General features: G+C 58.9%; 56 protein-coding genes, 1 tRNA gene and 1 pseudogene (1 of these 58 cut by a window edge). 27 read left to right on the top strand and 31 right to left on the bottom strand.

Annotated features, from left to right (window positions below; translation table 11 throughout):
* Window positions 1–355: 355 nt before the first annotated feature.
* The 4 genes from KUW67_RS15345 to KUW67_RS15360 all read right to left on the bottom strand — a co-directional run bounded on the left by KUW67_RS15345 (window position 356) and on the right by KUW67_RS15360 (window position 4,063).
* Window positions 356–432 (bottom strand) — tRNA-Arg (locus tag KUW67_RS15345).
* Between the two features lie 51 nt (window positions 433–483).
* Window positions 484–1,884: a HAMP domain-containing sensor histidine kinase gene (locus tag KUW67_RS15350; RefSeq protein ID WP_224826214.1), complete on the bottom strand. Its 1,401-nt coding sequence runs from the start codon at window positions 1,882–1,884 to the stop codon at window positions 484–486.
* Window positions 1,885–1,906: 22 nt separating this feature from the next.
* Window positions 1,907–3,322, bottom strand: coding sequence for an NAD(P)/FAD-dependent oxidoreductase (locus KUW67_RS15355; protein WP_224826215.1), 1,416 nt, complete (start codon window positions 3,320–3,322; stop codon window positions 1,907–1,909).
* 3 nt (window positions 3,323–3,325) lie between these two features.
* On the bottom strand, window positions 3,326–4,063 hold the full coding sequence (locus KUW67_RS15360) for a TVP38/TMEM64 family protein (protein ID WP_224826216.1): 738 nt from the start codon (window positions 4,061–4,063) through the stop codon (window positions 3,326–3,328).
* A gap of 307 nt (window positions 4,064–4,370) precedes the next feature.
* Between KUW67_RS15360 and rpmH the strand changes: the two genes are divergently transcribed.
* The 15 genes from rpmH (at window position 4,371) to KUW67_RS15435 (ending at window position 17,841) form a co-directional block, all read left to right on the top strand.
* Window positions 4,371–4,505, top strand: a complete 135-nt coding sequence (rpmH, locus tag KUW67_RS15365) for a 50S ribosomal protein L34 (RefSeq protein WP_159806877.1) — start codon at window positions 4,371–4,373, stop codon at window positions 4,503–4,505.
* Window positions 4,506–4,520: 15 nt separating this feature from the next.
* Window positions 4,521–4,922 carry a ribonuclease P protein component gene (gene rnpA / locus KUW67_RS15370; RefSeq protein ID WP_224826217.1) on the top strand — a complete coding sequence of 134 codons (402 nt, stop codon included), beginning with the start codon at window positions 4,521–4,523 and terminating at the stop codon, window positions 4,920–4,922.
* The gene (gene yidD, locus KUW67_RS15375; RefSeq protein ID WP_224826218.1) at window positions 4,919–5,149 is read left to right on the top strand and encodes a membrane protein insertion efficiency factor YidD; all 231 of its coding nucleotides are present in this window, start codon (window positions 4,919–4,921) and stop codon (window positions 5,147–5,149) included. Before rnpA ends, yidD begins: the two co-directional genes overlap by 4 nt.
* Window positions 5,150–5,182: 33 nt before the next feature.
* Window positions 5,183–6,052 (top strand): tRNA 2-thiocytidine(32) synthetase TtcA, encoded by an 870-nt coding sequence (gene ttcA / locus KUW67_RS15380; protein WP_224826219.1) that lies wholly within the window; start codon window positions 5,183–5,185, stop codon window positions 6,050–6,052.
* 135 nt (window positions 6,053–6,187) lie between these two features.
* Entirely contained in the window at window positions 6,188–7,651 is a 1,464-nt protein-coding gene (locus KUW67_RS15385) for a bifunctional diguanylate cyclase/phosphodiesterase (protein ID WP_224826220.1), read from the top strand.
* A gap of 128 nt (window positions 7,652–7,779) precedes the next feature.
* Complete coding sequence (gene yidC / locus KUW67_RS15390; protein ID WP_224826221.1) at window positions 7,780–9,606, top strand: membrane protein insertase YidC; 1,827 nt, start codon at window positions 7,780–7,782, stop codon at window positions 9,604–9,606.
* Entirely contained in the window at window positions 9,603–10,349 is a 747-nt protein-coding gene (locus KUW67_RS15395) for an MOSC domain-containing protein (protein WP_370635020.1), read from the top strand. The genes yidC and KUW67_RS15395 overlap by 4 nt, the downstream gene beginning before the upstream one ends.
* Window positions 10,349–10,999: a ribosome biogenesis GTP-binding protein YihA/YsxC gene (gene yihA / locus KUW67_RS15400; protein ID WP_224826223.1), complete on the top strand. Its 651-nt coding sequence runs from the start codon at window positions 10,349–10,351 to the stop codon at window positions 10,997–10,999. The genes KUW67_RS15395 and yihA overlap by 1 nt, the downstream gene beginning before the upstream one ends.
* Window positions 11,000–11,124: 125 nt before the next feature.
* Complete coding sequence (locus tag KUW67_RS15405; RefSeq protein ID WP_224826224.1) at window positions 11,125–12,201, top strand: hypothetical protein; 1,077 nt, start codon at window positions 11,125–11,127, stop codon at window positions 12,199–12,201.
* 6 nt (window positions 12,202–12,207) lie between these two features.
* Window positions 12,208–13,326, top strand: coding sequence for a hypothetical protein (locus tag KUW67_RS15410; RefSeq protein WP_224826225.1), 1,119 nt, complete (start codon window positions 12,208–12,210; stop codon window positions 13,324–13,326).
* Window positions 13,327–13,331: 5 nt separating this feature from the next.
* On the top strand, window positions 13,332–15,263 hold the full coding sequence (locus KUW67_RS15415) for an ATP-binding protein (RefSeq protein WP_224826226.1): 1,932 nt from the start codon (window positions 13,332–13,334) through the stop codon (window positions 15,261–15,263).
* A gap of 8 nt (window positions 15,264–15,271) precedes the next feature.
* On the top strand, window positions 15,272–15,592 hold the full coding sequence (locus KUW67_RS15420; protein ID WP_224826227.1) for a hypothetical protein: 321 nt from the start codon (window positions 15,272–15,274) through the stop codon (window positions 15,590–15,592).
* Window positions 15,589–16,920 (top strand): DUF6638 family protein, encoded by a 1,332-nt coding sequence (locus KUW67_RS15425; protein WP_224826228.1) that lies wholly within the window; start codon window positions 15,589–15,591, stop codon window positions 16,918–16,920. Before KUW67_RS15420 ends, KUW67_RS15425 begins: the two co-directional genes overlap by 4 nt.
* Window positions 16,921–17,184 carry a hypothetical protein gene (locus KUW67_RS15430; protein ID WP_224826229.1) on the top strand — a complete coding sequence of 88 codons (264 nt, stop codon included), beginning with the start codon at window positions 16,921–16,923 and terminating at the stop codon, window positions 17,182–17,184.
* Window positions 17,185–17,193: 9 nt separating this feature from the next.
* Entirely contained in the window at window positions 17,194–17,841 is a 648-nt protein-coding gene (locus KUW67_RS15435) for a DUF1523 family protein (protein WP_224826230.1), read from the top strand.
* Window positions 17,842–17,924: 83 nt separating this feature from the next.
* On the opposite strand, the gene KUW67_RS15440 is transcribed toward KUW67_RS15435, so the two are convergent.
* From KUW67_RS15440 to KUW67_RS15450, 3 genes are read right to left on the bottom strand one after another with little or no spacing between them, the layout of a single operon-like run.
* Window positions 17,925–20,237, bottom strand: coding sequence for an aldehyde dehydrogenase family protein (locus KUW67_RS15440; RefSeq protein WP_224826231.1), 2,313 nt, complete (start codon window positions 20,235–20,237; stop codon window positions 17,925–17,927).
* A 3-nt stretch (window positions 20,238–20,240) separates the two neighbouring features.
* On the bottom strand, window positions 20,241–21,221 hold the full coding sequence (deoC, locus tag KUW67_RS15445; protein ID WP_224826232.1) for a deoxyribose-phosphate aldolase: 981 nt from the start codon (window positions 21,219–21,221) through the stop codon (window positions 20,241–20,243).
* A 49-nt stretch (window positions 21,222–21,270) separates the two neighbouring features.
* Complete coding sequence (locus tag KUW67_RS15450; protein ID WP_224826233.1) at window positions 21,271–22,101, bottom strand: AraC family transcriptional regulator; 831 nt, start codon at window positions 22,099–22,101, stop codon at window positions 21,271–21,273.
* A gap of 132 nt (window positions 22,102–22,233) precedes the next feature.
* Between KUW67_RS15450 and rpe the strand changes: the two genes are divergently transcribed.
* Entirely contained in the window at window positions 22,234–22,911 is a 678-nt protein-coding gene (gene rpe, locus KUW67_RS15455) for a ribulose-phosphate 3-epimerase (protein WP_224826234.1), read from the top strand.
* A 1-nt stretch (window position 22,912) separates the two neighbouring features.
* On the opposite strand, the gene KUW67_RS15460 is transcribed toward rpe, so the two are convergent.
* Together KUW67_RS15460 and KUW67_RS15465 are read right to left on the bottom strand one after the other, a co-directional pair.
* On the bottom strand, window positions 22,913–24,856 hold the full coding sequence (locus KUW67_RS15460) for a hypothetical protein (RefSeq protein WP_224826235.1): 1,944 nt from the start codon (window positions 24,854–24,856) through the stop codon (window positions 22,913–22,915).
* Window positions 24,853–25,959: a phosphatase PAP2 family protein gene (locus KUW67_RS15465; protein WP_224826236.1), complete on the bottom strand. Its 1,107-nt coding sequence runs from the start codon at window positions 25,957–25,959 to the stop codon at window positions 24,853–24,855. Before KUW67_RS15465 ends, KUW67_RS15460 begins: the two co-directional genes overlap by 4 nt.
* Before the next feature lie 159 nt (window positions 25,960–26,118).
* Between KUW67_RS15465 and KUW67_RS15470 the strand changes: the two genes are divergently transcribed.
* Window positions 26,119–27,708, top strand: coding sequence for a hypothetical protein (locus KUW67_RS15470; RefSeq protein ID WP_224826237.1), 1,590 nt, complete (start codon window positions 26,119–26,121; stop codon window positions 27,706–27,708).
* Here the strand turns inward: KUW67_RS15470 and KUW67_RS15475 are convergent.
* Window positions 27,705–28,136, bottom strand: a complete 432-nt coding sequence (locus KUW67_RS15475) for an Lrp/AsnC family transcriptional regulator (RefSeq protein WP_224826238.1) — start codon at window positions 28,134–28,136, stop codon at window positions 27,705–27,707. The genes KUW67_RS15470 and KUW67_RS15475 overlap by 4 nt on opposite strands.
* A gap of 118 nt (window positions 28,137–28,254) precedes the next feature.
* On the opposite strand from KUW67_RS15475, the gene rocF reads away from it, so the two are divergent.
* Both rocF and KUW67_RS15485 read left to right on the top strand, forming a co-directional pair.
* Complete coding sequence (rocF, locus tag KUW67_RS15480) at window positions 28,255–29,187, top strand: arginase (protein ID WP_224826239.1); 933 nt, start codon at window positions 28,255–28,257, stop codon at window positions 29,185–29,187.
* A gap of 1 nt (window position 29,188) precedes the next feature.
* Window positions 29,189–30,235 (top strand): ornithine cyclodeaminase, encoded by a 1,047-nt coding sequence (locus KUW67_RS15485; protein WP_224826240.1) that lies wholly within the window; start codon window positions 29,189–29,191, stop codon window positions 30,233–30,235.
* Here the strand turns inward: KUW67_RS15485 and KUW67_RS15490 are convergent.
* Complete coding sequence (locus tag KUW67_RS15490; RefSeq protein ID WP_224826241.1) at window positions 30,232–30,711, bottom strand: Lrp/AsnC family transcriptional regulator; 480 nt, start codon at window positions 30,709–30,711, stop codon at window positions 30,232–30,234. The two genes, KUW67_RS15485 and KUW67_RS15490, sit on opposite strands and share 4 nt — an antisense overlap.
* 113 nt (window positions 30,712–30,824) lie before the next feature.
* Between KUW67_RS15490 and putA the strand changes: the two genes are divergently transcribed.
* Window positions 30,825–34,208 carry a bifunctional proline dehydrogenase/L-glutamate gamma-semialdehyde dehydrogenase PutA gene (gene putA, locus KUW67_RS15495; protein ID WP_224826242.1) on the top strand — a complete coding sequence of 1,128 codons (3,384 nt, stop codon included), beginning with the start codon at window positions 30,825–30,827 and terminating at the stop codon, window positions 34,206–34,208.
* Between the two features lie 55 nt (window positions 34,209–34,263).
* Here putA and KUW67_RS15500 read toward each other — a convergent pair whose 3' ends face one another.
* The 5 genes from KUW67_RS15500 to KUW67_RS15520 form a co-directional block, all read right to left on the bottom strand.
* Window positions 34,264–37,011 (bottom strand): Ig-like domain-containing protein, encoded by a 2,748-nt coding sequence (locus tag KUW67_RS15500; protein WP_224826243.1) that lies wholly within the window; start codon window positions 37,009–37,011, stop codon window positions 34,264–34,266.
* A 249-nt stretch (window positions 37,012–37,260) separates the two neighbouring features.
* Window positions 37,261–38,019: an ABC transporter permease gene (locus KUW67_RS15505; RefSeq protein WP_224826244.1), complete on the bottom strand. Its 759-nt coding sequence runs from the start codon at window positions 38,017–38,019 to the stop codon at window positions 37,261–37,263.
* Window positions 38,019–38,807 carry an ABC transporter ATP-binding protein gene (locus KUW67_RS15510; RefSeq protein ID WP_224826245.1) on the bottom strand — a complete coding sequence of 263 codons (789 nt, stop codon included), beginning with the start codon at window positions 38,805–38,807 and terminating at the stop codon, window positions 38,019–38,021. Before KUW67_RS15510 ends, KUW67_RS15505 begins: the two co-directional genes overlap by 1 nt.
* 51 nt (window positions 38,808–38,858) lie before the next feature.
* Window positions 38,859–39,866, bottom strand: coding sequence for an ABC transporter substrate-binding protein (locus KUW67_RS15515; protein ID WP_224826246.1), 1,008 nt, complete (start codon window positions 39,864–39,866; stop codon window positions 38,859–38,861).
* Window positions 39,867–40,050: 184 nt separating this feature from the next.
* Entirely contained in the window at window positions 40,051–41,706 is a 1,656-nt protein-coding gene (locus tag KUW67_RS15520) for an FAD-binding dehydrogenase (protein ID WP_224826247.1), read from the bottom strand.
* A gap of 217 nt (window positions 41,707–41,923) precedes the next feature.
* On the opposite strand from KUW67_RS15520, the gene KUW67_RS15525 reads away from it, so the two are divergent.
* The 6 genes and pseudogenes from KUW67_RS15525 to KUW67_RS15550 all read left to right on the top strand — a co-directional run.
* Window positions 41,924–42,508: an ANTAR domain-containing response regulator gene (locus KUW67_RS15525; protein ID WP_224826248.1), complete on the top strand. Its 585-nt coding sequence runs from the start codon at window positions 41,924–41,926 to the stop codon at window positions 42,506–42,508.
* A complete protein-coding gene (locus tag KUW67_RS15530; RefSeq protein WP_224826249.1) occupies window positions 42,505–43,668 on the top strand; it encodes a CmpA/NrtA family ABC transporter substrate-binding protein in 1,164 nt (387 codons plus the stop codon). The genes KUW67_RS15525 and KUW67_RS15530 overlap by 4 nt, the downstream gene beginning before the upstream one ends.
* Before the next feature lie 262 nt (window positions 43,669–43,930).
* A complete protein-coding gene (locus KUW67_RS15535; RefSeq protein ID WP_224826250.1) occupies window positions 43,931–45,298 on the top strand; it encodes a CmpA/NrtA family ABC transporter substrate-binding protein in 1,368 nt (455 codons plus the stop codon).
* A gap of 75 nt (window positions 45,299–45,373) precedes the next feature.
* Window positions 45,374–46,447 (top strand): ABC transporter permease, encoded by a 1,074-nt coding sequence (locus KUW67_RS15540; protein ID WP_224826251.1) that lies wholly within the window; start codon window positions 45,374–45,376, stop codon window positions 46,445–46,447.
* 5 nt (window positions 46,448–46,452) lie between these two features.
* Window positions 46,453–48,135: an ABC transporter ATP-binding protein gene (locus KUW67_RS15545; RefSeq protein ID WP_224826252.1), complete on the top strand. Its 1,683-nt coding sequence runs from the start codon at window positions 46,453–46,455 to the stop codon at window positions 48,133–48,135.
* Between the two features lie 5 nt (window positions 48,136–48,140).
* Window positions 48,141–49,355 (top strand): annotated as a pseudogene (locus tag KUW67_RS15550) (NAD(P)/FAD-dependent oxidoreductase); the annotation flags it as partial.
* Between the two features lie 31 nt (window positions 49,356–49,386).
* Here the strand turns inward: KUW67_RS15550 and KUW67_RS15555 are convergent.
* The 14 genes from KUW67_RS15555 to KUW67_RS15615 form a co-directional block, all read right to left on the bottom strand.
* Window positions 49,387–49,980, bottom strand: a complete 594-nt coding sequence (locus KUW67_RS15555; RefSeq protein WP_224826253.1) for a hypothetical protein — start codon at window positions 49,978–49,980, stop codon at window positions 49,387–49,389.
* Between the two features lie 9 nt (window positions 49,981–49,989).
* Window positions 49,990–51,090 (bottom strand): site-specific integrase, encoded by a 1,101-nt coding sequence (locus KUW67_RS15560; RefSeq protein ID WP_224826254.1) that lies wholly within the window; start codon window positions 51,088–51,090, stop codon window positions 49,990–49,992.
* The gene (locus KUW67_RS15565; protein WP_224826255.1) at window positions 51,075–51,269 is read right to left on the bottom strand and encodes a hypothetical protein; all 195 of its coding nucleotides are present in this window, start codon (window positions 51,267–51,269) and stop codon (window positions 51,075–51,077) included. Before KUW67_RS15565 ends, KUW67_RS15560 begins: the two co-directional genes overlap by 16 nt.
* 2 nt (window positions 51,270–51,271) lie before the next feature.
* The gene (locus KUW67_RS15570; RefSeq protein WP_224826256.1) at window positions 51,272–51,418 is read right to left on the bottom strand and encodes a hypothetical protein; all 147 of its coding nucleotides are present in this window, start codon (window positions 51,416–51,418) and stop codon (window positions 51,272–51,274) included.
* Window positions 51,400–51,540 carry a hypothetical protein gene (locus KUW67_RS15575; RefSeq protein ID WP_224826257.1) on the bottom strand — a complete coding sequence of 47 codons (141 nt, stop codon included), beginning with the start codon at window positions 51,538–51,540 and terminating at the stop codon, window positions 51,400–51,402. The genes KUW67_RS15570 and KUW67_RS15575 overlap by 19 nt, the downstream gene beginning before the upstream one ends.
* Before the next feature lie 96 nt (window positions 51,541–51,636).
* A complete protein-coding gene (locus KUW67_RS15580; protein WP_224826258.1) occupies window positions 51,637–52,020 on the bottom strand; it encodes a hypothetical protein in 384 nt (127 codons plus the stop codon).
* Entirely contained in the window at window positions 52,020–52,205 is a 186-nt protein-coding gene (locus KUW67_RS15585; RefSeq protein ID WP_224826259.1) for a hypothetical protein, read from the bottom strand. The genes KUW67_RS15580 and KUW67_RS15585 overlap by 1 nt, the downstream gene beginning before the upstream one ends.
* Window positions 52,202–52,414, bottom strand: coding sequence for a hypothetical protein (locus KUW67_RS15590; RefSeq protein ID WP_224826260.1), 213 nt, complete (start codon window positions 52,412–52,414; stop codon window positions 52,202–52,204). Before KUW67_RS15590 ends, KUW67_RS15585 begins: the two co-directional genes overlap by 4 nt.
* Window positions 52,411–52,533 (bottom strand): hypothetical protein, encoded by a 123-nt coding sequence (locus KUW67_RS18420; RefSeq protein WP_255596848.1) that lies wholly within the window; start codon window positions 52,531–52,533, stop codon window positions 52,411–52,413. The genes KUW67_RS15590 and KUW67_RS18420 overlap by 4 nt, the downstream gene beginning before the upstream one ends.
* Window positions 52,530–52,751: a hypothetical protein gene (locus KUW67_RS15595; RefSeq protein WP_224826261.1), complete on the bottom strand. Its 222-nt coding sequence runs from the start codon at window positions 52,749–52,751 to the stop codon at window positions 52,530–52,532. Before KUW67_RS15595 ends, KUW67_RS18420 begins: the two co-directional genes overlap by 4 nt.
* Window positions 52,751–53,059, bottom strand: a complete 309-nt coding sequence (locus KUW67_RS15600) for a hypothetical protein (RefSeq protein ID WP_224826262.1) — start codon at window positions 53,057–53,059, stop codon at window positions 52,751–52,753. The genes KUW67_RS15595 and KUW67_RS15600 overlap by 1 nt, the downstream gene beginning before the upstream one ends.
* A complete protein-coding gene (locus KUW67_RS15605) occupies window positions 53,056–53,361 on the bottom strand; it encodes a hypothetical protein (protein WP_224826263.1) in 306 nt (101 codons plus the stop codon). Before KUW67_RS15605 ends, KUW67_RS15600 begins: the two co-directional genes overlap by 4 nt.
* A complete protein-coding gene (locus KUW67_RS15610; protein ID WP_224826264.1) occupies window positions 53,361–53,831 on the bottom strand; it encodes a hypothetical protein in 471 nt (156 codons plus the stop codon). The genes KUW67_RS15605 and KUW67_RS15610 overlap by 1 nt, the downstream gene beginning before the upstream one ends.
* A gap of 206 nt (window positions 53,832–54,037) precedes the next feature.
* Window positions 54,038–54,568 carry a helix-turn-helix transcriptional regulator gene (locus tag KUW67_RS15615; protein WP_224826265.1) on the bottom strand — a complete coding sequence of 177 codons (531 nt, stop codon included), beginning with the start codon at window positions 54,566–54,568 and terminating at the stop codon, window positions 54,038–54,040.
* Between the two features lie 134 nt (window positions 54,569–54,702).
* On the opposite strand from KUW67_RS15615, the gene KUW67_RS15620 reads away from it, so the two are divergent.
* Window positions 54,703–55,158 (top strand): hypothetical protein, encoded by a 456-nt coding sequence (locus tag KUW67_RS15620; RefSeq protein ID WP_224826266.1) that lies wholly within the window; start codon window positions 54,703–54,705, stop codon window positions 55,156–55,158.
* A gap of 68 nt (window positions 55,159–55,226) precedes the next feature.
* On the opposite strand, the gene KUW67_RS15625 is transcribed toward KUW67_RS15620, so the two are convergent.
* On the bottom strand, window positions 55,227–55,690 hold the 3' portion of the coding sequence (locus KUW67_RS15625; RefSeq protein WP_224826267.1) for a type VI secretion system-associated protein TagO. The gene runs 154 nt beyond the window's last position; only the last 464 of its 618 coding nucleotides appear in the window; the start codon falls outside the window, past its right edge; it ends in the stop codon at window positions 55,227–55,229.

Below are 55,690 nucleotides of genomic sequence, written 5' to 3' on the forward strand. Positions count from 1 at the left end.
AAAGCTCAAGCCGATGGACCCAGCCTTTGAGTAAGAGCGCGGTCCTACTTCGGACATCCCAGTAAATTAACGCGATGACGCAAACCAAAGCGTCAGAAAAGAAGAGTTTTTCAACAAAATCGGCTCATGCTGGTCATTCGCCGCGACGATGGAGGCGCAGCCTCCGCCCCCTCCCACATTCGCCACGCCGCAGATTTGCAGGAGCAGGCGGCTTCGCTGTCTGAGCTTCAAATCGCCCCCGATTTTCCAGCTAGGAAACGGGATCAAATGAAACAACCCAAATGTGTCAAGGATGGGGTTCAGGTCAATTTATGACGCAAAGGTCAAAGTCATCTGACGTTCAACAAGAGGGAAGTGGCGCGCTGGGGAGGATTCGAACCCCCGACCCCTTGATTCGTAGTCAAGTACTCTATCCAACTGAGCTACCAGCGCGTGAGGGTGGTCTTTAGATAGGCTCGTCCGTCGATGCAAGCAAGAAATCTGCTATTCTGCGGCGGCATCCAGCGCAATTTCGGATTTGGGCAAGCGGATCGCGAAACAGGTGCCTGTCTCGTCGGTGCGCTCAAGCGTGACAGAGCCGCCATGGCCCTTGATCAGCTCGGCTGCGATGGCAAGGCCGAGGCCGGAGCCACCTTTGCGCGCGCCGCCCTGGAAAGGCGTAAACAGATGTTCTTTGGCTTTGGGTGGCAGGCCGGGGCCGGTGTCTGTAACGGTGATCCACCAGTCTGTGTCATCCTCATGGGCCGAGATTGCGATCTCACCGGGCTTGCCAGTCGCGATGATGGCTTGGCGGGCGTTGCGCACCAGATTGGCGATCACGCGGTAGAGCTGTTCGGAATCGGCGCGGATGGTCAGACCCAGGGGGACGTCCTCGGCGAAGGAGAGGTCATAGTCGCCTGCAGCAAGGCGTTCGGATTCGATGACATCCTCGACAATCGGGGAGAGCGGGATGCGCGTGAGGGCAGGTGCCGGCTCTTCGGCGCGGCCAAAGGCGAGGGTGCTTTCGCACAGCGTCACGGCGCGGGTGATCGAATTCACCAGCTTGGGGGCGAGGCGCTTGACGGTCGGGTCCTCGGAGGTCTCGATCCGGTCGGTGAAAAGCTGGGCACTTGTCAGGATGTTGCGCAAATCATGCGAGACCTTGGCGACGGCTTCGCCCAATTGCGCCAGACGCTCTTTCTGCTTGAGCGCGCTGGTCAGCTGGGTCTGCATCTTTTGCAACGCCTCTTCGGCCTCGCGCAACTCGGTCACGCCCGCGCTGGGGGTGATAATGCGGCGCGCGTCTTCGGGGGCAGAGGCGTAGTTCTGCATATGACCGACCACGCCGCGGATGGGTTTCACAAGGAAGCGGCGGACGGTGAGGAACAGCAGGAGTGCGGTGAAGATGGAGATGACGGCAGACAGGATCAGGATACGGATGCCGTAGTCGATCAGCGCCATGCGCAGGGGTTGCGTTTCCATCGTCACTTCGATGAGCAGGCCCGCCTCGCGCACGGGCTCTCCGATCACGCGGATGACTTCGTTTTCAGGGGTCACGAGACGGCGCATGGCGTCTGCGATCAGCCGGGTCGCCATCGGGTCGCGTAGGTCGACGGACATGGCCACTGGCGAAGGGATGGGCGAGGACAGCACCAACTGGCGGCTTTCATCGCGGCGTAGGACGACGTTGAAGACCTCTGCATTCTTGAGCAGTTCGTATTCCAGATCGTCGGAGATCATGTCCTCGGCCAAAAGCGCCAGAGAGGCGATCTGTGCACGCTCCAGCCGGTCGAGCAGGTAGTCCTCGCGGAAGCGGGCGATGGACGGCACGAAGATCAACACCTCAGCCAGCATCACGAAGACCACTGTGAGGATCAGGAAACGACCTGAAAGGGAATTGAGCATCGTGCTGTCCTACTCGTCCGCGTCAGGGCAGCATGCGTTGCACGAACCCGACGATCTTCTTTACCTTATCACTCTCAAAGAGCCTTGGGCTAAAATAGGCACCCGCAGCGCGTTTGTTAATCTCTGCGATGGTGGGGTAGGGCAGAACGGTGTTGGCAATCGCCGACATCTTGAGGCCATTGGCAATGGCCATAGCCCACATGCCGATGAGTTCCCCCGCCATGGCGCCCGCGATGGAGGCACCAACGGGTTTGCCTTTGACGACCATGACCTTGATCAGGCCGGTGGTTTTGCCCTCGGCAATCGCGCGGTCGTTCTCGTGGTATGGGAAGCGGACCACTTCGAGGTTGATGCCGTGTTCCTTCTTGGCTTGCGCCTCGGTCAGGCCGACTTGGGCCAGTTCCGGGTCCGTGTAGGTGGCCCACGGGATGTGGCTTGTCTTGGCCTTGGCGGGCAGGCCGAACAGGGCCGAGCGGATGACGATCCCCGCGTGATAACCCGCGACATGTGTGAATTGCAGGCCCCCCGCGGCGTCGCCGATTGCGTAAATCTTTTTGTTGCTGGACTTGAGGTCGGCCCCAACCTTCACGCCGGTGCGGTCATACTCGACGCCCGCGGCTTCAAGGTTTAGCTTGTCGATATTCACCTTACGGCCCACGGCCATCAGCAGGTGCGAGCCGGTGTAGCTGCCACCCGAGGTGGTGACGGTGATCTTGCCGTCCTTCTCCGAGACTTCGCTGGCCTGTTCGCCTTCGATAATCTCGATGCCTTCTTCGCGCAGGCGGTCCAGCACGACAGCGGCCATTTCAGGGTCGTCTTTGCCCATGGCCTTCGCTCCTTCGATCACAGTGACCTGCGATCCCAAGCGACGGTGGGCTTGGGCCATTTCCATGCCAATGGGGCCACCGCCGATGACGATCAAATGATCGGGGCGTTCACGCAGATCGAAGAAGTTTTCGTTGGTATAATGCGTGGTCTTGTCGATGCCGGGGATGGGCGGCACGAAGGGGCCTGACCCGGTGGCGATGACAAAGCGGCGGGCCTCGATGATGGTGTCGCCGGCTTTGACTTCGGTGGGCGAGACGAACGCGCCAAACTCGCGGATCACGTTGACGCCGAAGCCTTCGAAGCGCTCTTGGCTGTCGACGGGTTCGATCGTGGCGATCACGTTATGGACGTGGTCTTTGGCTTGCGCATAGTTCACATCGGGGTCCACAGGCGTCACACCAAAGGGGGTCTGGTGGCGCATGGCGTGGGCTTGCTTGCCTGCTGCGATCAGGGCCTTGGAGGGGACGCAACCGTAATTCAGGCAGTCGCCGCCCATCTTGTGGCCTTCCAGCAGGACAACGTCAGCGCCCATCTGGCTGGCACCGGCTGCGACGGACAATCCGCCGGAGCCTGCGCCGATGATGCAGATATCGGTTTTGATACGGGACATGGGTTACAGGCCTTTCTTGCCGCGAATGGCTTTGATCGCGATGGGCAGAGCGGCAAGAACACACAGGCCGATGATCGGGAACAGGATATGGGGTTCAAAGATGATGCCGAGGTTCGGGGTCTCACCACGCTCGAACACTTCGCCAAGGCCAGCGCCGACCGAGGTATAGACGACTGCGCCGGGGATAATCCCGAGGAAGGTCGAGATGGCAAAGCGCGACAGCGGCACACCGACGAGGGCAGGCACAAGGTTTGCCACGAAGAAGGGGACAGCCGGGACGAGGCGGATCAGGAAGAGCATCGACCACTGGTTTTCGTCGATTCCGTCTTTGATCTTCTTCACAGCGCCTTCCGAGCTTTCCATCTTGGCGGCCAGTTTCTCTCCAAGACCCCAGCGGGCAGCGAGGAAGATGGCGATGGCACCGATCGTGGCGCCGGTGACGTTGAAGAGCGCGCCGGGAAAAGTGGCAAACAGAAAACCGCCCGTCAGCGTGGCGATGGTGGCGCCGGGCAGCGAGAAGGCGACGATCACGATATAGGCGGCGATGAAGGCCAGAACGGTGATCAGATAGTTATTGTCGCGGAAGCTAATGAGTGCCTCGCGATTTTCGCGCAATGTCTCGAAGGTCAGGTAATCACGTAGAAAATACGCGCCGAGCACGGCAACGATACCGATGATGATAAGCGGCAGCTTGGAAGCAAGGCCGCCCTTCGCGGGGGGGCTGGAGGCTTGGTCGGTCATGGGTTTGTGGTCCTTGGGGGGCATGAGGAGGGTCCGGGTTTGTGCGTTGGAGTGAACATGCGCTCGGCGCGGGTTTTGCGCTACCGGCCTCACGCCGCATTGATGTTTTGGGGCAGTTGTTACAGGTTTCCCCCTGTTTCGATCACAAACTGAAACATTTGAGGTCAAATGAGCCGCAGGTTTGTTGCAAAAACCGGTCTCAGCCCCTTTGACATATCTATAGACCCCTTCTATACGCAGGGCTTCGAATTCACGGGGTAGCCGAATCCTGACCGCAGGGGCCACCTTCTTAACTGGAGAAAGAGCGATGAAACGCACTTTTCAACCGTCCAATCTGGTCCGCAAGCGTCGCCACGGCTTCCGTGCGCGCATGGCAACCAAAGCTGGCCGCAAAATCCTCAACGCCCGCCGCGCCAAAGGCCGGAAGTCGCTGAGCGCATAAGCGGTCGGGCTGGTGATGTCACCGCCTGAGATAATGAAGACTGACACCGCCGGGGTGGAAACACCCGCGGCGGTTTCCGTTTGTCTGGAGGTTTTGCGCAATCGCGCCGACTTCCTGCTGGCCGCCAAAGCGCGGCGTCAGGGCACCAAGGGGATGATGGTGCAGGGGCGTCGGCGCGGGGGCGAGGGGATCCGCGTCGGCTTCACCTGTTCCAAGAAGGTCGGCAACGCTGTGGCGCGCAATCGCGCCAAGCGGCGGCTGCGCGAAGTGGCGCGACTGGTTTTGCCAGAACATGGGCGCTGTGGTTGGGATTACGTTCTGATTGGCCGGTTCGAGGCGACAGCCTCCCGCGATTTCATCGATCTGCAGAACGATTTGATTTACGCGCTCCGTAAAGTCCATGGAGAGGACCGATGACCCCTCTGGCATGGGTGTTCTCATTGCCCATTCGCGCCTACCGCGCGGTCTTCTCCCCGATTGTGGGGCACAATTGCCGGTATCAGCCGACCTGCAGTGCCTATGCGTTGGAAGCGTTACGAGTGCATGGCGGGCTCAAAGGCGGATGGCTCACACTACGCCGGATCGGGCGGTGTCATCCGTGGGGCGGCATGGGCTATGATCCCGTCCCTGACAAAGACGACTAGGCAGGGCGTGCGCGTCATGGCATATCGCGGCCCATGTTAGATGACGCTGACGATATTCACCCGCTTTTTGCAGGTGCGCCCCGAACCACCGAGTTCAAGAAGCTGCGCAAGCGGATCGTACGCTATGCTCGCGAGGCGATAGAGCAGTATGGCATGATCGAGCGCGATGCGCGCTGGCTTGTATGCCTCTCGGGCGGCAAGGACAGCTATACGCTGCTGGCCGTGCTGCATGAATTAAAATGGCGGGGATTGCTGCCCGTTGATCTTCTGGCTTGCAATCTGGATCAGGGACAGCCGGGGTTCCCGGCGACGGTTCTGCCTGCATTTCTAGAGAAAATGGGCGTGCCGCACCGGATTGAATATCAGGACACCTATTCGATTGTAGTCGACAAGGTGCCTGCCGGGCGGACCTATTGCGCACTGTGTTCGCGGCTGCGGCGGGGTAATCTTTATCGCATCGCGCGGGAGGAAGGGTGTTCGGCCGTGGTGCTGGGACATCACCGCGACGATATTCTTGAGACGTTCTTTATGAACCTCTTTCACGGCGGGCGTCTCGCGACGATGCCGCCCAAACTGGTCAACGAGGAAGGCGATCTGTTTGTCTATCGCCCGCTGGCCCATGTGGCCGAGGCCGATTGCGAGAAATTTGCAACCGCGATGAACTATCCGATCATCCCCTGTGACCTGTGTGGCTCGCAAGATGGTCTGCAGCGTCAGCAGGTCAAAGCGATTCTGGATGGCTGGGAAGCCAACAGCCCCGGACGCCGTCAGGTCATGTTTCGCGCGTTGATGAACGCGCGACCGTCCCATCTGCTGGACCCCAAGCTCTTTGATTTCGCGGGGCTTTCTCGGGATACCGGTGAAATTGAAGATAATTTGAGCGATATTCCCAAGCTGCGTTAACCGCTCACTGACGATCCTTTCCTAGCGTGTGTGCAATAGGCGCTCATGGGTGCGGAAAGGAACAGGATGTCGGATGGTTATGGTGCAGGGCGCGGCACGGCGCAGCGGCTGAAAAGGGCCCTTTCTGGGGTTCATATGTTGGCTTTTGTGCCTGCGTTTACGCTTGCCGCCTTCTGGTTTGGCGGTGAAACGGCCCTTGTTGTGGCTGCGTTGCTTTATCCGCTGGTCTTGATGATCCTGCGCGGGCCGACATCCGCTGCTGAGACGGCATCGCATGATCCCGCAAAAGACAGCTCATCGCGCGCAGGTCTTTTACGCGCTCTGGACAAGATGCTGGCAGATGCCGCGAACAAACAGACAGCTGTTTTTGTGCTGTGTTTCGATGATTTTCGCGCCCTCTCGGACCGCTTGGGTGCAGAGCGTCGCGCAGATCTTTCGCGCCGCATCATGGACCGGTTGGCTGCCACGTTGCGTGCCGACGATATGCTGGTGCCATTGGATGAGGCACGCTGCGCAATCGCGCTAAGCCCGGTACGCGTTTTTGATCTGGAATTGGCGATCCAGTTTGCGGTTCGTTTGCAATCCGCCTTGGAAGAACCGTTTTCGGTAGATGCGGGCTATGTCTATGTCAGCACCTCCATCGGCTTTTGTACCGAGGCGCGCATGCCCCGCCGCAATGCCAAGGAGTTTCTGGATGCCGCTGAGCGCGCGGGCGCGGATGCGGCGCTTCACGGGCCTTCTGCAATCCGCGCATTCACCAGCGATATGCAAGCGGTGCTGCGCGACCATCATGAACTGGCCGATGAGGTTGGGGCTGCGCTTGAAAACGGTCAGATCACAGCGTGGTTTCAACCACAGATTAACACCAGCACCGGGCATGTGTCGGGCTTTGAGGTTTTGGTCCGCTGGCATCACCCTAAGCGCGGGATCATCGCGCCGGGTCTGTTTTTGCCAGCGATTGCGCAGGCTGGCCTTTTGGAGCGGCTGGGCGAAGTGATGCTGTTTCAGGCGCTCACCGCTTTGCAAAGCTGGGATCAGGCCGGCTACACCGTGCCCTCAATCGGCGTGAACTTTTCGCAAGATGAACTGGGCAATCCGAAATTGATCGACAAGATCAAATGGGAACTGGACCGGTTCGAGATTGATCCGCCCCGTCTGAGCGTCGAAATCCTTGAAACGGTTGTCACGCAATCCGATGATGATGTCGTCACCCGCAACATTGCAGCACTGGCGCAGCTGGGATGTGGGATTGATCTGGATGATTTTGGCACAGGTCATGCGTCCATCTCCAGCATCCGCCGATTTGATGTGAGCCGCATCAAGATCGATCGTTCTTTCGTGATGCAGGTGGATCGCGACGAGGCGCAGCAAAAGATGATTGGCGCAATCCTGTCGATGGCGGACCGGCTTGGTCTTGAGACCCTGGCCGAAGGGGTAGAGACCATTGGAGAGCACGCAATGCTTGCGCAATTGGGCTGTGATCACATTCAAGGCTTTGGCCTTGCCCGACCGATGCCTTTTGAAAAGACAGGTCCATGGATGGACAGCCATCTTGAGAAGATCGGCCCGCAGGTGCAGCTCGGACTGCGCCGCGGATAATCGACAAAAGCAAATCAGGTCGATCTCCTGCGCCTTTCCCCCGCAGAACGCCCGAAACCGCTTGACCTTTCAGCGCGTGTTCTGTTGAACCTGCCCAATCTCAAAAGCCGATGGGTAGGCCTTCTTTCATGGACGAAAACAACAAGAACCTCATTCTTGCGACGGCACTAAGCCTAATCGTTCTGCTTGTGTGGATGTATTTCTTTCCGCCGCCTGAGCCGCCTGCCCCAACAGAGGTCGCGCCGACAACAGAAGTTGCGCCAGCAGCCCCGGCAACCGGTGTCGCCTCAACGCCCACTCAGGCCCCGGCGCCCGCGGGAACAGCAGCGCAAACCAATGCCGCTCCGGTGGAAGAGGATGCCCCGCGTGTCGCGATCGAAACGCCCCGTTACAATGGCTCACTTTCGCTGTTGGGTGGCCGGATCGACACGCTTGATCTGATCGACTACCGCGAGACGCTTGAGCCCGAAAGCGATCTGGTGACTTTGCTGTCGCCTGTGGGGTCCGACAATGCGTATTACGCCCTTTATGGGTGGGCCGCCGGCGCGGGTGTGAGCCCTGAAAACGTGCCAGGCCCCAATACGCTTTGGGCAGTCGAAAGTGGCGAAACGCTTGGCCCTGACAGCCCGGTTATGCTGGTTTGGGAAAACGGTTCTGGCCTGACTTTCCGCCGCGAGATCGCTGTCGACAGTGATTACATGTTTACGGTCACGCAGACTGTCACCAACACCGGCGATGCCGCTGCCACGATGGCACCTTACGGCATTATCGCGCGGCATGGCGAACCGCAGGATTTGTCGGGCTTCTTCATCATCCATGAAGGTGTCGTGCGCAAATCCGACGGCGAGCTTCAGGAAATCGACTACAACGATATGCCCGATCTGGAGTACTCCGAACGTCTTGGCGCGCGCGCGGAAATTCAGGAAGTGACTGAAAGCGGCTGGGTCGGGTTCACCGATCATTATTGGATGACAACGCTGATCCCTGCGCCTGGCACACCGTTCCGCTCGATCGCGAAATACGACGCACGGCGCGATATCTACCAAACCGACGCTGTGCTTGCCACGCAAACGGTCGCGCCCGGTGCCACGATCAGCGCCACCACCCAGCTTTTCGCGGGTGCCAAGGAATGGGAGACTATCCGCGCCTATCAGAACGAAGGCGGGATCGAGCGTTTTCTGGATAGTATCGACTGGGGTTGGTTCTTCTTCCTGACCAAACCGATTTTCGCGGTTCTGCATTGGCTGAACGCGCTGATCGGAAACATGGGCTGGGCGATCATCGGGCTGACGCTGATCATCAAGGCGATCCTGCTGCCGCTGGCTTACAAGTCCTACGTCTCGATGGCGAAGATGAAAGAGCTTCAGCCCGAGATGGAGAAGCTCAAAGAGCGCGCGGGCGACGACAAGCAGAAAATGCAGATGGAGATGATGAAGCTCTACAAGGATAATAAGGTAAACCCGGCCTCGGGTTGCCTGCCAATCCTCATGCAGATCCCGATCTTCTTCTCGCTCTACAAGGTGATTTTCGTCACGATCGAATTGCGCCACGCGCCGTGGGTCGGCTGGATTCAGGACCTTTCGGCACCCGATCCCTCGTCGATCCTGAACCTTTTTGGCCTTTTCCCATGGGATACGCCGGACCCCGGATCAATCTTCTTCATCTTCTCCTTGGGCGTGCTGCCGATCATCCTCGGCATTTCGATGTGGCTTCAGCAAAAACTGAATCCCGCGCCCACCGATCCCACACAGGCGATGATTTTTGCGTGGCTGCCTTGGGTCTTCATGTTCATGTTGGGCAGCTTTGCCAGCGGTCTGGTGATCTACTGGATTGCGAACAACCTGATCACGTTCAGCCAGCAATACGCGATTATGCGCTCGCAAGGGTATAAACCGGACGTGTTTGGCAACATCAAATCCGGGTTCAAGAAGACCCCGAAAGACAGCACAGACTGATGGCGGTTTTGGCCCAGATATGGCGACATCCGATCAAGTCGCATGGGGCCGAAGCATTGGAGGCAGTGCAGTTGATCGCAGGGCAAACAATGCCTTGGGATCGCCGCTGGGCCGTTGCGCACGAAGCGGCAAAAGCCGATGCATCGGCTTGGTCGCCTTGCGCCAACTTCTCGCGCGGGGCGAAGGCTCCGGCTTTGATGGCAATTTCGGCGAAGACGGATGAGACCACGGGGCGCATCACCCTGCGCCATCCGGAATTGGGTGAACTGACCATTGACCCCGAGACCGAGGCAGAGGCGCTGATCGCCTGGGCAGGACCGCTTGTGCCGACGGACCGCGCCCAATCCGCACGTGTGGTGCGGGTGCCGGATCGCGGGATGACGGACACAGATTTTCCGTCGATCAGCCTGAATTCGACCAGTTCTTTGCGTGCTCTTAGCCAGAAAGTCGGCGCTGATTTGGACCCGCGCCGATTTCGGGGCAATCTATGGCTCGATGGTCTTGGCCCTTGGGAAGAGTTCGAGTGGATTGGCAAAACCCTGCGCATCGGAGAGGCGGAGCTTCGCGTGATCGAGCGGATCGGTCGCTGCCTTGCGACGACCGCCAATCCGAAAACAGGCGCGCGCGATGCAGACACATTGGGCGCGTTGGAAGACGGCTGGGGGCATACTGATTTCGGCGTTTATGCGGAAGTGACCCAGTCAGGCGTGATCCGGCGCGACGATCCGGTCGAGCTGCTGTGATGCAAATGCCGTTCCCAGTGGTCGACGAACCTGATGAACTGTCCCGCGAGAAGGGCCGCAAGATGTTTGCGGGCGAGACGGAGTTCCTGAAAGGCGTTGTTGCCATGGATGGGCTGCCGCCCGACGACCGGATGGAGGTTTGCTTTGCCGGACGCTCAAACGTTGGAAAATCGACGCTGATCAATGCGTTGACGGGGCGCAAGGGATTAGCGCGGGCCTCAAACACACCGGGGCGCACGCAGGAGATTAACTATTTCACCGTCGGCGACAGCCATTACCTCGTCGATCTGCCGGGATATGGCTTTGCCAATGCGCCGCTTCCTGTGGTTGAGAAATGGCAGCGCTTGCTTAAGAAATATCTCTCTGGTCGCCAAAGCCTGCGGCGCGCTTTCGTCCTGATCGACGCGCGGCACGGTATCAAAAAGGTTGATGAGGAAATTCTGTCACTGCTCGACAGCGCGGCGGTGACCTTTCAATGCGTGTTAACCAAGGTCGACAAGGTCAAGGAAAAGGACCGCGAGAAGGTTCTGACACAGGTGCGCGATGCGCTCTCAAAGCACCCCGCAGCCTTTCCCGAGATTGTTCTGACAAGCTCGGAAAAGGGGGATGGCATTGCAACATTGCGATCCCTTATTGCGAACCTAGTCTGACCACATTTTTCCCGTTAAAGTTTTGGAAAGGGCGCATGTTTTCGCGAAAATATCACGCGGGCGTGATGTAATAGCGTTTAACATTGCCTATATGTAGATGGATATTTCACGGATTAGGAGCACAGATGTCCGATTTTGATGCGCAGATTAAAGAGTCTCAAACCCAAGTTGCAGAGGCGCAAGGTAAGATAGCCGAGATGACAAGCCGGATTGAGGCGGCGCGGGAAAAATTGAAAACGGGCGAAGATATCGCCGTTGATATCGAGAATGCCTCACTTGAGGATGTGCATGCGCATACCGAGTTGATGAACGCCAATATCGCCGAGCTGATCATGGGGCTGGACGATGTGACGGCTGCGTTCTCCAAGGATTTTGACGAGATGCGCACCAAGACAGGCTGGGAAAGCTTCGTTGGTGTGTTTTCGAAGGGCAAATCTGAATCGATGCGGCAGGAGCGGATGCGGACGGCCTCGATTGATGACAAGTTGCAGGACCTGATTTCCAAGTCCGACACGATTGTCGCGCTGTTGGACGGGCAGTTGCATCTGCTGAACGAGCAGAAGGAGAAGGTGAACGATAACCTCGTTCTGACGCTGGACGAGCGTGAGATGACTGTCGGTGATCTGGAAAAGCTGAAGGCCGACATTCAGGGCATGGACCCGAAAATCATCGAGCTTGAAAACAAGATCAGCGTCGAACAGGACGCGGCCGCGCGCACCAAGTTGGAGACCGAGCTGGCCGAGCTGAACACCAAGTATAACGAGATGGTACAGCAGGAACAGGTGCTGATCGCCCGTTCGCAAACGCTGGAGCGGTATATCGAAAAGGGCAAAACCTGGGTCGACTCGCTGCAAAATCAGGCCGCGACGCAGATGGTTTTGATTAACAAGCTCCAAACAGACACCAAGCAGCGTGTCGTTCTTTATGACGCCCTGTCGAAATCCTTAAAGACCGCGCAGCAGCAGGATGTTGCTCACCAGATCAACGAGATTGGTGTGCAGACCGATCAGGAAGCGCAATCCGCAATGGCTGCGATTGGATCGGCCACGAACGCGCGCATGGCCGAGATGATGGAAAAGCACGAGGATCATATGGTCTTCGCCCGCGAGGTTTTGGAGCAGAAAGCCAAAGCTGACGAGCGGTTCATGCGGCGGTTTGAGAAGATCGTCGAGAAGCACGACAAGAACGCGTATGGGGCCTAATCGGGCGTGACGAACCCTTCTGACGACCATTCCAAGCTGTATGACACGCGGGTTGCGCGGCGCTATTTCGACAAGTTCGACAAGATCACTGGGCATCTGGGTCGGGTCGCTGCGTCATTGCAGGTCGAAGGGGCGCTTTCCAAGACCGATGTGCAGGTGCTGGGTCGGTATCTGGCCGGGCTGACCTTCACGTTCCGGGCGCTCAGTCACAAATATCTTTTTTCAGGGCGCATGCCGCGGGCAGGGCAATTGTCCTTTGATCGCGAAGACAGCGGGTTTCCAGTCTTTGCCGAGTTGATGGAAATGGCCAACGACGCCCAGCAGGCCGAACGGCACTTGCGCAACATGCCATCCGTCGAGGCGATGAAGGACGACATGGTCCGCAAGATCATCGGCGATCTGCAGATCCCGACAAAGCTTCAATACGCGCTCAGCCAACGGCTTTATTATGAGGAATTGCTGAAGGGTGAATTGTTCTGGGCCCGCAACGATCCCGAAGCGCTCTGGCAGGGCAATATCGAAGACGGGCATCGCCGGTTCCTGATCCATTGGGCGGTCTATGACAGCCAGATCAACCTGCCGACTGTCTATCTGATGGAGGTCGAGGACACTGGAAAGGTCGCCCTGCCGAAGGACCAACGGCGTTGGCCGGAAGCGCAGGCGCATCTGATGGCGCAGGCCTTGGGTGGTCTGAAACTGCTGACAATTGCGCGCGGGTTTGACGAGGATTTCGACGATCTGCACCCCAAGCGGCTGCGTAGGCTGCATCTGGGGCCGATGTATAGTCATGCGTTCACGAGGCAATCGGGGCCTCTGCGCGAGGTGCTTGAGACAGCGCGTGCCCCCGAGGGTGAAGATTGGGCGCTGGTCTGGACGTTGGAAGAGCTGGAAAGCGAGCGTGTAGAGCGTGAGAAAAAGGGTTGGTTCGGGTCCGTGCAACGCGAGATTTTCGCGCTGGACCCGATGGCGGCGCAGGGGGCCGATACAGGCGCGACGCGAACAGATCGCGCGCTGATCCTGCCGCAGCGGCCCTATCAGGCATTGGAAGAGATGCAGCCGCCGGGATTTCGCGGCGTGCGCAAATTCGTGGTCAGCAAACAGGGCCGCGTGTTGAGTTACAGGTGAGATAGATGAGCAAAACCTCAGATCAGATGGAACTACGCGAAAGCGATATTGTCAGCCACTATGCGGCCGCTTTGGGCATGTTGGACGGCTTCGATCATGCGCCGCGCATTGGCGAAGCTGCGATTGAGGCAGCACCCGAACGGTCCTCGGGCGTGGGCACACGGCGGCGGTTTCGCACGACAACACCGGGGCTTGTGACAAAGCGGACGGCGGTGAAAGAGGGCGTTCAGATTATCGAACGGATCGAGGCTGTGGGCGACGGTGCGCTGGTCACGCCAGTGCAAGCGTCGGTCATGAATGCGCTGCGCCGCGCGCTGGCGATTGCGCTGGCCGTGGGCGATCAGTTCGCCGAAGCGACCGGATTGGCAGATCTGAAACGGGCCAACCTCGAAGGCGCATTGGCGGGTGCGAAGAAGACGGATTTCGCGGAATTGCTGAGCGCCGAGGCGCTGGCGGTGTCCTATGTGTTTGGCAATGCGACGGCATATTTGCTGGCCTCGCAAGCGACCGAAGTGACAGTCGAGGTAGGCGAGGTCGAAGAGATTTTGACCGACAACGCGCAGCTGGCGTTGCACGGCGCACTTTGGGAGTTGGATCAGGACATTGCGCGGCTAGCGTCCGATGACGCGCATCTGGTCGCCACGGTTTTGGCGTTCTGCGAAGCGCTGATGGAGAAGGTCGCGTTGCGGGCGGGCAACCATGGGCGGTTGGCCTCGTTTGAGGCGACGACGTGGAAGGTCGAAGCCGATGGCTTGGTGATTGACGGCTTCACGCCCGCGCATCGGGCGAAATCCAGCACGCTGACGATGACCTTTAAGAAGCCGAATGAGGTCGTTGGCAACCACATCGCCAAGTATCAGGCGATGAAGCTGGCCAAGATGCTGATGGCCTATGATTTCGAGCGTAAGCTGAACCCGTTTGCAGAGCTTGGCGGATTTATCTTCACCTTCATGGGGGATGGCAAACCGGGCACCGGCAAGACGACGCTGATCCAGATGATGGCGGGCCTGATTAACGACTATTGCCAGGACGCAGGCTATGCGTTCCGCTATCAGAACCTGAGCACGGACAATATCGACAGCTATCAGGGCAAGTCAGGCCAGAACGCAAAAGCGTTTATCAACAATGTGTTGGACCCGAATGTGATTGGCTTCGGCACGATTGACGACATTGACCAACTGGCCGGCAAGCGCGGTGATCGGCAATCCAGCGCGGGCCAGCTGGAGATTACCGCGGTGCTGATGGAGAGCTTTGCCGGCGCCAATACGGTTGTGCGCGGGAATTGTACGTTTGGCATGTTCTCAAACTATCCGGAGAACGTGGATGACGCGCTGCGCCAACGGGCCGGCGCACGGTTTCTGGTCGACGGGCCTCAGACGCGGGAGGATTATATCGACATCCTCTATCTGCTGATGGGCAAGAACCACGACATCCCGCTGGGCGATCACGAGGTTCATGCCGCGCAAGAAATCAAGAAAGCGGTTGCTGCGAGTTTCGAGAGCCATTCAAAGCCCCATGAGGAGGGCTTGGTGCGGGTGTTCGAGCGGGTCGAAAAAGACATTGGCGGGCTGGATACGATTGCCAAATTGGGCACCTATCTGAAGGGTATTCAGGAAGCGGACGAGCGGTTCACGGGTCGTGCGATCAAGAACATCACCGATGCGGTGAAGGTCCGCGCGATGGATTTTGAGCTGCCCGATGAATGGATGGAGCAGCCCGAGCTGTTCATGTTCAAGGATTACGATACCAAGAAGGCGATGATTGAAGAGCTGCGCCAGCCGATCACCATCGAGATGGTCATTCAGGAAATCAACCGCTACGCGGATAGCGAATTCCGCTATGCGGACAAGTCCGACGAGGTGGCGATTGAAAATGCCATCCGTGAGATGGGCCGGATGGAGGAAGCCAAGCGCCGTTATCTGGAGAGCAAATCTTGATAAGCGGCGTGGCCCTCCCCCTGATCGTGTTTTCGATCCTTGCCCTTTTGCTGCCGCGGATGGTGTTGCCTGTGATGCCGGAGACACCGCTTGGTTTGGTCGCGAATGGGCTGATCGTTTACGGGATCGTTTTAGTGGTTGCAGCGCTTTACTTCTATTGGAGCTACACCCAGCAGGACACGCGCGTCGCTGACCTGTTGGGCGTGGAACCCGCGCAATCGGTCGTACATTTCGCGCGGCTGGGCGTGATGTCGTCGGTTGTCTGGGCACCGATCATGGTGCTGCGGATCGCAGGGCTGCATCGGCACTGGAAGGAGAACACGTGGTGAAGCGGCTCATTTCGAAAGGGCTGATGTTTGGCAATCTGATCCACATCGAAAGCCCCGCTTTGGTCGAACGGTATCGTCGTGCGTTGCAGCATCTGACGGGCAAGACGACCGCGTTGGACGACTTCCACGTCGATCTGTCGGGCTATTCGCCCGAGATCGGGGCAGAGTTGGGGGATGAGTATTACCTCAACCACGCAGGGGTGAACCGGCAGTTCATCTTGCTGACGACTGAGCAGAAGACGGCGCCGTTGCTCAACGCGATGTTCTCGACCTCGCGCAGTATTTTGCGGGATTGGATCGAGGCGAATGAGGCGCAGTTGTTTGCATTGACAGCGCGCGATGCCGTCGCGGGGGAGCTTGTGAACTCGGTCTATGATGTGTCCGAACCGAAGCGGCTGCTGGATATCCGCCAGATCACGGTGGAGGCTGACACGACCGATGGAACGGTTGCGAATGCCGCCGATCTGGGCCGCAAGATCAACATGTTCAAGCAAGAGCCGGACGCGTGGTTTGACGATGTGTTGATTGCGGAAATGATTGATCTGGCAAAGAAAACCGGGGATGTAATCCGCAACCCGGTGAAGCTGAAGACCACAAAATTCACCCAGAAGAACTTTTGGACGGCGCATTTCGGCGGCTGCTATGTGTTTCAGGATGTAGAGCATCCTGCGGCGATTGTGCCTGAGGGTGTGGACCTGCCGATGGAGTTTACGTTCCGCCTGAGCCAGCGCAACAAGATTGCCTATTTTTTGCAACTCAATGAGCTGGTCGAACCGATTGCGCAGGCCCGTGGTATTGATGCAGCCGCGGTGCTGAAACAGAAGATGGATTTCATCGTTGTGGCCCATGCCGCGCAGATGGGTGAGGACCTGAAAGGGGCGACCCGGCGTGATTTGCGAGCTTTGGCGCGGGCGCATGCGGGTGAATTGCCCGAGGCATTTGAAGGCTTGGCGGCACTTGCGCGCTGGGCAGAAAGTGGTGGGCCTTGGCCAAAGATCATCGCCGATCATCCGGCGTATTTCTACACCTTGCGCGCCAAGCCGCATCATGATGCGGATCTGGTGAACCGGCTTTTGGCGCAACTGGCACCGCTTGATATCCGGCAGCTTTTCATCTGCCACAAAGAACTTTTCTACGAGACGTATCGCGGCTGGACGGATGCCAAAAAGGACTACGTTGCAGACTTTCTTGCGCGTGAATATCTGGCAGACAAAGATGCAGCACGCGATGCCTTGTTTGGCCATGATGCGCCGATGGAAGAGCCGCAGATGACAAAAGAAGACATTATTGATCTGGTCGGCCCATGGGGCGCGGTGAGGAGGGGTTAGATGGTTATTATCCGCCTGTTTGGCATGTTATTCATCTTCTTGACGGTGGTGTATATCTGCCTGTCGCTTTACTCGCGCGCTGTGCGCAAGGACAAGCTGGAGGAAGAGTGGTTCCAGGAGGGCCAGCCCGGCGAGAAGGATGCGTTCATCAAGGCGGGCCTGAAAGAGTATAACGACTCGCTTCGCAAGAAGCTGTTATTAGGGGTCTATGTGATCCCGTTTTCGCTGATCGCGATTATCATCTACGTTCAAAATTGGATGTGAGGAGCCAGAATGCGCTTTATCAAATATGGATTTTGGCTGACCTTCTGGACGGTTTTGCTGGGCTTTTTGCACTACACGCTGCCGCAAAAAGATATCGTTCGGATCACCGGCACCGAGATTATTCGCGCCGATTTCTCAGGCGCGAACCGGATCTTTTATGCCCAAGGCGATCACGGCAATGATGCCACTGTCGTTAATCGAGACCTGCGCTTGATTAATACCGTGCGCTCCGGCGGCCGCGAGATGGTCTACCGAAATGAGGATACCGGCTTTGGCTGGCCGCCTTACTTCAAGCTCGATAGCGCGAACCTGCAAGCGCAGGCGCAGGATGCCCAATCGACGCGTCAAGCGCCGGAATGGTATGCGCTGACCCATTATGGCTGGCGCAGCGAGTTTTTGACGATCTATCCCAACGGTATTTCGTTGCGGCCTGTTGAGGGACCAGACGTGAGGTTGATCCCATGGTTCAACATTATCTTCCTCACCATTCTTGCGGCGTTTTTCTGGGCGATCTGGGTGCGTTGGCGGCGGTTCCGTCAGGCGCGTATTGATCCGGTGCTTGAGGATGCCGAAGAGGCCTGGGATCGCGCAGATGCGCGCGTGGACGAGACGCGTGGCAAATTTCGGCGCTGGCTAGACAGCTTTCGGTCGCGGTAGAGGAGTTGCGCCGCACGCCTTCGGCGCGCGTCGCCCGGCTGGGGCTCTGCCCCAGACCCCGGGATATTTGAAAAAAGCGAAAGCTATTCGCCGTAAGGCACCCAGATGGTTTTCACCTCGGTCGCGTGGGCGAGCATGTCTTGCGGCTTGATATGCGCGACGGGCGTGTCGGTGATCCAGGTGCGTTTGAGGTTGCTGATAGAGGCCGCTTCGATTTGAGCCGCATGGCCGTTCAGGCTCCACATCGCGTCCACGTTCATGTGGCTGGCAAGGTGGGGGGCAAGATCCGTAGGGTCGCCAGTCAGGATGTTCACCACGCCTGCAGGAACGTCTGAGGTTTCCAAAATCTGGATGAAGTCTGTGGCGGCAAGCGGGAAGGGCGCGCTGGCAACTGCGGTGATCCTGTTGCCCATTGCGATGGCGGGGGCGATCAGGCCCACGAGGCCTGCAAGCGGGTCGGTGTCGGGGCAGAGCGCTGCGATGGCGCCCACGGGTTCGTTCATCGCAAGCGCAATGCCCCTGATCGGAACACCTTTGGCCGCACCGTCGTATTTATCGGCCCAAGCAGCGTAGGTGAAAAGGGTGTCGATGGCCGCATCAACCTCAGCCTGGCCTTTTTTGCCGCCTTGCATCGCGTCAAGGCGGTTGGCGAATTCATCACCACGGGCGGCGAGGTTTTCGGCAATATAGTAGAGGATTTGCGCGCGGAGGTGGCCGGTGGTTTTTGACCAACCGGCGGCGCTGGCGTTCGCCTCAATCGCATTGCGCACATCTTTGCGGTTGGCCAGTGACACATGGCCCAGTAGCACGCCGTTCTTTCCCCAGACAGGTTTGGAATAGCCGCCATCGGGGCGGGATTGCTTACCGCCGATATACAGCTTCGCCGTTCGGTCGACGGGATCGGTCGGGGCTTTGTCGCCCGTAAAGGCGGTCACGTTCGCAGCCGGTTTCGGTGATTTGGCGGGCTTGGTGTAAGCGCGCAGGCCTTCCCAGCCGCCCTCACGCCCGAAGCCGCTTTCACGCACGCCGCCAAACCCTGCGGCGGCGTCCATCAGGTTCGTGGCGTTTACCCAAACGATGCCAGCGGCCAGTTTGGGAGCAATATCAAGCGCTAGATTGACGTTTTCGGTCCAGACAGTCGCGGCGAGACCATAGCGTGTGTTGTTCGCAATCTCGACCGCCTCGGACGGGGTGCGGAAGGTCGTCGAAACGAGCACGGGACCAAAGATTTCGTCCTGCATCAGGTCCGAGGCCGTATGCAGCCCGGTGATGAGCGTAGGCGGGTAATAGCAGCCTTCTGGCGCGCTCGTTTGGAACGTCTCGCCTTCGGTGTTGGCGTCGACTTTCGCTGTGATGGACGCCAGTTGGATCGGATCCACGATGGCGCCGACATCGATGCACTTATCAAGCGGGTTGCCCATGCGGAGGCCAGACATGCGGGCTTTGAGGCGGGTGTAGACATCCTCGGCGATGGATTCGGCGACCAGAAGGCGCGATCCGGCGCAGCAGACCTGACCTTGGTTAAACCAGATTGCGTCGACAAGGCCTTCGATAGCGCTGTCGATATCGGCGTCGTCGAAGATGATGTAGGGGGACTTTCCGCCCAGTTCGAGGGTGAGGGCTTTGCCGGTGCCTGCGGTGGCCTCGCGGATGCGGCGGCCGACCTCGGTCGAGCCGGTGAAGGCGATCTTGTCGACGTCTGAATTGGTTAACATCTCGCCCACAGCGCCGTCGCCAGTAACGATGTTCAGCACGCCGTTGGGCAGGCCTGCTTGTTGACAGATATCAGCGAAGAGCAACGCTGTCAGCGAGGTGTATTCGGCAGGTTTCAGAACGACCGTGTTGCCCATGGCGAGGGCAGGGGCGACCTTCCAGGCGAGCATCAGGAGCGGGAAGTTCCAGGGGACAATCTGGCCGCAAACGCCTACGGGTGCGCGGTCGGGCAGTTCGGCCTCCATCAACTGTGCCATGCCTGCGTGGTAGTAGAAATGGCGGATCGCCAAGGGCACGTCGATGTCGCGCGCTTCGCGGATCGGTTTGCCGTTGTCGAGGGTCTCCAAAACGGCGAAAAGACGGGCGTGTTTTTGCAGCAGTCGTGCGAGGGCGTAGAGGTATTTGGCCCGTGCGTGGCCGCCCAGCTTGGCCCACTTAGGTTGCGCTGTTCGGGCCGCCTTGACGGCTTGATCGACGTCGTCTTGGGTGGCCTGCGTGAGCGTTGCCAGCACGTTGCCCGTGGCGGGGTTCTTGGCCTCAAACCCGTCGCCGGGGGCGGTGAATGCCCTGTTGATATAGTGTCCGAACCGGTCCCCCTGATCTACCAGCCACGCCAGCGCGTCAGAGGCGTCCTCGGGTGCGGGACCATAGTCCATGCTTTCGAAAATCTCTTTGACTGTCATGGCTTATCCAATCGGATGGCGTTGGGCGGCAGAGTAAGCGCCGGTCAGGTGATGCTCTAGCTGGCGCTCGATATCGCCCAGCAGGGAGGAGGCACCGAAGCGAAACAAATCGGGTTCAAGCCAGCGATTGCCCAGCTCGTCCTTCATCAAGGCAAGATAGGTAATCGCGTCCTTGGCCTTGGAGATACCGCCAGCCGGTTTGTAGCCAACACGCAGCCCGGTGCGCTGATGGTAAGCGCGGATCGCGCGGATCATCGTGAGCGAGACAGGGAGCGTGGCGTTCACGCTTTCCTTGCCTGTGGAGGTCTTGATGAAATCGGCGCCTGCCATCATGCAGATCAGCGACGCGCGGGCCACATTGCGCAGGGTTCCAAGCTCGCCGGTGGCGAGGATGGCTTTGACATGCGCGTCCCCGCAGGCCGCACGAAACGTGCGCATTTCATCGTAAAGGGCTTGCCAATTTCCCGTCAGGACATGGCGACGGGAGATCACGATGTCGATCTCGGCAGCACCCGCTTTGACGCTTTCTTCGATCTCGGCGACGCGCAGGTGGAAAGGCGACAGACCTGCGGGAAAACCGGTTGAAACAGCGGCGATGGGAATGCCGGAGCCTTGCAAGGCGTCGACGGCGGTGGCGATCATATCATGGTAAACGCAAACAGCGCCGGTTTGCAGATGGGGCAGGCCCAGCTGCTCCAGAATATCCGCGCGAACGGGCTGACGGGCCTTCGCGCAGAGACGACGAACGCGCCCGGGCGTGTCATCGCCCGAAAGTGTCGTTAGGTCGATGCAGGTGATCGCACGGGCCAGCCAAGCGGCCTGGTAGTCCTTCTTGACCGAGCGACGGCCTGGCAACGTGGCCGCGCGCCGCTCTATGGCCGAGGTGTTGGCTTGCACGGACATCACCCAGTCCATGTCCAGTTCCATCCCGTCATTGCGGGGTTCCGTGGTTTGCGGAAGATGGGTTTGGGTTGCTGTGGTCATGGGGCCTCCGGTCCGGCAAACGGTTTCAGATCAGGCTCCGATTGGCAAGTCAGGCGGGCTGGATAACGTCGCGTTGATGGCGCTTGCGGTAGGCATTCGGGGTCAATTTGTAGGCGTCGCGAAAGAGCCTGTGGAAATGGCTGAGATTGGGAATGCCGCAATCGGCGGCAATCTCGGCCAGAGTATCGGTAGAGGCCGACAATTGCCGTGCGGCATAGTCCATCCGAATATCGTTGATCAATTCAGAGGGAGAAACCCCAAGATGTTTGCGCGTTTCACGGCTGACATGGGCATGGGTGCGGCCTGCGGATCGCACAAAGCCCGCTGCGCCGTCTTGGAAGACCGCAGGTGCGTGGGCCGCCTGACAAGCAGCTGCAAGCCAGTCGGGCATCGCGACAGTGGTTCGGTGTGCGCTCAACTGAACCAGAAGCGGAAGTAGCAGCGCCTCGGCACTCAACGGGTCACGCGGGGCGGGGTCGATAGCGCGTAAGGCTTGCGACAGCTCTGAAAGCTGGCTCATATCGCGATGCACGACGGTGGGCTGCACCGCGTCGGACCAGAAGAACTGACCCTTCAATTGGGGTGCGCGTTTTGCAAGTGCAGCAATTAGCTTAGGGTGCAGGGCAATGTTAATAAGGTGCGGCTCTGCCCCTTTGCCCTGCACGGAATGGGTGTCGGAGGGACGGATGAAAACCATATCGCCTTCTTCCAAATCCTCGACATCCCCGTTGATGCGGTGCCGGACACGTCCGTTAACGATCCAGAATAGCTCATAAAAATCATGGGTATGTGCCAACTTTGGGCGCTTCCCAGATGGCATGGCGCGAGTTATGAGAAAGACATCATCATCAGGCAAAATTTCTTTGTGAGAGAGTTTCATAAGAACTTTAGGCACCTTGGCAGCAGCGGAGTCGCATCAAATTAGCACGTTCTGAAATGCTGCGGTAGCGAAGGCGGGTGACAAGGGCCGATTCGGGCGTTAAGCCGCAGATACGCCAAAAGGGGGCCTGCCATGAGCTTTGATCGTTCCGTAAAGATCGCACCGTCCATTCTGTCTGCTGATTTCGCTAATTTCGGCGCAGAGATTGAGGCGGTGGAAGGCCAAGGGGCCGATTGGATTCATGTGGATGTGATGGATGGGCATTTTGTGCCGAACATCACGTTTGGCGCCAGCACCTGCGCGGCGATCCGGCCCCATATCAAGACGATAATGGACGTTCATCTGATGATCGCGCCGGTTGATCCCTATATCGAAGGCTTCGCCGAAGCCGGGGCAGATTTCATCACAGCGCATGTCGAGGCGGGTCCGCATATTCACCGCACATTGCAAGCCATTCGCGGGGCAGGGACCAAGGCAGGCGTTGCGCTGAATCCTGGCACTCCCGCCGACGCGGTGGCCGAGCTTCTGGATATGGTCGATCTGATTTGCGTCATGACGGTGAACCCCGGCTTTGGCGGGCAGAAGTTCATCGACATGACCGCCAAGGTACGCCGCTTGCGCGAGATGATCGGAGATCGCCCGATTCATATCGAGATTGATGGCGGTGTGACGCCGCAAACGGCTCCGTTGGTTGTAGATGCAGGCGCAGATGTGCTGGTTGCAGGCTCTGCCGTGTTCAAGGGCGGGTCCGTGACCGATCCCGCCCCTTACGGTGAAAACATCCGCGCGATCCGCGCGTCCTACGCCTGACTTAGACGAGCCCGACGATGTCTTCTGCCGGATCAGAGCGTCGTTGCGGTCGAGGCGTTGCGCCTGTCGGCAAGCCCAACGTGTCCGCCAACATTCGCCCGTAAAGCGGGGCAGCCGCACTCGTGCCTGTCATGGCGAAGACGCTTTTGCTTGTGGTGCCGCTGGCCAGAGCGCCCGCATGGGCCAAGCCTTCGCCCACAAGTGCGCTTTTCTTGACCGGATTGTCCTGCGAGCGCTGCCCGCTATAGATCGCGCGCGCGCGCCCTTTGGGACCCAGCGCATCGGCAGCGAGCACGTGGATATGGTCGCGCACATAACGCCCTTCGCCGAGCGGCTTGTCGGGGTTCAGCGTGGCCATCGCGGATAACGTGCCCGCGCGCGTGATGCGACTGTCGCCCACATCATAGCGCAAAGGCCGACCCGTCGGATCGCGCTCGATATAGCCGGGCTCAAACAGTCGGGCCTGTCGTCCGCGCGGGCGGTATCCGATGATGCTATCGTCGCGCTGCACGCGGATGCTGACCTGAGGTTTGGCACCTGCCAGATCTTCCATAAGGATCGCGTAGTCGCCAGGCTGCGTGCGGTAGGTGGTGCTGCTGAAGGCCGTCGTGGGCCGCAGCGCGAGGATAAGCCGGGGCCTGACCCGCCCGGCACCATAGACGTGCAACAGGTAATAGGCGCTGGCGATGTGGCGGGAGCCGTCCCACAACTCCCAGGTTTCCTCGAACCGGGGAACCTCGTCCAATGCAGCGATCCGCCCATCGGGAAGCTGTAACGTCAGCGCCAATGATGTCTCGCGTGGGTCCTCGAAGAAGTCCTGCAACGGGCGTTCGGGCAACCAGATTTCGGTAAAGTTGGGCGTGGCGTCATCGCTTGGCACGCGCAGGGTCAGGCTGGCCAGACCGTCCTTGTCCCAGTCGTCAGCGTCCAGTTCTGCATGGAGCCGCGATTGCGCGTGATTGCCCGCAGGCAAGGTCATATGCACCTCGCGCCCCGCCGCCAGCGCGCTTTGAACGGCGTCGAACATGGCGCGTTCTACCGGATGCGTGCCGTCGCAAGGGCCTGCGGTAAACCCGAGGCTGATATTGATGATCAGCGGCAAGGGTTTGCCGTTTGGCCCGGTCATCTTGGCCGACAAGGCCAGAATTTCATCTACCAAAGCCGGTATGTAAGCTGCAGCGATAGAGCCAGACGTGTCAATAATCGCAGAGGACGGCAGATCGACGCCGATCATGGGCCGTGTCGCGACCCCGTCGGCCATCTCCGCCCCCGCCAACAGATCTGCAACCTGTGTCCCATGCGGGGCAGGCTGGCTGAGAGGGCGCACATTGCGCTGGCCGCCCGATTGTCGCCGCGCGGCTTGGGTGTAGACGTTAAGCTCGTGGAACTGACGCGTGGCCGGGTTCAGGCCGGCCTGCATCAACTCTGCGATATCAGCGCGCCCGAGAACACGGAATGCGCCCGTGCCCGTGGGCAGCATCAGATGCGAAAACCGAGAGACCGGGACCGCGCCGCCCTCCTCGGGCGGTGTGCAAAACCGCCCGTTCGCAAAGGCAATACCACTGTCGATCACCGCCATCACAACGCTGCCTTCGGGATAAGACTGCGGCGTGTCCGCCCCGCTTTCCCGCTCGATCAGGGGCCGCCGTTCGGCCCCGTCGCCTGCGGCACCGATGGGGGCTTCGGCGTACATATCTGTCACCAGCGGAGCGGTGCCTTTCAGCCCGTCGATGCGCGAGGATGCGTTCTGTGGCGCGGTAGTTTCCGGGTGGTTGGCCTCGGAATAGGTGGCTGGACCGCGTGTGTCGCGCAGCGAGATGCGAATGGGGTTGTTGGTGGCGTCTATGCCGCGGCGGCGCAGCCCTGCGGTCCAGTCGAAATCGACATAGGCCGCGTTATAGACTGATCCGTCGACGGGGACGCCGCGTTGCCATTTCAGGGTCATGCCCCCAGCCCCGGCCACTCGGCTTTCACGCGGCTCCAAAGCTCGTCAAGCAGCGCGCGGTCATAGTCGTTGGCCTTCGGACCGGCGGGGTCTGCATTGCGCAACGCCGCCAGAGTTTCGCCATGCTGGCTGTCGAGCGTCAGCAAGTTGAAGTCGTAATTGGCATCGGACGTATCGGGGGCTGGCACGCTGACAGCGGTCCAGCTTTTGCCGCTTTCAATCCGTTTCGGATCAAGCCGCCCCATGAATTGATGTGCCAAAGCCGAACCAAGAAGCGCACCGACGCGGCTGTCGACAGGGTAGTGCACACCTGCAACCGTGCGGTTCTGCGCGATACGTGCAGCCTGACGCCGGTAGATCGGCGCGGCCGAGGGGTCGAGCGCGGCGAGCATCTCGGCCAGCAGGAAGGCTTGCGTCGCATGACCGCTGGGATAGGCGCTGTGACCAGGCGTCTTGATGATCGGGTTGATCTGAGGCGACAGATCGTTCGGGCGCGGTACGGCGCAGATTGCCTTGACCTGCACGATGGTCGGCGTTGCGGCCTCCAAAGCGGTCAGCAGCAGCTTGATCGTCCAGGCGCGGCGGCGCGGATCAAGGCGCACAGATGCTGCATAAAACGAAATCAAGTCATTGATTTGAACAAGGATTTCCGCATTGCGATCTCTGCGCAAATCGCTGTCCTGGTGAACGCGGTTCAGTTGTGCCTTGAAGGGCTCAATGTCGTTTGGGGCAACGATACTGGCGATAATTTCCCCATCCGAAGACACGACGGCCGCGCCATTGTCATGGGCCGTTGCAACCGGGCCGCCCAACGCGCGGGTCAGCATCAACGACAAATGGGCGCTGGGTGCTGCGGTGAAAAGATCGGTCGGCGTGTGGGTGCCAAGCGCGACGTCACGCACAAGCGCGGGGTTGAACGGGCCGGTGATGCCTTCACCAGCCGCCGCCAAAGCGGCGCTCAGAAGACCTCCGCCGCCCCTACGTCCGCCGCCTTCCCAATTTTCCCAGTTTTCCCAGTTCTCCCAATTTTCCCAGTTTTCCCAATTCTCCCAGTTCTCCCAATTTTCCCAGTTTTCCCAATTCTCGAGGCTTGCGAATGGCATCTCATAATCTCCCGTTAAAATTCTGTTAAAGATGCACAATGGCGCGGCTTCATCTTCCGCTCATTACTTTGGTTGACGATTTTTTCACGCTATTCGGCGGGATTTGGTCAAAACGAGCTAGTTTGATATCGTTGATTGACGTTGGGTGAGGAGTGTTTCGTGGTACTGGAATTGACATTGGTAGGTCCGATGCGTCTGGAGGACGCAAATGGCGTAAGCTATGGGCCCAAGAGCATGAAGGCGCGTGGGATGCTGGTGCTTCTCGCGTTGGCCCCCGATCACCGTCGCCCACGCGGCTGGTTGCAAGAACGCCTGTGGAGCGATCGATCCCCTGATCAAGGCAAGCAAAGCATGCGCCAATGCCTGACCGAATTGCGCCGCTATCTTGGGCCCTACAAGACCGGTCTGATCACCGAAGGCGGGGTGGTGGCCCTTGATGTGGGCATCATCCGGGTGGACCCGGTCTTGCAACAGGATCCTCGCTTTGAGGCTGGTCAAGAGCTGTGCGAAGACCTTGACGTCAAGGACACGAAGTTCCGCGAATGGCTGGACGATCAGCGCGCCAAACTGATGCAGGGCGCTGACCGCGCACGTGAGGTGATGCGCGCGCAATCCATGCAGCACGGGCCGCCTAAGACGCCTGTTGTGGTGCTTGCACAGCACGACCCCGAAGGCGCGGAAGAGAAGTTCTTTGTCCAGATTTTCAACGATCATCTAGCGCGCGACCTTAAAGAATATGGCGCCATTTCAGTGGTGCCTGAGGGTCAGGTCCCTGTCGGGGCAGAGCTTTTGCGCGTGAAGTCCGATCACTATCGCAATGGTCGTTTCTGGCACGCTCATGTCCATATGGAGCTTGCCTCGGACCACCAATACCTGTGGTCCGACACCCGCAAGATCGAGGTGCACGGTGCGCCACCCATCGAAGACCTGGAAATGCAGGTGCTGATTGGCAAGACCGCAACGCGCGTGATGAACGAGGTCATGCAGCGCCACGGTGACAGTGCGGCGGGGCTCTTCTTTCGGGCGCAATCTCTGATTTTCTCGCTCGATAAGAACGCGATGGAGCAGGCCGATGATCTCCTGCAACGCGCGTTCGAGCTGGAGCCGCGGGCGGTTTACCTCAGCTGGCGGTCGTTCTTGCGGGTGAGCCTGCTGCTGGAGCATCGTTCACGCGACAAGGACAAAACCTTTCAGGAAATCAATGACTTCGTTGCGACATCTTTGGTGATGGATGGGGCGAATTCCATGGTCTTGGCGATGGCTGCTCAAGCCCGCCTGGCCGCCGAACGCGATGCGGGGGGTGCGTTATCGCTTGCACGGCGCGCAATTGATCTGAACCGCGCCAATCCCTACGCGTGGGCGTTCGTTGCGATCTGTCAGGTCCGCAGCGGTCAGATGGAGGACGCGCATACATCAGCCATCCGCGCGCGTTATCTGGCGCGGGCGACGCCGTTTGTCTTTTGGTGGGACATGCTGTGCTGCCTGACGGCGATTTCGCTGGACCGGGTCGATGATGCGATCCGTTTCGGCGAGGCCGCGCGCGCCTACCTGCCGACCTATCGGCCTGCTTTGCGTTACCTTTACGCGCTGTACGAGTCGCAAGGTGTGCCGGACGCGGCGTTAGAGCGGTTGAAGGTGCTCATGCAGGTAGAGCCGGATTTCAAACCATCCTTGCTGCGCGATCCGGACTATCCGTCTGCCACGCTGCGCAATTCCAAACTGATAGATAAGGTGCCCGAGGACATCTAGGCTTTCGCGGCATCCAGCAGCAGGCACGTCTCGGAGTTCAGCACGCCCTGCACTTCGCGCACTTCACGCAGGACGCGGTCAAACTCGGCCAGGGTGCCGGTTTCGATCCAGCCAATCAGGTCCCATTTGCCGTTTGTCGTATGCAGCGCCGTGATTTCGGGCAGGCGCCGAAGGGCGCGGGTGACACTACGCGCGCGGGGCCCTTCCACCTCAATCATCATCACCGCATGGACCCGGTCATCGCTGCCCATGGCATCCAGCTCGACTGTAAAGCGCTGGATCGTGCCGGTCGCAATCAGGCGGTCCAGCCGGGTTTGCACCGTGCTGCGTGACACGCCAAGCGTATGGGCCAATGTCGTGATCGAGGCGCGCCCATCCTGTTTCAGCGCGGCGATCAAATGGCGGTCAGTTTGGTCAAGGCTTTGCATAATGACTGCAATGCTTAGCAAAATGATTGAAATAATCAATAAACTGCGCAGTTATTGCAGTAAATTGTGTGCTCTGTCGGGCTGATATTTTGTGCAACGCAACGCCAGAGAGTTTCTCATGCAACATTTGAAATGCGCCCTTGTCGGCGCCCCTGTCCAGAGCGGCGCCAGCCGACCCGGTTGCCTGATGGGGCCAGACGCCTACCGAACTGCGGGCCTGGCAGACACCTTGCGCGCTTTGGGCCACGACGTGACTGATCTAGGCAACGTGTCTGCAACCGTCGACGATATCACGCCGCCCGCGGGCAGCGCTGCCCATGATTTAGGCGAAACTGTCGGCTGGTCGCGCGCGCTGGAAGCCGCCGCCTATGACGCGGCGCAGCGCGTCGACCTTCCGATTTTTCTGGGCGGCGATCACTCGCTCTCTATCGGCACCGTGCCGGGCATCGCCCGCCATTCAGCCGATCTTGGCCGCCCTCAATTCGTGCTCTGGCTCGACGCGCACCCGGATATCCACACTGTGCACAGTACCAGCAGCGGCAATCTACATGGCACGCCGGTGGCTTATTTCATGGGGCTTGAGGGGTTCGAGGGGCTGTATCCGCCGCTTAAAACGCCTGTTCCTGCAGCCAATATCTGCATGATGGGCATCCGTTCCGTTGACCCCGCTGAAAACGCCGCCCTTGCCGCCCATAACGTGACCGTTCACGACATGCGGGCAATTGACGAACACGGCATCGCCGGCCCCCTTCGCGCCTTTCTGGAACGCGTAAGTGTCGCCAAAGGCGCGCTGCATGTCAGCCTCGATGTCGACTTTCTCGAACCTGCCATCGCCCCCGCCGTCGGCACAACGGTTCCCGGCGGTGCCACCTTCCGAGAGGCGCATTTGGTTATGGAAATGCTCTGTGACAGCGGCCTCGTGACCTCGCTCGATCTGGTCGAGCTGAACCCTTTTCTTGATGAACGCGGGCGCACTGCGCAGCTGATGGTGGATCTGACGGCCTCCCTTCTGGGCCGCAAGGTTCTGGATCGCCCAACACGGAGTTTTTAAAATGAAACCAACACCTTCCACACTCGCCTTGGTGCCGTTCGTCAGTGTCGATGACATGATGAAAATCGTGAATACCATCGGCCCGGCCAGGATGATTGCCGAAATTGCGACCTATATCGAAGCCGATTTTCTGCGCTGGGAGCAGTTCGACAAAACGCCGCGCGTCGCCTCGCATTCTCGCGAGGGTGTGATTGAGTTGATGCCGACCAGCGACGGCGAAACCTACGGTTTCAAATACGTCAACGGCCACCCCGCCAACATGGCGCGCGGCTTTCAGACCGTAACGGCGTTCGGCGTGCTGGCGAATGTCGCCAACGGTTATCCGGTGCTACTGTCCGAGATGACGATCCTGACCGCGCTGCGCACAGCCGCGACATCCGTTGTGGCGGCGAAATATCTGGCGCCGAAAGGCGCAAAGACGATGGCGATGATCGGCAACGGCGCGCAATGCGAGTTTCAGGCGCTGGGCTTCCGCGAAGTGCTGGGGATCGAGACCGTCAGGCTTTATGACATTGACCCGGCCGCAACCGCCAAAGCCGCTAAGAACCTCGAAGGGCATGGCTTGACCGTCGTTCCTTGCAAGACCGCCGAAGATGCCGTTGCAGGTGCACAGATCATCACGACCTGCACCGCGGACAAGCAATATGCCACGATTCTGACCGATAATATGGTCGGCGCGGGCGTGCATCTGAACGCCATCGGCGGGGATTGTCCCGGCAAGACCGAATTGCACCGCGACATCCTTCTGCGCAGCGATATTTTCGTCGAATACCCGCCGCAGACCCGGATTGAAGGAGAGATTCAGCAATTGGACGACGATCATGCGGTGACAGAGCTGTGGCAGGTGATCGCTGGCAAGACCGAAGGGCGTCGCGATGCGCGTCAGATCACGCTGTTCGACTCGGTTGGCTTTGCGACCGAAGACTTCAGCGCCCTGCGCTACATCCGCGACCAGCTTGAGCGGACGGGCCATTTTGTCGAGCTGGATATGCTCGCCGACCCCGACGACACACGCGATCTCTTCGGGATGGTGCAACGCGCGGGTTAATCGAGGACTGCGTTGCCCTTCACGGCCTCCATCGCCACATAGGTGGAGGTTTGTGCCACATGGGGCAGCGCGCTCAGCTCTTCGCCCAGGAACGCGCGGTAGTCGGTGATGCCTGTTGTGCGAACTTTAAGCAGATAGTCGAAATTGCCTGCGATCATGTGGCATTCTTCGATCTCGGGCAGAGCTTGCACCGCCGCATTGAACGCCGCCAAAGCCGCCGCGCGGGTGTCGGAAAGTTTTACCTCGACAAATGCCACATGTTCCAAACCCAGCTTGATCGGGTCCAGCAGCGCGCGGTAACCTAGGATATAGCCTTCGGCCTCAAGCCGTTTCAGCCGCGCATGGCAGGGGGTTTTCGACAGGCCGACGCGTGTCGCAAGCTCTGTCATCGTGATGCGCCCGTCTTGAGAGACCGCGTCGATGATCTTGCGATCAAAGCTATCAAGTGTTCCGTCTTGTGCGCGTTGAGAGATCATTATGGCCTGCCAAATGGGATAAAATAAGACGTTACGTCTACTCGGCTACGTTACCAAGGACACATGGAAAGCGCAAATCAGCGATAGAGAGGGATGCCATGAGGGAGACCAAGATGTTCGATCTATCCACAGCCGATGCGCGTGCGGCGATCCGTGCGGCCCATTACCGCCCTGAGGCCGAGGCGCTTGAGCATCTGATCGCACAAGCGACGATCCCGGCAGATGTGCACGACGCGATCCACGCGCGTGCGGTGGATCTGGTGCAGGCGATCCGCACCGGCAGTACGCCCTCCATGATGGAGCTTTTCCTTGGCGAATACGGTTTGTCGACCGAAGAAGGCGTCGCGCTGATGTGCCTGGCCGAGGCGCTTTTGCGGGTGCCCGACGGCGACACGATGGACGCGTTGATCGAAGACAAAATCGCGCCCAGCCATTGGGATGCGCATCTGGGCAAGTCCCATAGCAGCTTGGTGAACGCCTCTACCTGGGCGCTTTTCATGACACGCAAAGTGCTGGAGGACGACCATGAAAGCGACATCGTGCGCGTGCTTCATGGGGTCGTGAAACGGCTTGGCGAGCCGGTGATCCGGCAAGCCGTCACCCGGGTGATGAAAGAGCTAGGACGTCAGTTCGTTCTGGGCGAAACCATTGAAAAGGCTGTGAAACGCGCGCAAGAGCTTGAGGCGCAAGGCTTCACTTATTCTTATGATATGCTGGGCGAGGCTGCGCGCACAGACGCCGATGCAAGGCGTTATCATCTGGCTTACTCCGATGCGATTGGCCATCTGGCGAAACACGCGCCCTCGGATGATATCCGCGCCAATCCCGGCATCTCGATCAAGCTTTCCGCCCTGCACCCGCGTTATGAGACGCTCCAAAAAGAGCGCGTGATGGAAGAGCTGTTGCCCCGCGCTCGTGCGCTTTGCGTTCTGGCGAAGTCGGCGGGGATCGGGCTGAACATTGATGCCGAAGAGGCCGGGCGGCTGGACCTCTCGCTCGACGTGATCGAGACGCTTTTGTCCGAGCCGACGCTGAAGGGCTGGGACGGTTTCGGCATCGTCGTGCAAGCCTATGGGCTGCGCGCGCCCCATGTGCTGGATTGGCTGCACGCGCTGGCCACTCGGCTGGATCGCAAGATCATGGTGCGCCTTGTGAAAGGCGCGTATTGGGACACCGAGATCAAGCATGCTCAGGTCGAAGGGCATCCCGGTTTCCCGGTCTTCACGCGCAAAGCGGCCACCGATGTCAGCTATATTTGCTGCGCCAAAAAGCTGCTGGGCATGACGGATCGCATCTATCCGCAATTTGCCACCCATAACGCGCACACGGTTGCTGCCATTCTGGAAATGGCCTCTGATCCAAGTCTTTACGAGTTTCAGCGCCTGCACGGAATGGGGGAGGCTTTGCATGAAACTGTGTTGAAAAAACATGTCACCCGTTGCCGGATTTACGCCCCTGTTGGGGCCCATAAAGACCTTCTGGCTTATTTGGTGCGCCGACTGCTGGAGAACGGGGCAAACAGTTCTTTTGTGAATCAGATCGTCGATGAAGATGTCCCTGCAAGCGAGGTTGCGGCAGACCCGTTCCGCGCGGTTGAGCAGGCTCTGCCGGCGATTGGCCATCCGAACGTGCGCAAGCCGGACGCGCTCTTTGATGCGCGGCGGAACTCGACAGGGTGGGACCTTGAGGACCCTCAAACACTGGATGATCTGGAAACGGGAGTTGCGGCGCATTCAGGCCCATGGGGCGCAGGCGACATCGCTGTCACAAGCCCCGCGACAGGGGCGGTCGTCGGTCACACGCGGTTCGTCTCGGCCGAGCAGGCATCTGCGGCTTGCGAAAAGGTGCGCGACTGGTCTGACGTCTCCGCGCAGGCACGCGCTGAGGTCTTGCGCAAGGCGGCCGACCTGTATGAAATCCACGCTCATGAGATATTCGCGCGCCTGACATGTGAGGCTGGTAAAACGCTCAACGATTGCATCGGTGAGCTGCGCGAAGCCGTTGATTTCCTACGTTATTATGCGAATGAAGCTGAGCAACTGGAGGCTGCTCCGGTCGGCATTTTCAGCTGCATCTCCCCATGGAATTTCCCGCTTGCGATCTTCACGGGGCAGATCGTTGCTGCCTTGTCCGTTGGCAACGGCGTCTTGGCGAAACCGGCGGAAAGCACCCCGTTGATCGCGGAATTTGCGGTCGGGCTGCTGCACCAAGCGGGCGTGCCGAAGGACGTTTTGATCCTGCTGCCCGGCACCGGGGCAGAGGTTGGCGCTGTGTTGACGTCGCATACCAAAGTGGGCGGTGTCTGCTTCACAGGCTCGACCGCGACAGCGCAGCGGATCAACCGCAACATGGCGAAAGCCCTCGCCCCTCATGCGCCTCTGATCGCTGAAACCGGCGGGTTGAACGCGATGATTGTGGACAGCACGGCCCTGCCCGAACAAGCGATAGGAGACATCATCGCATCCGCGTTCCAATCCGCAGGGCAACGCTGCAGCGCGTTACGGGTGCTCTATCTGCAAGAGGACATCGCAGAAGGCTTCTTGAAGATGCTCTACGGCGCGATGGACGCGCTTGTGGTGGGCGATCCTGCGGATTTCGCCACGGATGTTGGACCGGTGATTGATGCCACCGCCAAAACCAAGATCGAGGCGCATATCGCCGAAGGTCAGGTGCTCAAACAGATCGCGGCGCCAACCCAAGGCACGTTCGTAGCGCCAACCGTGCTGAAAATCGCAGACATCGCGGATCTGGCCGAGGAAATCTTCGGCCCGGTTCTGCATGTCGCGACCTTTAAGGCCAGCGATCTGATGCAGGTTGTGGCCGACATCAACGCCACTGGCTATGGGCTGACCTTTGGGATGCACAGCCGGATTGATGACCGCGTGGCGGATGTTGTCGCAGCGGTCGAGGCGGGCAATATCTATGTGAACCGCAACCAGATTGGCGCGGTCGTAGGCTCGCAACCCTTTGGAGGGGAAGGATTAAGCGGCACCGGACCGAAAGCAGGCGGGCCGCGCTATCTACACCGCTTCACCAAGCAAGGGGTAATGACGGCAGAGGGGCAGGGGCCGCAAAAAACGGCCACGCAAATCGCGCAAGCCTTCGTAGATCAGCCTATCCGCAGCACCCCATTGGAAACACGCAATCTGCCCGGTCCAACCGGGGAGGCAAACTGGTGGAGTACTCTGCCCCGTGGGCGCATCCTGTGCATCGGTGGGTTGGCCGAGGCTCATGCAGAGGCTGCCCGTGGATTGGGATGCGCGGCAGTCGCCGCAGAGTGCACGCCCGAGGAGGCCGCGACGCTGGAGGTTGACGCCGTGATCTATTCCGGCAGCGACCCGAAGCCTTACCGGGAGGCCTTGGCAGCCAAAGACGGGCCTTTGGTACTTTTCCTGCAAACCGAAGATTTTGCGCGCTGGGTGCTGAAAGAGCGGCATGTCTGCGTTGACACCACAGCCGCGGGCGGCAATGCGGACCTGTTAGCAGGGGCGTCCTAAACAAAAAAGGCCGCGCAATCCCAGCGCGGCCTTTTCGATCATTCTGTAACCGATTTTAGATCGTGTTGACGTCGATATCCGGATCAACAAGCAACGTGCCTTCGGTGCCGACAGAGTAGACGTCGTAAGCCTTGCCGCCGACGTTCTCGGTCTGGCCGGTGTTCTGAACACTGTTGGCGTCGATCGTGATCGCGTCAGCTGGGTTGCCGTTGGCATCCGCTGCGTCACCATGCACGATCAGCGTGTTCGTGGATTGCGACAGGGACAGCAAGTCCGCCTCGGTGATCGTCAGGTTGCCATTCTCGGCAAAACTCAGATCAATCGCGGCGATATCAAACGCATCCAGCCCGGTATTGGACAAGCTGAACGAGTTGGTCGAGCCGTCTTCCTGAATGATCAGGGTCGAGGCTTCGTTGCCCGCTGCGTCCTCGGCCTGCACAATGAGATGCGTGCCGTCGGGAACCGGATTGTTGAACGTAAAGTTCTCGGACCCGCCGCCATTGCCCGTCGTGCTGGTGATGCCCAGATCGGTGACCGTGCCTGCATTGGTGATCGAGCTGATGCTTTCAACGCCATCCTCGGTTGTCAGGCCCAGACCGAACGTGTCGTCCTGACCTTGCATCCGGAAGATAATTTCAGGCGCGCCGGGAACGGTTGTATCCAAGGTCACAACCTCGGTTATGCTGTCGATATTGTCGTTGGCATCCATCGTACGGACCGTGACATTCACATTGCCGTCGGCCGTGTTGCCGACCCCATTGTTGAAATCAAGCGACCAGTTGCCGTTCGCATCGACCTGCGCCATTTGCGGGGCCATGGCACCGAACGTGACCTCGACCCATTGTGCACCAGGCTCTGTCGTGCCGGTCAGTGTGAAACCGTTAGAGACCTCAGCCGCATTCAGCACATTGTCGCCCGTGGCGCTGTTCATGCCCAGATTGCGCACGATCGTGTCGATCTGAACAGTGCCGCTATCGGTTGCGATATTGCCTGCGGGATCGGTGCTGGAAACTGAAACAGGCACGTTACGCTCGCCCGACGGGACCTCGTTGGCACGGTAATCTGCGGACCAATTCCCGAACTGATCGGCATTCACCGTCTTGATGATCCCGTTGAAATTCACGCGGACTTCGGCGTTGGGGTCCGCTGTGCCGGTCAGGGTGATCCCGTCTGCGGCCTCGGCGAAGTTGACGATCCCATTGCCTTCCAGCGTGGCTGTGTTCACGTCCACATCGACCTCGGTGTCGATCCGCAGCGTCTGCGAGGTCGTGGCCGAGTTGCCAGCCGCATCCGTCGCCACAACCGAGATATTGGCATCGTATTCGCCATCGGCAATCTCGTTTGCCGCAAAAGTCGCTGACCAGTTGCCGGCATTATCCGCCTGCACATTCCGGGTGAATTGCTGGCCGTTGTTGTCGGTCATCGTGACCGCAACCTGGTTGTTGGGCTGGGTGGAGCCGGTGACGGTGACCCCGTTGGAGTCGCGCTCTGCCTCGTTGATGATCGTGCCTTCAGCCACCGCACCCGGCACCATCGAGACATTGGTGATCGTGTCGACCACGATCTGGCCCGTGTTGGACGAGGTGTTGCCATAAGGATCGGTGATATCCACCGTCACGTTGCGAGTGTATTCGCCGCCCGGCAGTTGCGAGTTATCAAAGGTCGTGGACCAGTTGCCATTGGCGTCAATCGGGGCGGTGACCACGATATTGGGCTGGCCCGACACGGTTACCGTAACGGTGCCATTGGGATCACCAGTGCCCGACAGCGTGATGCCGTCTGCATGATCGGCCCCATTGACGACGTTGCCAGCTCCGGCGGCCTCGCCATCGACCATTGTGATGGTCACAGCCGTCTCGGTGTCGATCTGGATCTGATCGGTGACAGTGGCGATGTTGCCCGCCCCGTCGGTCGCGGTGATGGTCACATCGTTGAAATACTCGCCCGTGCGGATGTCTGCGGCAGGAAAAACAACATCCCAATCGCCATTTGCATCAACGGTCGTCGTCTGAGACACGGTCTGACCGTTATAGCCTTCGGTTTCCACGACGACAGTTGATCCGGGCTCACCTCGACCGGACAGTTCCACACCATCGGCGTGATCGACGCGGTTGAACACGTCATTGCTGCCGACAACGCCTTCGTCCACGCTCAGTGTGGGGGGTGTTGTATCAGGGCCGGGGCCGCCACTGGGGCCGGGTCCACCGGGGCCATCAGGATCATTGCCGGGCTTATCATCGTCATCATCATCGTCGCCACCGCCACCAAGGGCTGCAACGGCTGCAGTCCCTGCAAGGGCTGCACCGCCAACACCGGCCGCACCACCGGCAGCACCAAGACCGCCCAGAAGGCCCGTGGCCAACATGGTGGATTCAACACCGTCATCAACCATCTCGTCGGCGACAACCACGGCATCCAAGTCGGCACCGTCGGTATAAAAGAGTGCGTCGTTCGGGCTCCATTTTCCGAAGAGTTCCGCCGTCTGGTAGACCGGCTCGAGTGTGTCGCCAAACTGCTGCAATTCAACCGGGGTCAGAAGGCCATCGGCGCTGAGATATAAATCATTGGCGTCCATCTGGCCGCCGAAGAAATAATTTTCGAGCGTGATCGTGCGGCCATCCATGGTCGTAATGACCAGGTTTTCGCCCTCGCGCTGATAATTTGTGACCTGAAACAGCCGCAGGTTCAGCGAAATATCTTCGCCTGTGCCCATCGGAATGACTGTGGAAGTTTCAGTTTCGGCCAGGACCCCGCGCCGAAGATTGCCCGCGGAATCGCGGACGACGAATTCAATCGCACTCATAATTCTTTACTCCGCCTCTGACGCAGCTCTTTGCGGCCACGTTTTTCTGTGTCTCGCCGTATACAGAAAACGAATCGGTCGCGATAGGGGGAAAAACCCTTCTGAATCAGCGCGCTTTGGCAAGTCGTGACATAATTGGCACGGCTCGCATTTGCTCATTCAACCGGGGTTTTTTTGAACAATCGCTCAGGTTGTGCGACCCTAAGTTGACGTAGCGTCCGAAAAGGTTAACGAAATGAGCCGCTTCGATTAGCTTTGCGGACGCTCTGCCCAGCCGGCAAAGATTTTTTCCAGATAAACCACAGCGTAGTAGAGAACGATCCCCAGAAACGCGAGCGCGATGAGGACGGCGAACATCAAAGGATAGTCGCCATTGGTCTCGCCGGACTTGAAAAGCGCCCCAAGGCCGCGGCCATGGGGGCTGACGATCTCCACCAGATTGGTGCCGATAAAGGCCAGAGTGACCGAAACTTTCAGCGCTCCGAAGAATTCTGGCAGGGTTTTCGGCAGCGCGATTTTGCGGAAGATTGTGAAGCGGGACGCCCCGAGGGACCGCAAGATATCGCGGTATTCAGGCTCCAGCGTGGACAGGCCAATGCCCACGGACACCGCGATGGGAAAGAAAGAGATCATGAACGCCATAAGCACTGTGTTGAAGTCGTGCTGGCCGATAAAAATCAGCGAGATAACGGGCACCAGCGTCGCTTTCGGGATCGCGTTGAAGCCCACCAGAAGCGGATAGAGCGCATCCCGCGCGATGCGGGAAAAGCCAATGATCATGCCGATGGCCGTCCCGACCAGCACCGCAAGCGCCAGCCCCGCGACTGTGCGCCAAAGCGTCTGCCAGCCCATGACAAGGAACAGCTCCCAATAGCGGATGTAGGCAGGGGGCAGGTCCGACGGCGATGCCATTTTGAAATTGGGCCAGCCATTGACCCAGACCAGCAGCTCCCAAAGGCCAAGAAAGACAAGGACAGAGGCGACGGGAATTCCGATTTGACGCAGCATCAGTGAACCTCCGGCTCGCGGCCTTGGGCGATCTTGATCTGGTCACGCAGGATATGAAGCATGTCAGCCACTTCAGGCGTATAAAGGACGTCGAGCGTGCGATCTTTGGGCAGATCAATCGGCATCACGTATTGCGTGCGTGCGGGGCGCCCCGACAACACGATGACCTGATCGCCCAGAAACACGCTTTCGCGCAGATCATGGGTGATCAAGACGCAGGTAAACGGCTCTGCCGCGCGCAGATCGCGCATGGTTTGCCACAGATCTTCGCGAGTGAACGCATCCAGCGCGCCGAAAGGTTCGTCCATAATCAGAACCTCGGGCTTATGAACCAGTGACCTGCAGAGCGATGCGCGCTGGCGCATACCGCCCGACAACTCAGACGGGCGCTTGTCGTCAAAGCCTGTCAGCCCAACCATATCCAAAAGCTCGTGCGCCCGCGCTTCGCGGTCTTTCTGGGACATCGACGGCGCTACGATTTCCAGCGGCAAGATCACATTCTGCAAAATCGTGCGCCATTCCAGAAGGACGGGGTTCTGAAAGGCCATGCCCACGGTTTTGCGCGGGCCTTTAACGCGTTCGCCGTGCAGCCAGACCTCACCCTCATCGGGCTTCATCAGGCCAGCGACCAACCGCGTCAGCGTGGATTTCCCGCAGCCAGAGGGGCCAACGACAGCGGCGAATGTGCCTTCGGGCACGGCCACATCGAGGCCGTCCAGAACCGGAAGTGGTCCACTCTCCGTCTTATAGGCGTGGGTCACGCCTTTGATATCAATCAGATTTTCCATGTCCCCACCCCTTAAGCGACCGGGCGCATGTCTCGCGCCCGGTCTGGTCTTTTATTGCAGCATCAAACTGCCGTCATCGGGCAGATACTGTCCGGTGAAGAACACAGCGGCGTCCGGGGCTGTCTGGAATTCATAGACCGATTTGGTCTGCTCCAAAGCGTTTGCAAAGCGCGCCTCATCAATGCCGCCCATCCCGTTCTCCTTGACGTAGTCAGTCAGGACATTGTCGTTGACGGCCAGCAAAAGACGCTCCGTCTCAAGGGCTGCATCGGCTGCGGGGTTGCGCTGCATCAGCGCCTCGATGGCGGTGTCCGGTGCTGCAATCGCATCTTTCCAGCCTTTGGCGACAGCGCGCAGGAAGCCAGTGACGGCCTCGCCGTTTTCAGCCGCAAACTCGGTGTTTACGATGATCGCGTTACCATAAAGGTCCACGCCGTAATCGGCCATCAACAGGACCGAGATGTCCTCTTCCGGCACGCCCAAACGCTTGAGGTTCAGCGTGGAAGAGAACGAAAAGCCCGTGATCGCGGCGACATTGCCTTCGGCCAGCATCGGCTCGCGGGTCGGAAAGCCCACTGGCTCCACCGTGATGGCATCACTGTCGATGCCGGTTTCAGCGGCAAAGATCGGGAACTGCGCCCAGGCCCCATCGGGGGGCGGCGCGCCCAGCACTTTGCCTTCCAGATCGGCAGGGGCTTCCACGCCCAGCGATTTGCGCCCTACGACCGAGAAAGGCGGCTTGTCATAGACCATCATGACGGCTGTGACGGGCGCGTCCGGGTTCTGATCCAGAAAGCGCATCAGCGAGTTGATATCGGCAAAGCCAACCGGAAACGCGCCGGTGGCCACTTTCGGGATCGCGTCCAGCGAACCGGAGCCTTCGGAAATGGTGACGGTCAGCCCTTCTTCTTCGAAATACCCCGCATCCAGCGCGTGGAAATAGGGGGCCGACGGGCCTTCGAATTTCCAATCGAGCGCGAAAGGCATCTCGGTTTGGGCAATAGCGGGAGCCGCAACCAGCGTCGCGGCCATGGCCAGAATGGATTTGTGTAGTGTCATCAAAAGTCGCTCCCTTGCAGACAAAGCAAACGCAACCTGACTCGTCCGCCCGCGAAAGGGGAGAGCCGAGGGCAGGCAGCGTGCTCTTGTTCTATCGGATCAAGCGTTCTGCTGCCTGATTAAGCAGATAGCCTATGGTTGCCTAAAGACTAATCAGATGTCGACTCTGAGATGGTCATATTTGTTAAGCGATTGTGTCCGCGCGTCCGACATTTCGGCCAGAAAAGATGCAACCGCCCAGAAAAGTGCCTTCCAGCGCGCTGTAGCCATGATAGCCGCCCCCGCCGAAGCCCGCGACTTCGCCCGCCGCAAACAGGCCCGGGATGCGGTTGCCATCCGCGTCGATCAATTGACCGTTGAGGTCGGTCTGTAGCCCGCCAAGGCTTTTGCGCGTCAGGATATTTAGGCGCACGCCGATCAGCGGGCCATTTGCCGGGTCGAGGATCTTGTGCGGTTTTGCAGTGCGCAGGATACGGTCGCCCCGATGGTGACGTGCAGCATGGATCGCCATGACTTGGGCGTCCTTGGAAAACGGATTGTTGATCTGCAAGTCACGCGCCTCGATCTGCGCTTGGATCTTATCGTGCTCCAGCAACGTATTGTTTTCCAACGCATTCATGCCGTCGATCAGCTCGGGCAAGGTTTTTGCGACAACGAAATCAGCGCCATGTTCTTTGAACGCCTCCACCGGCGGGGTCGCCGCTTTGTTGAGGATGCGCTGCTTGAGGACCGCTTTCCAATCCTTCTCTGCGAAGTCCGGGTTTTGCTCGGACCCGGATAGCGCGAACTCCTTTTTGAGGATCTTCTGCGTCGTGATGAACCACGAATACTCATAGCCCGTATCAAGGATCGCCTTGAGCGTGCCAAGCGTATCGAACCCCGGCAAGGCAGGCGGCTGGAGGCGGTTGCCAGTTGCGTCAAACCACATCGACGAGGGTCCGGGCAGGATGCGGATGCCATGGGCAGGCCAGATCGGGTCCCAGTTTTGCACGCCTTCGGTGTAATGCCACATCCGGTCGCCATTGATGATCGTGCCACCAGCTTTCTCGGTAATCGCGAGCATTTTGCCGTCCACATGCGCTGGCACGCCAGAGATCAGCCGTTTGGGCGGTTCACCCAGGCGATCACGGGGCCAGGCTTTGCGGACCAGATCGAAATTCCCGCCGATACCGCCCGAGGCGACGACGATGCTGGGCGCGCGCAGCTCAAAGTCATCAACGATATCGCGGTTTGTGGCCTCACCGCGCGCGCCGGGGTCATGGGCCAGAATATGGCCGCTGATGCCACAGGCGGTGCCGTTCTCGGTAAGGATATGTGCGCATTGATGGCGGAACTTCAGTTGGATGCGTCCTGCGTCCACATGGGTTTGAACGCGGGCTTCGAAGGGCGCCACCGTGCCGGGGCCGACGCCCCAGGTCAGGTGAAAACGCGGTACGGAGTTGCCGTGTCCATCGGCAAAAGAGCCGCCCCGCTCGGCCCAGCCCACAACAGGAAACCAGCGCATCCCTTGGGCGTGCAGCCAGGGGCGCATTTCACCGGCTGCAAAATCGACATAGGCCTCGGCCCATTTGCGGGGCCAGTGATCTTCCTCGCGGTCAAAGCGTGCTGTTCCCATCCAGTCCGAGAGCGCCAGATCGTGGCTGTCGCGGATGCCCATGCGGCGTTGTTCTGGCGTGTCGATCATCATCAAGCCGCCCAGCGACCAGAAGGCCTGACCGCCCAGGGTGTGTTCGGGCTCTTGATCCACGATGATGACCGATTTCCCGCGATCTGCCAGCTCGGCAGCGGCGACGAGCCCGGCCAAGCCTGCTCCGATGATGATGACGTCTGTGTCCGGCATGCGCCCTCGCAACTTTCAGTTCAGAAACTTTAGACCGGATTCTGGGCAGCTGCGTAGTGTGATCTTACGGCGCCTTCGGATTTTCCGTGCTTTGAGTGCCTAAAAATTAGACACTTCGTGACGAAAGCGCTTGGTTTCGCCGCAACGCACGTCTGTCGCAGGGCTAAAATGAGGGAAAGCGCCTGACCGACAGACCGTGTCGCGATACGTGCAGCGCATGAGCCGTGACCTTTCCATTCTTGTCGTTGAAGCGGACCCTCAGAAGGCACGCGATATCATCGACGCGCTGATGGAGGCTGGTTGGTCAGACGTCCATGCCTTAGCGCAAACCGCTGGTTTGGAACGCGAAATCAAGGCACGGCAACCCGATATCGTCTTAATTGATGTCGCTAATCCGGACCGGGATATGTTGGAGCATCTCAGTCTCGCCTCTGACAGCAAATCCCGCGCCGTGGCGATGTTTGTCGACAAAACCGACGATGATTTGACCCAAGCGGCCTTGGCTGCTGGTGTGAGTGCCTATGTGGTCGACGGTCTTCAAATGAACCGCATCAAATCGGTGTTGGAGACAGCGATTGCGCGGTTTCAATTGCTGCGTCAGATGCAATCGGAACTGGATGCCGCAAAGCGCGCGCTGGAAGATCGCAAGACGCTGGACCGCGCCAAGGGTATCTTAATGCGTCAGCGCGGCGTTTCAGAGGACGAGGCCTATCAGTTGCTGCGCAAGACTGCGATGGATCAGGGGCGCAAGGTGATCGACGTGGCGCAGGCCTTGGTGACTGCGGCGGACCTTTTGGCATGACCCGAACGGTTCTGAACTGCGGATATGTCCCCTTGGTGGATTGCGCCCCCTTGATTGTGGCCAAGGAGTTGGGCTTTGCCGCTGAAGAGGGGCTGAGCTTGAACCTTGTCGCGCAGCCCTCGTGGTCTGCGACCCGCGATATGCTGGCGCTGGGCCATCTGGACGTGGCGCATATGCTGTCCCCGATGCCGATTGCGATGTCTTTGGGCTACGGCGGCCTGCCCGGCGAGATCGACGCGCTGATGGTGCTGTCGGTCAATGGCACCGTTTTTGGAATTTCAACGCAACTTGCCGACGGGCTGCGCGGGTCGTCCGTCGGCCCCGCATTTGGCGATGCCGGAAATATGCTGCAAAACATTGCAGCCTTGGGCACCACGCGGCTGCGTATTGGTGTGCCGTTTCATTACTCCATGCACCGTCTGCTGCTGGAATACTGGCTGCAAGGGCAGGGCGATCTGGCCGCGCTGGAGATTGATATCGTCACGATCCCGCCGCCGCGCATGGCCGATGCTGTTGCCGATGGCCATATAGACGCGTTCTGGGTTGGGGAGCCGTGGGGCAGTGCGGCTGTCGCGCGCGGCGCGGCTGAATTGGTGCTGCCCGGCACGGCTGTCTGGGGCTTTGCGCCTGAAAAGGTGCTGGCCGTGCGGCATGACTGGGTTGAGACGCGCAGCGACGACGCCCGTCGTTTGATCCGCGCGCTTTATCAGGCAATGCGCTGGCTGGATGCATCGCGCAACAAGCCCCTCGCGGTCGAGATATTGGCCCGCAGCGAGCATCTGAACATCGCGCCTGAGCTGATTGACCCGGCCATTTCAGGTGCGCTGACGCCCGTACAGGGCGCGTCGCCCGTCTCGGTCGAGCGGTTTTTGCTGTTTCACAAGCATGCCGCACATTTCCCGTGGCGCAGTCAGGCGGCGTGGATCGCCGCGCGTCTTGGTGCAGGCCCAGACGGGATTGCGCGGGCCAAACAGTGTTTCCGCGCGGATATCTACCGCGATGTGCTGGGGCCAACGGGCGCTGATCTGCCCGGCGCGTCGGAGAAAGTGGAAGGTTCCATGCGCCACGCGACGGCTGTTGCGTCGAGCCGTGGGCATATGATTCTAGGGCCGGATGCCTTTTTTGACGGCAGAACCTTCGATTTCGCCCTGAAAAACTGATTAAAAAATACGCAATTTCTGCATTGCAGCATTTTTGTGGCGATTACAGCGTCAAAATCGTTGAGCGCTTCCTGATCTAGTTGAATGATAACGATACGGGCATAGATGCCCTCCAAGTTTCCGGATGCCAATGGCGGCATCCAATCACTCAAAAAGCAAAGCCGCTTGTATGTCGCACGGAGCCTCCCCTCCGCGCAGCTTACAAGCGGCTTTTTTCGTTTTCCGGGTCTCCCTTCCGGAGCAGACAAAAAGGACATCTGCGATGAAAACTTTACTCACTTGCACGATCACAGCAGGACTTCTGGCCACCACGGCGATGGCCGAGATGCTGGACCTTGAAAAAGACGAGCTGACCTTTGGCTTTATCAAGCTGACCGATATGGCCCCTTTGGCTATCGCCTACGAGAACGGCTATTTCGAAGACGAAGGTCTGTTCGTCACCCTTGAAGCGCAAGCCAACTGGAAAGTGCTTCTGGACGGCGTGATCGACGGCCAACTGGACGGCGCGCATATGCTGGCCGGTCAGCCGCTGGCCGCCACAATCGGCTACGGCACGCAGGCGCATATCATCACGCCGTTCTCGATGGATCTGAACGGTAACGGCATCACGGTGTCCAACGAGATTTGGGAGCAGATGAAGCCGAACGTGCCGTTGATGGACGATGGCCGCCCACAGCACCCGATCAGCGCAAGCGCGATGAAGCCGGTCGTGGAGAGCTATCAGGATCAGGGCATTCCGTTCAACATGGGCATGGTGTTCCCGGTCTCCACCCACAATTACGAGCTGCGCTACTGGCTGGCCGCGGGTGGTCTGGAGCCCGGTTACTACTCGCCCGAGGATATCTCCGGTCAGATCGGTGCGGATGTGCTTTTGTCCGTGACGCCGCCGCCGCAAATGCCGGCCACGATGGAAGCGGGCACGATCTTTGGCTATTGCGTGGGTGAGCCGTGGAACCAGCAGGCTGTCTTCAAAGGCATCGGTGTTCCGGTCATCACAGATTACCAGATCTGGAAGAACAACCCTGAGAAAGTGTTCGGGATCACGGCTGAGTTTGCCGAGGAAAACCCCAACACGACCATCGCACTGACCAAGGCGCTGATCCGCGCGGCGATCTGGCTGGACGAGAACGACAACGCCAACCGTCCGGAAGCGGTCGAGATCCTTGCACGCTCGGAATATGTGGGCGCGGATGCCGAGGTGATTGCCAACTCGATGACCGGCACGTTCGAGTTTGAGAAGGGCGACAAGCGCGACATTCCCGATTTCAACGTGTTCTTCCGCTACAACGCGACTTACCCGTTCTATTCTGATGCGATTTGGTATCTGACGCAGATGCGCCGTTGGGGCCAGATCCCCGAGCCGAAGTCTGACGAGTGGTTCATCGACACGGCCAAGGAAGTCTACCGCCCCGACCTCTACCTGCAAGCTGCGCGCATGCTGGTGGATGAAGGCATGGCCAACGAGGCCGACTTCCCCTGGGAAACCGACGGCTTCAAAGCGCCGACCCCGGCTGAGGATATCATCGACGGCATCGCCTATGACGGCCGCACCCCCAACGCTTACCTGGAAAGCCTGCCGATTGGCCTGAAAGGCGACCAGATCATCGTCGGAAGCGAGATCCAAGGCTAAGCCAGCCTGATTTGAGTGGGCGCTGACGTGGCGCCTGCTTTTTCCCCATATGCCAGCAAAAGAAGGACCAAGCAGATGACTGCGATTGATCCCGATACCCTCGACCAAGAAGCCCGCAAAGCCCGCAGATTTACCCTGATCAACAAGGCCGATGGCTGGTTTCAGGTTCTGGGACTGTCCTGGATGACCCCTGTTCTGAAGGCTGCTGCCGGGGATAACCCGCGCGCCCAGATGGGCGAGATCTGGCGCCTTTTGGGGGTTCCTGTTCTGGCTATCCTCATTTTCCTGATGGCATGGGGTTCGCTCGCGCCGCGGGTGCAGACTTCGCTGGGGGCCATCCCTGGCCCGGCGCAGGTCTGGGAGCAGGTCGGAAACCTGCACGCTGATGCGCAGCGCGAGAAAGACAAAGAAGCGGCGTTTTATGCCCGTCAGGACGAGCGCAACGCAGCCTTGATCGCCGATGGTCGCGCAGACGACGTCCGGCAGCGCATCTATACTGGCAAGCCGACCTATTACGATCAAATCTGGACCTCGATCAAAACAGTGTTTTTCGGGTTCCTGATCGCCTCGGTCATCGCGATCCCACTGGGAATTCTGGCGGGTCTGTCGGCGACGGCAAATGCCGCGATCAACCCGCTTATCCAAATCTTCAAACCGGTCAGTCCGCTGGCATGGTTGCCCATTGTGACCATGGTCGTCTCGGCCGTTTATGCGACGAATGACGGCATGTTCTCGCGCTCGTTCTTGGTGTCGGCGATCACGGTGACGCTGTGTTCGCTTTGGCCGACGCTGATCAATACCGCGCTGGGTGTTTCGTCCATCGACAAGGATCTGGTGAGCGTGTCGAAAGTCCTGAAAATGAGCACGTATTCCAAGATCACCAAACTGGTGCTGCCCTCGGCGCTGCCGCTGATCTTCACGGGCCTGCGGTTGTCACTGGGTGTCGGCTGGATGGTGTTGATCGCTGCGGAAATGCTGGCTCAGAACCCCGGTCTTGGGAAGTTCGTCTGGGACGAGTTTCAGAACGGATCCAGCCAATCGCTGGCGCGTATCATGGTCGCGGTGCTGACCATCGGCATTATCGGCTTCATGCTGGACCGTGTGATGTATGCGCTTCAGTCGATGTTCACCTTCTCGGCGAACCGGTGAGCGATATGAGCATTCTGAGCTTTACAAACGTCAACAAGGGCTTCGGCGAGGGCGCTGCGCGCGCCGAAGTGCTCAAGGGGATCAACCTTGAGATTAAAGAAGGCGAGTTTGTTGCCATCCTTGGGTTTTCCGGCACTGGGAAGTCCACGCTGATGAACCTGATCGCGGGGCTGGAGACGCCCGATAGCGGTGAGGTTGCCTTTAAGGGCACGCCGATCACCGGGCCGGGGCCAGAGCGGGGGCTGGTGTTTCAAAGCTACTCGCTGATGCCGTGGCTGACGGTGGGTGGCAATGTCGGGCTGGCTGTGGATGCGGTGTTCCCGAAGCTGTCCAAAGGCGCGCGTCAGGCCAAGATCGACCACTATGTCGGCATGGTGGGGCTGAGCCACGCGGTTTCACGTCGTCCGGCTGAGCTGTCGGGCGGGATGCGCCAGCGGGTCGCCGTGGCGCGTGCGCTGGCGATGAACCCGGAGATGCTTTTGCTGGACGAGCCGTTGTCGGCGCTGGATGCACTGACGCGCGCCAATCTGGCGGATGAGATCCTGGAGATTTGGGAGCAGGACAAGAAGACCTGCATTCTGATTACCAATGACGTCGATGAAGCGATCTTGCTGGCGGATCGGATTATTCCGCTGAACCCGGATGGAACGCTTGCTGATCCGGTTGCGGTCAACATTCCTCGTCCGCGTGATCGGGGGGCGATGAACCATGACGAGACGTTCAAAGCCCTGCGGGCGCAGGTCACGAAATACCTGATGGACGTGGGCGTCGCCGCCAAGGTTGAAGGCTCTCGCCTGTTGCCGAATGTGACGCCGATCCACGGGGTGCCTACGGCTGTGGCCAAGGCTCAGGAAGGCATGATCGACGAACGGTTCCTCGACTTTTCGCAGCTTCACAAGGTGTATCCGACGCCGAAAGGCCCGCTGACCGTCGTTGAGGATTTCGACCTGAAGATCAATAAGGGCGAGTTCATCAGCCTAATCGGCCATTCGGGCTGCGGTAAATCCACTGTGCTGACGATGGCTGCAGGGCTGAACGAGATCTCCAAAGGGGCGATCAAGCTGGACGGGCGCCATGTGGAAGGCGCGGACCCGGAGCGGGCCGTTGTGTTCCAATCGCCCAATCTTTTTCCGTGGCTGACTGCGAAAGAGAATGTCTCGATCGGGGTGGACCGGGTTTATCCCAAGGCGAGCATGGCCGAGCGTCAGGACGTGGTTGAGTATTATCTTGAGCGCGTCGGTCTGGCCGACAGCATGGACAAGCAGGCAGCGTCGCTCTCGAACGGGATGAAGCAGCGTGTGGGTATTGCGCGGGCCTTTGCGCTTTCTCCGAAACTACTGCTTCTGGATGAGCCTTTCGGGATGCTCGACAGCCTAACGCGCTGGGAGCTTCAGGAGGTCCTCATGGAGGTCTGGTCGCGCACCAAGGTGACCGCGATTTGCGTCACCCATGACGTGGATGAGGCGATCCTGCTGGCTGACCGTGTGGTCATGATGACCAACGGTCCGCAGGCGACCATCGGCAAAATCGTTGATGTCGATCTGCCGCGTCCACGCACGCGTAAAGCGCTGTTGGAGCATCCGGATTACTACAGCTACCGCCAGGATGTGCTCGATTTCCTTGAGGAATATGAGCATGGCGCGAAACCCAAACCAAAGCCCGCTCTTGAAGCGGTCGCAGCGGAGTAATCGCCATGACCCAGAACCTTGTTATCATTGGTGCAGGCATGGCGTCGGGCCGTGTCATCGAGCACCTGATCGACGGCGATCCAAGCGCCTATAACATCACGCTTTTCAACGCAGAACCGCGGGGCAACTATAACCGCATCATGCTGAGCCCGGTCTTGTCGGGCGATAAAAGCTATGCGGATATCGTCACGCATGACGACGATTGGTATGCGCAAAACAACATCACCTGCCGCTTTGGTGAGCATGTCACGGCCATCGACCGCGATGCAAAAGTTGTGCATGGGCAGAACGGGGATGTTCCTTATGACAAGCTGCTGATCGCGACGGGGTCTGCGCCGTTCATCATTCCGGTGCAGGGCAAAGACCTGCCGGGGGTGATTACCTACCGCGATCTTGATGACACCAACGCCATGATCGACGCGGCTGCCAGAGGCGGTAAGGCCGTCGTGATTGGTGGCGGTCTGCTGGGGTTGGAGGCTGCCGCAGGGCTCGCCGAGCGCGGCATGGACGTGACGGTGTTGCACCTGATGGGCCACCTGATGGAGCGTCAGCTTGATGAAAGCGCCGGTTTCCTGCTGCGCCGTGATTTGCAGGACAAGGGCGTCAAGGTGATCTGTCAGGCCTCGACCGCAGCCATTCTGGGCGAGGACAAGGTCGAAGGCGTGATGCTGGAGGACAATACCGGACTTGAGGCCGATCTGGTCGTCATGGCCGTCGGTATTCGCCCCGAAACGCGGCTTGCGACGGATGCAGGGCTTGACGTGGCACGTGGCATCGAAGTGAACGCGCAGATGCAAACCTCGGACCCGGATATTTATGCCGTGGGCGAGTGTGTCGAGTTTGACGGGCATCTCTTCGGTTTGGTCGCACCGCTTTATGACCAAGCGAAGGTGCTGGCGCATGATCTTCTGGACGAGCCGGCCGTGTTCGTCGTGAAGGAACTGGCGACGAAGCTGAAAGTCACGGGCTGTGATCTGTTCAGCGCGGGCGATTTTGCCGATGGCGAGGGGCGCGAAGACATCGTTTTCCGCGATCCCGCACGTGGCGTTTACCGCCGGTTGGTTCTGGAAGACGACGCGGTCGTCGGTGCGGTGATGTATGGCGACACCGCAGACAGCAACTGGTTCTTTGGCCTTATCAAGGACAGAACCAATATCGCCGAGATGCGCGAGACGCTGATCTTTGGATCGGCTTATCAGGGAGGCGACCCTGCACTACCATTTGGTTTTTCACCTCAATAAAAACAGCAACTTACGACCTACTGCGGGACACTTTTGAAGACTGCGGGACACCATGGTCCAAAATCCCGCGCGCTAACGCCCTCAAAACATCGTCCGACCAATCGCTTCTAGCGATGTTCGCTGCCACACATGCAAGCCGGACATTTGGCTCGATATATGGCCCACCCTGTTCGATGCGATCGAGGCTCGGTGCGAACGGGCGCCGCCGCGTCTCTGTTGGCGATAGGTCAAACGGTAGTCCTGAAATCGCACATTTCCCTGACTGCGCGTCCAGCATTTGCAGTACGTGCCCCTTCTCCAAGTCAAACCGCACGTTGTCTGTCTCAGCGCGTCTCTTGGCGCCTTTTAGCAAGCTGGCAATTAGAGTGCTGAGATCGCCGGTTGCGGCGACCACAGAAACAAAATCACCAGCATAGCATACTTTCTCGCCAATGCGGGCGCAGTAGTATGCTTCTGCGAACATTGGGTGTTCGGGGCCGATATCCATCGAAATACGCTTCGTCTTCTGCCCTTCGATCCGAACGCGATATCGCGTTGTGCCATTGCGGTTGGTTTCGATTGTCAGCCCCGGAAAACGGGCAAGTAAATCGGCTTTGCTATCCATTGGACCGGACTACCAATCAAGGCTGGCCAATGCCTGGATGCCATCAGCAGCCAAAAGGCGGCGCTGAACTCCCTTCGTATAGACCTCAGATGTGCGCGCTTCGGTGTGTGCCATGACCGCCATGATCTGGTGTTGACTGCAACCGGACTCGGCCATCAGTTCGGCCACAGCTTTACGGACACCGTGAGAAGAGCGACCAGATAGGCCGGCGGCGCTGCACCAGCGCTGGACGCGAACGCGCAGCGCTTCGGTTGACGCGAACGGCTTGCCCTTTTCGTTCAGCACATAGGCCGGTCCGATGACCTTGGCTGCGCGTGTCGCTTCAAAGAGCGTGGGCAGCATGGGGATGGTTACCGGCGCCGACCCTTTCTTGCGCGGTTGCCATTCCAGCCAAACCTGACCGTTGTGAGTCACCTCCTGTTCGCGGCCCAGCCAAATGGCATCGCCTATGCGGCAAGCCGTGAACGCCTGAAGGGTCAGCCAAAGATAAGCCGTTGTGCCCTTCGGATGCGCCTTCTTGAACGCCTTCAGGTCTGCTGGTGTCCAAGGTGTCGCGCCGCCCTTCGGATTGCGATTGATAGGCGCAATGCCGGCCGCAGGGTTGTGGGCGATTTCGTCACGCTCGATCGCCCAGGCATAGACCGCGCGGACGGATTTAATCAGGTTGTCAGCTGCGCCGGGCCGGTTTGCCCAGGCATCGCGGATTTCCACGAATGCTGCCGTGGGCGCATCCATTTCGCAATCGCCGTAGCGGGTGCCGTCATGGTCTTCAAAGTCGCACAGGCGCGACAGAACGCTGCGTCGCTGTTTGAGCGTGGCCGGTGACATCTGACCCGCTTCGACCATCTTTTCCAGAAATTCCATGTAGCGTCCGACGAGCCAGTCCAGCGACCGTTCTGCCACTTTGGACCGTGACGGTGTCCAGATTTCGCCGGCGCGCGCGGCGTAGTAATGATGCGGAAAATCGGAATGGTCTGGCCCGACTGGGATGGTGATGCGACGGCGTTTGTCGCCTTCCACGCGGACACGGTATCGCGGTGAACCGTTGCGATTTCGCTCTATTAAAAGTCCCGGAAAGTCGACGCGCACCCCATTCACCGTTTTGCCCATTTCTTGGGTTGCAACACTTGCGCAGAAGGTTTGGCCGTGTCCACCGCTTTTTCAGTGACGGTTTCCACGCGCACGGTGCCATCTTTGCTGACCGTGACCGCGCTTGGCGTCAGCCCAGCGGCTTTCGTGGCCTCGATGGCGCGCTGGATGGCGGCTTTGGTGACAGTGGGTGCAGGCATGGTCAGCTGGTCACCGATACGAACTGCAGTTCACGGTTTGGATAGGCCTGAGCGATGCGCGCTTCGGCGTCTTTTTTGGACTTGGCCCTTGTGACGTGCTGGATCTGGCCAACACCTGACACGATGACTTTCACGATGAAGCGTTGCATGTGTCTTCCTTCTTGATCGAGGTTTTCCAGTGAAAGCGGGCGGCGTCGGCTACGGCATCCGCGATGATGTCAGCGGTGTCGCGGGCAATGCGGCCTGTGCCGTCGCAAAGGTTGCAGGTCATGTCCGCACCCCTCTGCCGCCCGAACGAAAATCCAGCAGAGCGGTTTCCCGGCGCAGCTGGCATGCAGGGCAATTGAAGCCGTTGCCGTGTAAGAACTTATTGGGCATCGCGCCATTCCTTCAGGCTGCGGCTGATGTTGATCTGTCTGCCGCCAACACCTTTCGGTTTATGACGGCAGACAGCATCCCCTTCCGCGTGGCACTCATGCAGCATGGGGTCAGCGAAGCTACATTTGCGCCCCTGACCAAGCACGGTTCGGAAATTCTCTATGGGCGCGCACGGTGTTTTGTTTTTGTAAGTGGTGGCAGCCGTGCGCGCCCCGATCCGGGCTGTCCCCAACAGCCCCCGGCAACTTGTTTCAAAAAATCCGGGAAGGCAGGTTGCCACGCCCCCGGCAGGTTGCCCGACACTGCAGGCAGAACTATTGAGGCAGTTCGACAGTGTCGGTTTCAAAAAAGAGAGCAAACCAAGCCGCAGCATCAGCGCATCGTCACTAGTTTTTGAAGATTTGCTGCAGCAGACTTATACTGCTGCGATAATTCAGCGGGCTGGCATTGATACCGGCCAAACTCATGCAGCGTGTCAGCGGCCCGCAGCAGATCCTCAATCGCTTGACGCGTCCCGAGCGGCACGGTCTCAAACTCTCCAAACTGGCCGTCCATCATTTGGTCTCCCGTGTCTTGCCGGGGCAATCTGGCGCTATGGTTCCGTCAGGGCAGCCGCAGTCGGGCCAACGCGGACACTCAAAGACCTTTGCGCGACCCGCGACGTTGATCCGCTCAATGAGGGCAGGGTGCAGCGTTGCGCCCCACACAGCGGCGCGGTCGTTTTCGCGTGCAATCTCGGCGAGTTCGTCGAAGCGGTCGCGGGTCATTTGCTGGCCTGCCGTTCGCAAACTGAGGCATAGGCCTTAAGCAGGTCGAGCAACGTGACCTCGGCGACGACCTTGCCTTGGCCGTTACAGGCTGGGCATTTGAATTCAGTCAGGTTCATGTGTTCCGCAGCCTCCCGTCAGGCGAGTAGACCTCGCGCAGTTCGTTCAGCGTGAAGCGATAGTGATCGGCGTTGACCTCTTGAACGGCGCGGACGCGCGGACCCAGCCCGCCTGAATTGATTTGGCGACCCTTTTCGACCTGCGGTTCGGTTTCAGACACATTGGCGCACCAATCCGATGACGCAGTCCAACGGGTTTCGAAGTAGAACAGCCGCATCACGCCGCCCCTTTTGGGTCGGCGCCGGGGCGCACGATGCGATCCACGTCTTGTTTGATGCGTGTGTCCGCAGCGCCGTTCCAAAAGTCGCGGCTCTTGCGCCCGCGCTCAGTTTCAACGTCAAAAGCGTACGCCTGTGCCAAGTTCTTGGCGCCTTGGGGGCTGACCTCAGCCAATGCCTCAATCGCTTCGCGCGCGCACATCGCCATCAGTTCAGGCGCGCTGTATTCACCGGACTGCGGATGCATCATGCATTCGCGCCAGAGGGCGGCGCGCAACGGGCGCTTGTCTTGCGGAATCTGGTTCATGTCTCGACCTCCGCGCCCAGCATCTGGGCCGTGTCGTTGGCTTGTTTCTGGCGCAGACCGTTGTGTTGCGACTTCGCCGCGCTAATCCAGTTGCGCACCGCTTCGGTGCTGTCGTGGCCGCTGCCAATCACGCCATGGGCCTTGATCTCGACCAGATGGCTGGCCCAGGTATTGGCCGGATCAATAGGGTTAAAGTAGCCGCCGGTGTCCTCTGCCACGAATTCAAGAAGCTGTTCGCGTCCCGCGGTTTCGAGCAGTTCAAGCGTGGCCAGCGTCTCGGCCAGATCGGTGCATGTACACATCAGCTGATCCTCCGCGCGATTGTCGACCAGTGCCGCGCCGCCTTCCATGGCAGATCGTGCCAACGTGTGGTGATGCCATAGGCGGACAAGCGATAGGGCGCTGTTGGATGCTGACGACGCTCAAGCGTTGCGACGGGATTGCGATCAATTACGGCATCAATGTCGACATCGGTTCCATCTTCAAATGCCAGTTCGATTTCCCGCAGGAACGCGTGACGTTGATCCGCGCAGATTGTCGGTGCGACGCGTGGTAGTTCGGTGCCCCGATCTGCGGCGCGGCGCGCGAGCAGTTCACCGCACATGTCAGACAAGTAGAGCGCAAGGATTGCCTGATCGCCCTTAGAGATGTCGCCTGCTTGCCGCTCCGGGCAATCGCGGGCGAGGTGGCGCAGAAGTTCGTCTGTCACTGTCACCGTCCCGTCAGAAGCGATGAGAGGTGCATTTGCGCGGGGAAGTTCGGAAAGTTGCATTTCAGCCTCCTGTTTTCAGAAGGCATAAATGACCAAAATGGTAACTGTCAATCAAAATTATGACCGAATTGGTCATGAGGAGCGAATTATCGCACAGCTAAGTTGCTTGCGTTGAGAGATTTGTTTGTGTTTTGTTCTCTTATGGATTGGTATTGGTCACACAATAGGCATTTGCAGTCGTTAGCCTTGAAGGCTGTCGCAACCGGTCAATCGCTAGACGAATTGTTCTTTGACGAAAGTTCAGCTTCGACGGTTCGCATTTGCTCGGCCAAATCGACGGGCAGCTTGTCCCATTTTCCCAAGATTAAGAAATCGAGTGTGACGCCATAGCGTTGAACCAAAAGAGCTGCGACCTGGTCTGTGATGGGTCTTTTACCGCCTTCAAACCGCGACCAATATGTTCTGGGAATAGACAGTCGATCAGAGATTTCACTCGGTGACATTTTCAAAGCTGTTCGCAAAAGCTTCAGTCTGTGCCCGATTTGCTCTGGGCGCATTTCAAACATGAGGTTTGCATCAATCAACATTTTTTGGCTCGGACCCATCGTTTCACTTAGCGGCATGACCATTTTGGTTACAATTTCCAATTTGGCGACTTGACGAATAACCAAATTGGTCATTAAGAAGGCGTTATGACCAATTTGGTAACAGATATTCTTGATAGATGGCCCACTCGGCGTGATTTGTTCGATGATGCCCGTGTTGCGGATGACAAATTGCAGATGGTGGCCGTGCATCGATGGTTTCAGCGCGGATCGGTTCCATCCAAGTATTGGCAGGCTCTTATAAGAGGTGCGGCTTCGCGCGGGTTTGATGTTTCGTCTGATGAAATGGTGGCTGCACACGCTGCTACGCCTGAGCGGGGTGCAGCATGAGCAATTCAAACGATCAGCCTCAAATTGTCGTCGTTTATAGCGATGGTTCGTCATACCCGACTGCAGACACGGTTAAGCAGCTTTCTGACAGAGGCCTTTTGGGCGGTCAAAAGGTCGAGCATTCGTCCGCACAAACCTTCCGTTTGGAAAATGTGTCCGCACAATTGTCCGACAAGTTCCCGCATGCCGCTCATAACGAGATCTTGGGGCGTGGTGCGTCGATGCCTGCTTATGATCCGCATCAAGTTCACCGGGAATTTCCTGACCGATGGCAGGCATATATCCGGGCTAACTATCGCAACCTCAACCATGTGCAGCTGATCTTCGGCGTGTCTGAACGCACCGCCCGCAAATGGTGGAAGGGTGAAACCGGCGCCAATGGCGGTCACGTCGCGATTGCTGTCAATGAACATCCCGTGGCTGCGCCGCGCATGCTGTTTGCGGCGGAGTGATGGCTATGGCAGTGCGCTCTTTTTTTTCGCGATTTCGGACAAATGTCCGCACAAGTGTTCCGCGCGCTTTAATCGGCTTGGAACATTTCAGACCAGTTGCAACTAGACTTCGTGGTCGAGATTGCTTTTCGCAATCCGCTGATATCAAAACGCATGATCTGCGGCACAGTGCGATAGGGTTCAAATCGGACGACAATTGTGTCGTGATCAAGCAGGTTGTTTCTGACAAAGGCCCTTGCTTTTCCGGTTTCCCACCATCCGAATGCTTTCGCATCGGTGCTAACGCGGCTGATTTGCTGAGACGATTTTTCCATGTCGCGTCGGAGATCTATCGCCAGCGTTCCTGTGTCTCTATTTGTCGCTGGTGCATAGCAACCATGCGAAAAGAAGGCTGTCGTTTCACCTTCGAGGCAGCGAACAAAAAGGCGAGGCGGTTCGCTTCGACCGCATGTGATCGGCGTAATGGCTGCGGTCGAAACGTAGACATCTGTTTGGTCGGTGAAGTCCGATTTTGTGGACTCGATCGTCCAGT

It is taken from the genome of Cognatishimia sp. MH4019 (assembly GCF_020177595.1).
In the GTDB taxonomy this organism is placed as follows: domain Bacteria; phylum Pseudomonadota; class Alphaproteobacteria; order Rhodobacterales; family Rhodobacteraceae; genus JAHTBL01.

Excerpts from the sequence above, each read along its gene's own strand:
- KUW67_RS15350 (WP_224826214.1), bottom strand. The coding sequence starts at position 1,884 with ATGCTCAATTCCCTTTCAGGTCGTTTCCTGATCCTCACAGTGGTCTTC.
- KUW67_RS15355 (WP_224826215.1), bottom strand. The coding sequence starts at position 3,322 with ATGTCCCGTATCAAAACCGATATCTGCATCATCGGCGCAGGCTCCGGC.
- KUW67_RS15360 (WP_224826216.1), bottom strand. The coding sequence starts at position 4,063 with ATGACCGACCAAGCCTCCAGCCCCCCCGCGAAGGGCGGCCTTGCTTCC.
- rpmH (WP_159806877.1), top strand. The coding sequence starts at position 4,371 with ATGAAACGCACTTTTCAACCGTCCAATCTGGTCCGCAAGCGTCGCCAC.
- rnpA (WP_224826217.1), top strand. The coding sequence starts at position 4,521 with ATGTCACCGCCTGAGATAATGAAGACTGACACCGCCGGGGTGGAAACA.
- yidD (WP_224826218.1), top strand. The coding sequence starts at position 4,919 with ATGACCCCTCTGGCATGGGTGTTCTCATTGCCCATTCGCGCCTACCGC.
- ttcA (WP_224826219.1), top strand. The coding sequence starts at position 5,183 with ATGTTAGATGACGCTGACGATATTCACCCGCTTTTTGCAGGTGCGCCC.
- KUW67_RS15385 (WP_224826220.1), top strand. The coding sequence starts at position 6,188 with ATGTTGGCTTTTGTGCCTGCGTTTACGCTTGCCGCCTTCTGGTTTGGC.
- yidC (WP_224826221.1), top strand. The coding sequence starts at position 7,780 with ATGGACGAAAACAACAAGAACCTCATTCTTGCGACGGCACTAAGCCTA.
- yihA (WP_224826223.1), top strand. The coding sequence starts at position 10,349 with ATGCAAATGCCGTTCCCAGTGGTCGACGAACCTGATGAACTGTCCCGC.
- KUW67_RS15405 (WP_224826224.1), top strand. The coding sequence starts at position 11,125 with ATGTCCGATTTTGATGCGCAGATTAAAGAGTCTCAAACCCAAGTTGCA.
- KUW67_RS15415 (WP_224826226.1), top strand. The coding sequence starts at position 13,332 with ATGAGCAAAACCTCAGATCAGATGGAACTACGCGAAAGCGATATTGTC.
- KUW67_RS15430 (WP_224826229.1), top strand. The coding sequence starts at position 16,921 with ATGGTTATTATCCGCCTGTTTGGCATGTTATTCATCTTCTTGACGGTG.
- KUW67_RS15435 (WP_224826230.1), top strand. The coding sequence starts at position 17,194 with ATGCGCTTTATCAAATATGGATTTTGGCTGACCTTCTGGACGGTTTTG.
- KUW67_RS15440 (WP_224826231.1), bottom strand. The coding sequence starts at position 20,237 with ATGACAGTCAAAGAGATTTTCGAAAGCATGGACTATGGTCCCGCACCC.
- deoC (WP_224826232.1), bottom strand. The coding sequence starts at position 21,221 with ATGACCACAGCAACCCAAACCCATCTTCCGCAAACCACGGAACCCCGC.
- KUW67_RS15450 (WP_224826233.1), bottom strand. The coding sequence starts at position 22,101 with ATGAAACTCTCTCACAAAGAAATTTTGCCTGATGATGATGTCTTTCTC.
- rpe (WP_224826234.1), top strand. The coding sequence starts at position 22,234 with ATGAGCTTTGATCGTTCCGTAAAGATCGCACCGTCCATTCTGTCTGCT.
- KUW67_RS15460 (WP_224826235.1), bottom strand. The coding sequence starts at position 24,856 with ATGACCCTGAAATGGCAACGCGGCGTCCCCGTCGACGGATCAGTCTAT.
- KUW67_RS15465 (WP_224826236.1), bottom strand. The coding sequence starts at position 25,959 with ATGCCATTCGCAAGCCTCGAGAATTGGGAAAACTGGGAAAATTGGGAG.
- KUW67_RS15475 (WP_224826238.1), bottom strand. The coding sequence starts at position 28,136 with ATGCAAAGCCTTGACCAAACTGACCGCCATTTGATCGCCGCGCTGAAA.
- rocF (WP_224826239.1), top strand. The coding sequence starts at position 28,255 with ATGCAACATTTGAAATGCGCCCTTGTCGGCGCCCCTGTCCAGAGCGGC.
- KUW67_RS15485 (WP_224826240.1), top strand. The coding sequence starts at position 29,189 with ATGAAACCAACACCTTCCACACTCGCCTTGGTGCCGTTCGTCAGTGTC.
- KUW67_RS15490 (WP_224826241.1), bottom strand. The coding sequence starts at position 30,711 with ATGATCTCTCAACGCGCACAAGACGGAACACTTGATAGCTTTGATCGC.
- putA (WP_224826242.1), top strand. The coding sequence starts at position 30,825 with ATGTTCGATCTATCCACAGCCGATGCGCGTGCGGCGATCCGTGCGGCC.
- KUW67_RS15500 (WP_224826243.1), bottom strand. The coding sequence starts at position 37,011 with ATGAGTGCGATTGAATTCGTCGTCCGCGATTCCGCGGGCAATCTTCGG.
- KUW67_RS15505 (WP_224826244.1), bottom strand. The coding sequence starts at position 38,019 with ATGCTGCGTCAAATCGGAATTCCCGTCGCCTCTGTCCTTGTCTTTCTT.
- KUW67_RS15510 (WP_224826245.1), bottom strand. The coding sequence starts at position 38,807 with ATGGAAAATCTGATTGATATCAAAGGCGTGACCCACGCCTATAAGACG.
- KUW67_RS15515 (WP_224826246.1), bottom strand. The coding sequence starts at position 39,866 with ATGACACTACACAAATCCATTCTGGCCATGGCCGCGACGCTGGTTGCG.
- KUW67_RS15520 (WP_224826247.1), bottom strand. The coding sequence starts at position 41,706 with ATGCCGGACACAGACGTCATCATCATCGGAGCAGGCTTGGCCGGGCTC.
- KUW67_RS15525 (WP_224826248.1), top strand. The coding sequence starts at position 41,924 with ATGAGCCGTGACCTTTCCATTCTTGTCGTTGAAGCGGACCCTCAGAAG.
- KUW67_RS15530 (WP_224826249.1), top strand. The coding sequence starts at position 42,505 with ATGACCCGAACGGTTCTGAACTGCGGATATGTCCCCTTGGTGGATTGC.
- KUW67_RS15535 (WP_224826250.1), top strand. The coding sequence starts at position 43,931 with ATGAAAACTTTACTCACTTGCACGATCACAGCAGGACTTCTGGCCACC.
- KUW67_RS15540 (WP_224826251.1), top strand. The coding sequence starts at position 45,374 with ATGACTGCGATTGATCCCGATACCCTCGACCAAGAAGCCCGCAAAGCC.
- KUW67_RS15545 (WP_224826252.1), top strand. The coding sequence starts at position 46,453 with ATGAGCATTCTGAGCTTTACAAACGTCAACAAGGGCTTCGGCGAGGGC.
- KUW67_RS15555 (WP_224826253.1), bottom strand. The coding sequence starts at position 49,980 with ATGGATAGCAAAGCCGATTTACTTGCCCGTTTTCCGGGGCTGACAATC.
- KUW67_RS15560 (WP_224826254.1), bottom strand. The coding sequence starts at position 51,090 with ATGGGCAAAACGGTGAATGGGGTGCGCGTCGACTTTCCGGGACTTTTA.
- KUW67_RS15565 (WP_224826255.1), bottom strand. The coding sequence starts at position 51,269 with ATGCCTGCACCCACTGTCACCAAAGCCGCCATCCAGCGCGCCATCGAG.
- KUW67_RS15570 (WP_224826256.1), bottom strand. The coding sequence starts at position 51,418 with ATGCAACGCTTCATCGTGAAAGTCATCGTGTCAGGTGTTGGCCAGATC.
- KUW67_RS15575 (WP_224826257.1), bottom strand. The coding sequence starts at position 51,540 with ATGACCTGCAACCTTTGCGACGGCACAGGCCGCATTGCCCGCGACACC.
- KUW67_RS15580 (WP_224826258.1), bottom strand. The coding sequence starts at position 52,020 with ATGCTGCGGCTTGGTTTGCTCTCTTTTTTGAAACCGACACTGTCGAAC.
- KUW67_RS15585 (WP_224826259.1), bottom strand. The coding sequence starts at position 52,205 with ATGATGGACGGCCAGTTTGGAGAGTTTGAGACCGTGCCGCTCGGGACG.
- KUW67_RS15590 (WP_224826260.1), bottom strand. The coding sequence starts at position 52,414 with ATGACCCGCGACCGCTTCGACGAACTCGCCGAGATTGCACGCGAAAAC.
- KUW67_RS18420 (WP_255596848.1), bottom strand. The coding sequence starts at position 52,533 with ATGAACCTGACTGAATTCAAATGCCCAGCCTGTAACGGCCAAGGCAAG.
- KUW67_RS15595 (WP_224826261.1), bottom strand. The coding sequence starts at position 52,751 with ATGCGGCTGTTCTACTTCGAAACCCGTTGGACTGCGTCATCGGATTGG.
- KUW67_RS15600 (WP_224826262.1), bottom strand. The coding sequence starts at position 53,059 with ATGAACCAGATTCCGCAAGACAAGCGCCCGTTGCGCGCCGCCCTCTGG.
- KUW67_RS15605 (WP_224826263.1), bottom strand. The coding sequence starts at position 53,361 with ATGTGTACATGCACCGATCTGGCCGAGACGCTGGCCACGCTTGAACTG.
- KUW67_RS15610 (WP_224826264.1), bottom strand. The coding sequence starts at position 53,831 with ATGCAACTTTCCGAACTTCCCCGCGCAAATGCACCTCTCATCGCTTCT.
- KUW67_RS15615 (WP_224826265.1), bottom strand. The coding sequence starts at position 54,568 with ATGCACGGCCACCATCTGCAATTTGTCATCCGCAACACGGGCATCATC.
- KUW67_RS15620 (WP_224826266.1), top strand. The coding sequence starts at position 54,703 with ATGAGCAATTCAAACGATCAGCCTCAAATTGTCGTCGTTTATAGCGAT.